The following is a 54,940-nucleotide window of genomic DNA, read 5'->3' on the forward strand; positions in this document are numbered from 1 at the left end:
GGGCGTTGCCGTTGGTACGTCAGGCGCCTGTCAGGCGTTGTTGAGCTTGTTGAGCCGCTCGCACGAGTCCAGGTACTCCTGGATCAGGCGCTGCACGACGTCGGTGGAACGCTCGATCTTGTTCATCTGGCCGACGACCTGGCCGACCGGGTTGAAGTTCACGTCCTTGGCGGCCTCGGGGTAGCGGTGACCGCGCTTGACGCCGTCGAGGGCGACCATCATCTGCAGCGGCATGCCGAGCGGGCTCGGGGTGTCGGCCTGGTCCCACGCCTCGGTCCAGTCGTTCTTGAGCATGCGGCACGGCTTGCCGGTCCAGGACCGCGAGCGCACGGTGTCCGAGCTGGTGGCGTCGATGTAGGTCTGCATCTGCGCGGGCGGCACGTTGGCCTCCTCGACGGTCAGCCACAGCGAGCCGGTCCACGCGCCCTGCGCGCCCATGGCCAGCGCGGCGGCGACCTGACGGCCGTTGCCGATGCCGCCGGCGGCCAGCGCGGGCATGTCGCCGATCGCGTCCACGACCTGCGGCCACAGCACCATCGAGGCGATCTCGCCGCAGTGCCCGCCGCCCTCGGTGCCCTGCATGACCACGAAGTCCAGGCCGGCGTTCTTGTGGTTGAGCGCGTGCTTGACCGAACCGCACAGCGCGCCGATCAGGCGGCCCGAATCCTGGATCTGCTTGATCACGTCGTCGGGCGGGGTGCCCAGCGCGTTGGCGACCAGCTTGGCCTTGGGGTGCTTGAGGATGACCTCGATCTGCGGGGCGACCGTGGTGGCGGTCCAGCCCAGCAGCTGGTTGTGGCGCTCGCCCTCGGGCAGATGCGGCACGCCGTGATCGTTGAGGATCTTCTCGGCGAAGTCGCGGTGGCCCTGCGGAACCAGCTTGGCCAGTTGGGCTTCGAGCTCCTCGGGGCTCATGCCCTCCACGCCCTTGCCCTCGTACTTCGAGGGGATGACCAGGTCGACGCCGTAGACGCCCTGCACATGCTCGTCGAGCCAGGCGAGTTCGACCTCGAGCTGCTCGGCGGTGAAGCCGACCGCTCCGAGCACGCCGAGTCCGCCGGCATTGCTGACCGCGGCGGCCACATCGCGGCAATGGGTGAACGCGAAAATGGGGACATCGATGCCCAGGCGATCACAGATCTCGGTACGCATGTGGTGGGGGCTCCTCTAACTTCCCGGCACTGGAATGTTCTGCCCATCACACTAGAACATGTTCTACATTCAGACCAGTCTTCCGATGATTACCTGTCGGTACAGGTAGGCAACATGTTCTAGTAACCCGGTTCTGTTTTCGCCGCTGCGCTCGGCTTTCACCGGTTCAGCAGGCCCGCGGCCACGAGGTCGTCGAACAGCAACTGGTCGACCGGAGGCACCCGAGGACGGTCGGAGTAGTCGAACCAGTCGATCTCCTCGATCTCGCTGCTGACCGCGATCGTGCCGGTGTAGTCCGCGGTGTAGCAGGCCATCCGGACCAGTGCGCCCGGGATCGGCGCCTCGTAGGTCCCTGCGTGCGCGACGGTCCCGGGCAGCAGGTCGACGGTCAGCTCCTCCCGTATCTCCCGGAGCAGGGTCTGCAGGTCCGTCTCGGCCCCTTCCCTTTTCCCGCCCGGGATGTAGAACTCGTCCTTCCCGGCGGGCCGCCCACACAGAATCCGCCCGTCCCGGATCAGCACCCACGCCACGGTGTCGATCAGCCGCTGCTCTCGTTCGGTCCGCATCCCCGCACCCTATCGGCGGTCGGGAGTGAGCGGCCGGGTACGGACCCGGGGAGGCCCGGCCGAGTTACGGTCTGGCGAAGGCGGGCGCACGCTCCGGGCGCAGTCCGATGCCGCCGATATAGGCCGAGATTCCGGCCAGCACCGGGAACCGGTCGATCACGCGCAGCGGCGCGGGCGCGCCGGTGAGGGTGCCGTCCAGGGCCGGCTCGAGCAGGATCTCGTGCTCGTTCAGCTGGGATTTCTGGGTCATCGCGGTCGGAAAGTGGCGGCGGCGTTGCACTTTCGCCAGGTCCGCCGAGGTGAGGCGGCCCGACCGCAGCGGTTCGGCCAGGATGCGGGCGGCGGCGACCGCGTCCTGGATGGCGAGATTCACCCCGACCCCGCCGACCGGCGACATCGTGTGCGCGGCGTCGCCCAGGCAGAGCAGGCCGGGAACATGCCAGGTCGGCAGTCGGCCCATGGTCACCTCGAGGAGTTTCACGTCGTCCCAGGAACGAATGGCGGCCAGGGTCCGCGGGGTCCAGTCGAACAGGTCGGCCAGCTCGTCGCGGAGCCATTGGATGTCGCGGGCGCGCAGGCGGGCGTCGGTGCCCTTGGGGATGAGGTAGGAGGTCTGGTAGTAGTCGCCGCGGTCGAGGGTCACCGCCGCGCGGCCGGCGTCGAAGCGCGCGAAAACCTGTGCCGCCCGGGTGGAGTCGGCGGCGGGCACGCGCAGCCACCAGACGTCCATGGCGACGTCGAACATGTCCTGCGCGAGCCCGGCGGCGTCCCGGGCGGCGGAATCGCGGCCGTCGCAGGCCAGTACCAGGGCCGTGTCGAGGGTTTCGGTGCTGCCGTCGGGGTTTCGCAGGTGCGCGCCGGTGACGCGGCCGGATTCGATGCGCAGGCCGGTGAATTCGGTGGCCATGCGCAGGGTGAAGGCGGGTTCGGCGGCGGCGGCCTCGGCGAGCAGGTCCAGGAAATCCCACTGCGGCACCATGGCGATGTAGCGGTGGCGGCCGGGCAGGCGGCGGAAATCCGCGACCACGAGGGTGTCGCCCGCGATGCGCATGCGCATCTGCTCGAGTTTGCGATGCGGGAGCCGGGCGAAGTGCTCCCCCAGCCCGAGCTCGTCCAGGAGTCGCAGCGTCGAAGGGTGCACGGTGTCGCCGCGGAAGTCGCGCAGGAAGTCCGCGTGCTTCTCCACGACGGTGACCCGCACCCCGGCCCGGGCGAGCAGCAGGCCCGCCATCATCCCCGCCGGACCGCCGCCGACCACGCAGACCTGTTCGTATGTCATTGCCCCGCCCCCTGTTTCGCGCAGTTGCCGAACTCGCGTTTCTACTACAACAAGTAGTACCTTACGGGCAGAGGGCGTGGCTGACCAGAGTCTTCACATCCGGTTCCCGCTCCGGGGATTCGGTCAGCGTGATGGTCACCGCCCGGCCGTCGCGGGAGGCGCCGGCGACGGTGACGTACCCGGCGATGCCGCCGGTGTGGCCGAAATACTGCGCGCCGCAGTCGAGTTCGGTGCCGCCGATGCCGAGGCCGTACCACGCCGAGCCGCCCGGTTCCTGGGGTTCGCCCGCGAGCATCTGCTCCAGCTGCGCGGGAGCCACCACCTTGCCCGCCAGCAGGTCGAGGTAGAAGCGATTGAGATCGGCCCCGGTCGAGACCAGTGCCCCGGCCGCCCACGGCACCGACGGCTCAGACCGGGTCACGTCGGTGCGTACCCCGTCGATGGTCGCGTAGCCGTGCGGGTGCGGACCGCGGATGTCCAGCTCGCCCGGGTTGGGCAGGTAGGTGCTCGTCAGCTGGTTCGGCACGGTGATGCGCCCGGTCAGCTCGTCGGTGTAGGCGCGGCCGGTGAGCTTCTCGATCAGCATGGCGGCGACCGTGTAATTGGTGTTCGTGTACTCGAACCGCGCGCCCGGGGCGAACCGCGCGGGATTGCGGAGTGCGATCCGGATCTCCTCCGCCGGGGTGAACACGCGCCCCTCGACACCGGCGCGGTATTCGTCGATCTCCGGCGCGTCCGCGAATTCCGGCAGGCCGCTGCGATGCTGGAGTATCTGCCGCACGGTGATGGCGCGCGCGTCGATGCCCTCGCCGGTCAGCAGTCCGGGCAGGTAGGTGTCGATCGGCTCGTCCAGCCGCACGCGGCCCTCGGTGACCAGCTGCAGGACGATCGCGGCCACGAAGGTTTTCGAGATGCTCCCGACCCGGACCTCCTGGTGCGGAGACAGCGGAATCGGCTCGCCGGTGGCGCGATCGGCGACCCCGGCGGTGAGGGTCAGCGTCTGACCGTTCTCGGTGAGGGTGGCGATGGCGCCGGCGAGCCCGGTGCGCACCAGGGCGTCGATGTCGGCGCGGATCTGCTCGACACGGCCCGCCGCGACCGCCGACGGGGTGGTGGTCAGGGCGGTGGGCGAACCGTCGGTGGCCACGGTCGAGCAGCCCGCCACCAATGCCAGTGCCGGTATCGCCCAGAGATATCGCATGCTTCGACGGTAGGAAACCGGGGGCCTCGGCGGAATCCGGACAACCCCTGATCCCTGCCCTGAGAGCGGCGGTGGATTTACCCCACCCCGGGCGGATGCGCGGGTGCGCCGCCACCCCCGCGGGGACGACGGCGCACCGCTGCTCGATGGTGCGCTAGCCCTGCGCGGCGACCGTCGGAACCGGTTGTGCGACAACGTCGGTGGGGCGCGGGAGCCGAGCCGCCAGGCCGATCAGCCCCGCCGCCACCGCCGCGCCCGCGACGACGTACCAGCCGCGCTGGAAGGCCTGCAGTGTCTCGTCCGCGCCGTCCGGCGCGCCCAGCACCGCGACGAAAACCGCGACGCCGATGGCCAATCCGATCTGGCGGGCCATGCTCAGGACGGCGGATCCGGTGGCGAAACGCTGCGGCGGGAGCCCGGCGGTGCCCGCCGCGAAGCTGGTCGGCAGCGTGAGGCCGACCCCGACACCGGTCAGCACCATGCCGCCGAGCAGGCCGCCCGCGAAGTTCGGCTCCAGCGTGACCGCCGCTGTCCACCACAGGATTCCGGCCGCGAACGTCACGCCGCCGGCGGCGATGACCGGGCCCGGACCCCAGCGTGCGATGAGCCGCCCGGCCAGTATCGCGACCGCCGGAACCGCCAGCGGGCCGGGCGCGATGGCGAGACCGGACTGCAGCGCCGACCAGCCCCACACGTTCTGGGCCCACAGCACCGCCGAGAGCAGCATGCCCGCGAAGGCGATGTTGAACAGTAGCGAATTGCCGATCATGAGACCGAAATTCGGCAGCCGCAGCAGCGCCGGATCGAGCACCGGGCTGTGATGCCGGCGTGAGGACACCGCGAAGGCGATGGCCAGTACCGCCGCGACCACGAACCCGCCGATCGCCGCCGCCGATGTCCAACCCCAGTCCTCGCCCTTGACCAGCGCGAGAATCAGCGTCGCCGTCGATCCGACCAGTGCCAGCGCGCCGAATCCGTCGGGCAGGCGGCCGCCGGTGCCGGCCGGATCAGGCAGCAGCCGCCATCCGATGACGAGTGCGGCGATGCCGATCGGCACGTTCACCAGGAACACCCAGCGCCACTGCACTTCGACGAGCAGTCCGCCCAATACCGGTCCGAGCGCGGCGCCCAGGCCGCCGAAGGCCACCCACAGCCGGACCGCGACGGCCCGGCGTTCCGGCGGCGTCGCGGCCAGCACGAGCCCGAGCGAGGTGGGCGTCAGCAGGGCGCCGCCCACCGCCTGGAGCACCCGGAAGCCCACCAGCGCACCGGTGTTCCAGGCCACCGCGCACAGCGCCGAGCCGAGGACGAAGATGCCGAGCCCGAGCAGGAAGACGTTCCTGTTCCCGTTCCGGTCCCCCAGCCTGCCCGCGGGAACCAGCAGCGCGGCGAAGACGATGGCGTAGGCGTTCAGCACCCAGGACAGCCCGGAGATCTCCGCCCCGGCGAAGTCCACCGCGATCTCCGGCAGCGCCACGTTGACGATGAACAGGTCCAGGCTCGACAGCAGCACGCCGATGGCCACGATGCCGAGCACGATCCGGCCCTGCTTCGCCTGATCCTGTTGTTCCACAGCGTTGTTCACGATCTCTCCCCATCGAGCCGACGGCCCGGCGGGCCAGTGAGTTGCATCATGCAACGAACCATAGGCGAGTGAGTTCTTTCAAGCAACCGACTATGCTGTGCCCATGCGCCGAACGAGCTTCGAGGACATGAACTGCTCCATCGCCCAGTGCCTGGAGGTCGTCGGCGACTGGTGGACCCTGCTCATAGTCCGAGACGCCCTGTTCGGCGTGACCCGGTTCGACGACTTCCGCTCCCGCCTGGGCATCGCCCGCAACGTCCTGACCCAGCGCCTGGAACACCTCGTGGACCAGGGCGTCCTGATGAAGGTCCCCTACCAGGAGAATCCGCCCCGCCACGACTACAAGCTCACCGAGAAGGGCCGCTCTCTCTGGACGGTCGTGAACGCGATGCGCCAGTGGGGCGACACCTGGTCCGCCCCCGACGGCCCCCCGATCGAGTCGGTCCACAAGACCTGCGGCCACACGATGACGGTCGAGCCGGTCTGCTCGGCCTGCTCGGCCCCCCTGTCCGCGTCCGACATCCGCCCGGTCCTCGGCCCCGGCGCCCACAACCCCGACCTCCTCCCGCCCGTAAGTCGCTAGGCCCCAAGGCAATCCGGCTCGCCGCGAACCACCACCCCCGGCCCGGCACGCGGGCCCGCTGCCACGCCGAGGAGACCACGGCCACGAAGTCCACCCGCCTCGAGTGCCCGCCGAGGTCGCCGACATCACCGGACAGCCCGCCTCCGCACACCCCTACCCGACGGTCCGCGTAGCGCATGCGGGCGGCCGTCCGCAGTCACGGCGTGGCCAGGTCAGTTGCCGGTCGGCGTCCGTAACACAAGCGGGCTCCGATCAACCCCGGTGCCCTCGCCGAAGCTCGTCACCTGCGCTCATCTCAGGCGACCGGATTCGCCCGCCGGCGATCAGAGATGGAACCCGAAACAGTTGCGCTGCGGCACAGGAAGGAACCCGGGCAGGTGCTGCCGGGTAATGGCCGCGACGTCGACGTGGTGCGGTTCCCATGTGGCCCATACGCTGTCGGCCCATTCGTAGAGTGCCTCGACGTGCCCTCGAAGCGAGTCGAGGAGCAGGCCGCGTTCTGCCACATCCGTGATAGCCATGTCGGCTCGTACCGAGGGCCGGACGAGCGGCGGTGCGAACGGACGGCCGAGTCTGTGTTGTGCGCCCTGGACTTCCGATGCCGTCCGGCCATGCTCGATCGCCAGGTAGAGGCCGACCAGGGCATGCAGGAGGCGAGGGCCGTCGCCGGTGGCGTGCTGAGCTGTGTAGGCGTCGATCGCCAGTTGATGGAAGCCGGCCAACGGTGGATGGGACAGCGCGAACTCGCCGACCTCGGCAAAAACCCGCGCGCACGCGGCCGATGCCCGGATGCCCCGGGGGATCTCGCCGTCCTCTTCCGGCAGCACCGAACCGCAACCGGGGCATGACTTCCCGCTGTCCACGTCGATATCACTACCCGGCAGGGAACGGGCGGTGCAAGGCGGTATCGGCGAGCCCGTCGCGTGGTGGCCGGTCGGCTGAGGGCGGGGCGAGGAGTTCTATCAGGGCGGTCACGCTGTCGGCAGCACGGCCTTCGGCCATCGCGCGGCGGAGGAGGGTGTGGACCGGGGCGTGGTGGGACGTGTCGAGGCCGGAGGCGCGGGCCAGTTGTTCGTCGTCGGGGATCGCGTCGTGGAACAGGGCTATCGACGAGCCCGGGCGGGTGTAGTCGCGGGTGTCGATCTCCTCGGCGAGGGTCGGGAGGAGGGAGGCGATCATCCGGAGCCAGGCGGTCGAGAAGGGGACGAGGGTGTGGGCGGGGAGGTCGTGGGCGCGCAGGATCGCGGCGCCTTCCAGGAAGCCGAGGAGGGTCGGGAGAAGGGTTGCGCCTACGGCGGATTCGTAGAGGGCGGCCAGGTCGGGGGTGGGGCCCAGGTGGACCAGGTCGCCGCCGAGTACGCGCAGGAGGTCGGTGTGGGTGTCGAACAGGGTGCGGTCGCCGCCGAAGCACAGGAGGGTGCCGGGGTGTCCGACGGCGGCGGGGACGTTCTTGATCGCGCCGGCCAGGACGTGTGCGCCGTGATCGGTGGCCCAGTCGGCGAACTCGGTTGCGGCGGCGGGGGTTCCGCTGTTGAGGGTGATCAGGGTCCGGCCGGGCAGCTCGGCCGCGGCGGGGGCGAGGCTGTCGCGGGTCGCCCGGAACGAGCTCAGGCAGGTGACGACCACGGGGCCGGAGGCGAGGGCGGCGCCGACCGACGCGTGCCGGGTGGCGCCGGCGGCGGCCAGCGCGTCCGCCCGTCCCGGCGTCCGGTTCCACACGGTGGTCGGGTGGCCCGCCGCCAGGAAGGCCCGGGCGATCGCACCGCCCATCGAACCCGTTCCGAGCACGGTCACCGGCATATCCGCACGATCGAGCATCACCACTCCAGTCTCGAAGCCACGCAACGCAGTTCGTTGCCGTGTACCTCGAACCACCCTCGGTCGAGTACGACCGAGCGACAAGTACGCACTATTCCGGGCGGTGGCGAACCTGCGGGTTAGTGACCAGGCCCGGGCCGTGGAGCGACGCCGTGAGTTCTTCCCACCGTGCGCGACTCGGCCCCTGCGCCGGCGGCACGAAATTCGGGTGATCATCAAGCCACACGGCGAGGCGGTAGGCGACGTCGAGGCTCGAGGTGAGTGCGTCGGGCGGATCGATCAGGTGACGCACCCGCAGCCGGGCGCGCATGACGTGCGGGTCGTCGACCGCGCACCAGGGCAGTGCGGCCAGGGGCGAGAATTCAGCGCCCGGGGGCGTGTCCGGCGCCAGCCTGTCTTCGGTGGCCCGGTCGCTGCGGACCTGGTGATCGAACCAGGGGCCGAGCTCGTCGGTGATCCACCGATAGTGTTCGCCGACGAGTTCGGCCGCGGCGGTACGGCCTACGTGGGCCGCCACCCAGGCCGCCGAGCGCAGGGCGAAGGGAATGCCGAGGCCCAGTGTGGGATTCGTGTGCAGGGCGCTGTCACCGACACCGAGCAGGCCGGCGACTACGGGCCCGTTCTCGTCGACGAGGGCGGTGCGGCTGTTGTCCAGGCCGGACATGGCCAGCACGGGGCTGATCGGATCGTGCGCCAGGGCGAGCCAGTCCGCGCTGCCGGGGAAGGTGCGGGTGACGGACTCGTAGACCGCCGGGGTCCGCAGGGCCGAGCGCGTCGGGTCGGCGGTGGAGACCACCAGGTGCGTCGCGAAGACCCCGTTGTCGCCAGGAAACACGCCGCCGAGGGCGAAGGGGGTCGCCCCGCCGCCGATCGTGGACGGCGGGCGGCGCGGTGCGCCGGGGCGCAGCCGGTACCAGCGGCAGAAGTAGGCGATGCGGGTGCGGTGCCGTTCGACGACCGCGGCCCGCGCGCCCGCGGCGACCAGCCAGGCGGGCACCGGCGACCGCCGACCGCCCGCGTCGATGACGAGATCGGCCGCGAGCACCCCGGACCCCCGGCGCACACCGGTGACACGCGGCACCGGCCCCGAGCCGTCGAGTGTGAGCCCGAGCGCCGGATCACCATGGGACACGGTGATTTCTGGCTGGTTCCGCACCGCGTGCATCAAAGCCTGCTCGACCACGATGCGCCGTGCGCGCACCGTCACCAGATCCGCGTCGCCCGGCTGCGGCGGCGATGGCGCGAGATGCTCGAAGTCGCGCCATTCCTCCGCACCCGACGCGAGCATGGCGGCGTAGACGTCGGGTGCTTCGGCCAGCAGCACCGCGCGCACGGGTGCGTGCAGGTTGTGCGGCTGGACCGCCTGCGGCACACCGGGCCGGTGCCACGCGAGGAAGTCCTCGTCCAGATCGTCGCCGGCGCCACGAGTTTCCTTCTCCAGCACCGTCACCGCGTACCCGCGCCGACCCAGGAACAGCGCGGTCGCCAATCCCGCGATCCCGCCCCCGATGACAACGATCCCACCCACGGTGTCCCCCTCCACTGCCCACCGGCTCCGACGCTACCCGAGCGCGGCAGGCGCACCCGGGTCAGCCGGCCCGCACCGTCAGCGCCGGGACACCCGTGGCACGCGCGACCCGCACCGCCTCGGACTTCAGCTCGCGCAGCGGCGGTTTCGCGTCGTCGAACATGGTCACGATCAGCTCGTCGTTCTCGGTGGCCCAGGTGCCGGTGATCCGGCCGTCGACGAGGACGAGCGGGGAAATCCATCCCGCCGCCCGGCTGACCTTCGCGCGGTGCGCGGCCTGCAGCAGCGCGGTGTCGTTGGTGCCCGGGCCCAGCACGTACTGGTCGAACGAGCCGAGCAGCCGTGCCGACGTCGCGGGCTCGATCGAGATCAACTCCTCGACGTGCTCGGTCCGCAGGTAGCCGCGGCGGCCTTCCACCTCCACCTCGGTGATGTCGTCGCCGAGATCGGCGAACCAGCGGCGCAGCACCGGTTTACGGATGCTGCCCCGGCTCAGCCAGGCGTCGAAGGTCTCGGGGGTGGCGGGTCCGTAGGCGCCCAGGTAGGCCCGAATCACCTCGGGTGCGGCCGCGTCGGCCTCGGGAATGCCCTTCCAGCCGGGAATCAGGTGGGCGGGATGGGTGAACGTGACGGTGGTCCCGTCGACGGGACCGTGGCACAGCGCGCCCTGCCAGGCGAGAGGTTTGAGCACCGCGCCCCAGCCCGAACGCAATTGGTCGGACAGGTGGTGGAACCGGCGTTCGGCGACGATGGCCGAGACCAGTTCCTCCCGGGTCAGGACCGCGCCGTCGAGGATCGCGCCGACCGCGTCCACCAGCGCCGCCATGTCGTCCGGCGTGGCGCCGAAGGTCTTGACCCAGGAACCCTTCTCCCAGGTCCGCGCGGATCCCATCAGCGACAGCGCACCGGCCGCGAATTCCGGTGTCAGCGCGTGCAGCGTTCCCCGCATGGCCCACGTCTTGACCAGCTCCCCCGATCGCAGGCTCGCGGCCACCGCGCCCGGCTGCCCGTCCCCGGAACGCAGCGCCACGGCCAGTTCCGCGGCCGACGCCACCTGCGCCTGCACCCCGCCGAGTCGTTCGGCCACCGCGACCGCACCGCTCGCCCCGGCCTCGCCGACGAACTGCCGCCGCATCCGCCACTCGAACACCTGATCCCAGGTCACCGCGACCACGACCGACCACCTTCCACCCGACTCACGACACGAACCACGCTACGACCAACCCCCGACGATTCGCCGAATTCCCGCGCCGCGTCCCGCATCGAAGCCCACCGAAACGCCGAAAAGGCCGGAACCCGCTGCGGTACAGCGACTTCCGGCCCGGATCACCGGCTGTCAGAGCCGTTCGATGATCGTGGCGTTCGCCAGCCCGCCCGCCTCGCACATGGTCATGAGCCCGTAGCGCCCACCGGTCTGCTCGAGATGGTTGAGCATGGTGGCCAGGATCCGGGTGCCCGAGGCGCCGAGGGGATGGCCCAGCGCGATCGCCCCGCCGCGCGGGTTCAGCTTGGCGAGGTCCGCGCCGAGCTCGTGCGCCCAGACCAGCGGCACCGGCGCGAACGCCTCGTTCACCTCGTACACATCGATGTCGTCGATCGTCAGACCCGCGCGGGCCAGCACCTTGCGGGTGGCGGGGATGACGGCGGTCAGCATGAGCAGCGGATCATCGCCCACCACGGAGAACGAGTGGAAGCGCGCTCGCGGGCGCAGGCCGAGGTCGGTTGCCTTCTGTTCGCTCATGATCAGCGCGGCGGAAGCGCCGTCGGAGAGCGGGGACGAGTTGCCCGGGGTGATGGACCATTCGATCTCGGGGAACCGGGCCTTGAACTCCGCGTCCGCGAACGCGGGCTTCAGTCCGGCCAGCCCCTCGGCGGAGGTGGTCGGGCGAATCGTCTCGTCGGCGGAAATGGTTCCGGCGGAGACGATCTCGTGGTCGAATCCGCCCGCGGCCGCGGTGCTCGCCGCGAGTTGGTGTGAGCGCGCGGCGAACTCGTCGAGGGCGGCCCGGTCGAACTTCCAGCGCGCGGCGATCACCTCGGCGGCGATGCCCTGCTGGATCAGCCCGTTCGGGAACCGATGCGCCAGCGGCCCGCGATTGGCGTCCGCCCCCTGGGCATTGGAGAACATGGGCACCCGGGACATCGATTCCACGCCGCAGGCCACGGCCACGTCGTACGCCCCGGCCAGCACGCCCTGCGCGGCGAAGTGCGCGGCCTGCTGGCTCGAGCCACACTGCCGGTCGACTGTGGTAGCCGGCACAGATTCCGGGAATCCGGCCGCCAGCGCCGCCGTCCGCGAAATATTGAACGCCTGCTCACCACTCTGGGTGACGCAACCGCCGATCACATCGTCGATGACCGCCGGATCGATCCCGGTGCGCGCGACCAGGGACTCCAGCACGCCGGAAAGCAGGGTCGCCGGGTGCACTTCCGATAGTCCACCACCGGCTTTCCCCTTTCCGGACGGGGTGCGGACCACGTCGACGATGACGGCGGAAGTCATGGCTACTCCTTGCGCTCTACTGCTCAACCAGATGTGAATGTTGGTTAACATAAGCACTGTACCCCACGGGCGGCGCGCGGTCAGCGGCCGTGTTTCGCACGCCGGAAGTTCTCAGGAAAAGGTTGCTAGCCTTTTGCCATGACTTCGAGCCGCGGCGAAGCTCTCGCACCGTTCTGGGACCTGGAGATGCGTTTGTCCGCCGTGCTGTCCGCGCTGGCGGGATTCATCGGCGCGGCCGCGTACATGCACTCGGCCGGCTACTTCGTCACGTTCATGACCGGCAACACCGAACGCGCCATCCTCGGCGCCTTCGCCGGTGACGCCACCCTGGCCGTCGGCGCCGCACTGCTCATCGCCTGCTTCGTCACCGGCGTCTTCGTGGCCTCGATGTTCCGTCGCTACGTCTGGGAGAACCATCCGCACGGCGCGACCGTGCTGGCGACCATCGCGCTGCTGGTGGCCGCTGTCAGCGAGCACTTCATCGGCGAGCGCAGCATCGGCCTGACCCCGATCCTGATCGTGGCCTTCGCGATGGGCGCGCTGAACACCTCGTTCGTGAAGAACGGCGAGGTCTCGATTCCGGTGAGCTACGTGACCGGCACGCTGGTCAAACTCGCCCAGGGCGTGGAACGACACCTGGCCGGAGACGGCGGCCCGCGCGAGTGGCTCGGCTACGCCCTGCAGTACGGCTCGTTCGCGCTCGGCGCGCTGATCGGCGGCCTGATCAGCGTCCCGGTGCAAGGTGAATACATGCTCGATACCGCCGTTATCGGTTCGGCATTGGTGGCCGCCTATACCTGGCGCGCCGATATTCGCTGGGTCAAGCGCGAACTCAAGCGGCACGCGGAAGTGGATTGAGCCGTATCACAACCCTGCACCACACCGCGCTAATTCACCGCAAACAGTACGAACTGGGCATATTGTCCCGATTATGACAACCAGCAAAGAGGAAGTTATTGAAGGGCCGGTCCACGCGCTGGCCCGGGGCGCCTGGCAGTCGATCCTGGTCACCGGCATCCTCTCGGTGGCGCTGGGAATCCTGATCCTTGCCTGGCCGGGCAAGACCCTGCTCATCGCGGGCGTCCTGTTCGGCATCTACCTGATCCTGTCCGGCGTCTTCCAGCTGATCGCGTCCTTCGGTCTGCACCTCAGCGCCGGCATGAGAATCCTGTCCTTCATCAGCGCGATCCTGTCGCTGATCCTGGGCTTCCTGTGCTTCCACGACTGGACCGAACGCGGCGAGGCCACCGCGGTTCTGCTGCTGGCCATCTGGATCGGCATCAGCTGGATCTTCCGCGGCGTCAGCTCGCTGATCACCGGCATCTCCGGTGACGGCATGCCGGGCCGCGGCTGGACGATCTTCTTCGGCATCGTGCTGGTCATCGGTGGCGGCTGGCTGATCGCGGCGCCGTTCACCTCCCTGCTCACCCTGACCCTGGTGGTGGGCTGGTGGCTGATCTTCATCGGCATCATGGAGATCATCAGCTCGTTCCAGGTCCGCAAGGCGGCCAAGGATGTTCCGGCCGCGGTCTGATCGCAACGCACCACGAATCCGGCGGCCGTCCCCACGGGGCGGCCGCCGGATTCGTCGTCAGCGCATTCGCTTGGGCCGCTTGTCCATCAGCCGCAGGATCAACGGCGTGAAGATCAACTGCATGGCCAGGTCCATCTTCCCGCCCGGCACCACGATGCTGTTGGGCCGGGACATGAACGAATCGTGCAGCATGGACAGCAGATACGGGAAGTCGATCACCTTCGGATCGGCGAACCGGATCACCACGAAGCTCTCGTCCGCGGTCGGAATCGTCCGCGCGGTGAAGGGATTCGAGGTGTCCACCGTCGGCACCCGCTGAAAGTTCACGTACGTCCGCGAGAACTGCGGGCAGATGTGCTTCACGTAATCGGGCATGCGCCGCAGAATCGTGTCGATGATGGCCTCGCTCGAGTACCCGCGTTCGTTCTTGTCGCGGTGCACCTTCTGGATCCACTCGAGATTCACGATGGGCACCACCCCGACCAGCAGGTCGGTGTAGTTCCCCACGTCGATGCCGTCGGTGACCGCCGCACCGTGCAAGCCCTCGTAGAACAGCAGGTCACTGCCCGGCGAGAGCTCCTCCCACGGGGTGAACGTGCCCGCGGGCTGCCCGAACGGCTTGGCCTCGCGGTCGTTGTGCAGATACCGCCGCACGTTCCCGACCCCGGTTTCCCCGTAATCGCGGAACAGCATCTCGAGCTCGCCCAGCAGATTCGCCTCCGGCCCGAAATGCGAGAACGTCGGATTGCGGCTGGCCTCGGCCTCGGCCATCGCCAGCTGCATCTCGTTGCGGTTGAAGCGGTGGAACGAATCTCCCTCCACGATGGCCGCGTTGATTCCCTCGCGCCGGAATATCTCCTGGAAGGTCCGCGTGACGCTGGTCGTTCCCGCACCGGACGACCCGGTGATCGCGACCACGGGATGTTTGACCGACATGGCACCTCCTCGATTGCCGGACAACTGATTTCGCGACGCCTCAGCGCCCGGCCGGGCGGAACAGCGACCGCGACCCGAACAGTGAGGCATCGAAACTCGGCCCCTCGTCGGGTTCGGCGTGGTACCGCACGATGCGCTCGACCTCGTTGCGCGAGCCGAAGATGAACGGCACCCGCTCGTGCAGTTCTCCCGGCTTCACATCGAGCACGCGCTCGTGCCCGGTGGTCGCGGCGCCGCCCGCCTGTTCGACGATGAACGCGATGGGATTGGCCCCGTACAACAGCGACACCCGCCCCGGGCGCTCCGGATGGCGGGTGTCACGCGGGTACAGATACATGCCCCCGCGGGTCAGGATGTGGAAGGTATCGGCGACCAGGGAGGCCACCCAGCGCATGTTGAAATCGCGTCCGCGCGGCCCGTCCTGCCCCTGTAGGCATTCGTGCACGTATCGCCGCACCGGCCGCTGCCAGAACCGCTCGTTGGCCGCGTTGATCGCGAAACCCGAAGTGTCCTCGGGTATTCGCATGCGCGGATGGGTGAGTACGAACGCCCCGACCTCCCGGTCGAGGGTGAACCCGTCCACCCCGCTCCCGGTGGTGAGCACAAGCATGGTGGCCGGCCCGTAGAGGGTGAATCCCGCGCAGACCTGCTGCACCCCCGGTTGCAGGAAGTCCTCCCCCGTGGCCGCCCGGCCGTCCTCCGGTGCGCGCAGCACGCTGAAAATCGTTCCGACGGGCAGGTTCACGTCGATGTTGCTCGACCCGTCCAGCGGGTCGAAGGCCAGCAGATACTTGCCCCGCCGATACTCGGTCGGTACCGCGTGGAACCCGCTCATCTGCTCCGAGACCAGCGCCGACAACGGCCCGGTCCACTGACTCTCGCCCACCATGATGTCGTGCGCGATCGCGTCCAGCTTGCGATGCACCGCCCCCGGCGGGTTGTCCCTGGCGCCCGCCGACCCCACGATGGCGCCCCGCGTCACCTGGTTGGCGATCATCTTGGTCGCGGTGGCCAGCACGTTCACCAGCGCCGAGAACTCCCCGGAGGATCCGGGATGGCGATGCTCGGACTCGATGGTGTACCGGGTGAGAGTCTTCAATCCTTCGGGCATACGCCTGCTCATTTCCTCACTGGGGGGCGCCCTCCGATACGGAGGTCTCGGTGAACACGCTGCTGCCGTAGACGTCGTTGTCGGTCAGCGTGATCAGATCAGTGCGGCTCAACGGCCGGTGCAGCTCCACCAGGCGTTTGGCCTGGCGCAGGCGGCAACGGTCGATCGCGTTGCGGACGCTGCGGGCGTTGGCGAAGCGAGGACGGGTCATGCGCAGTTCGAGATAGCGCGAGAACGCCTCCACCGCCGCGTCATCGAGGCTGAAGTTCTCCTGCGTCACCATGAGCTGGGCGATGCGCAGCAGTTCGTCGTGGGTGTAGTCGGGGAACTCGATGTGGTGGGCCACCCGCGAGGACAGGCCGGGATTGGCGGAGAAGAAGACCTCCATGCGATCCGGGTAGCCGGCGAAGATCACCACGAGGCTGGTGCGCTCGCTCTCCATCTCCTGCAACAGGATTTCGATGACCTCCTGCCCGTAATCGCGCTCGTTCTCCGGCCGGAACAGGTAGTACGCCTCGTCGATGAACAGCACGCCCCCGGCGGCCTTGGCGAGGGCCTCCTTGGTCTTGGGTGCGGTGTGCCCGATGAACTGGCCGACCAGGTCGTCCCGGGTCACGGTGTGCACCTTGGGTTTACGGATGTACCCCAGCGCGTGCAGCATCTGCGCCATGCGCAGCGCGACCGTGGTCTTGCCCGTGCCGGGACCGCCGGTGAAGCTCATGTGCATGGTCGGGCGGGTGGCCTGCAGGCCGAAGCGCTGGCGGGCGCGGTCGATCAGCAGCAGCGCCGCGATCTCCCGCACCCGGCGCTTGACGTTGGCCAGCCCGATCAGCTCGGCGTCCAGCCTGGTCAGGGTGTCCTCGACGTCCTTGCCCGCCATGTCTGCCGACAGGTCGAGCAGGGCGTCGTCGGCGAGAGGGTGGTCGGCCGCCGTGTCCTCGGGTCGGGGGCCATCGGCGGCCGCGCCGCGCACCGGCGCGGGGCTCGTGGCCCCGGGCCGATGCATCGCGAACCCGTTCGCCGAGGGTCCGGCCGCAGGTTGCCGGGCGCTCGGTGCCACGGGATACTCCTTGCTCACTGGATACCTCTCGCTCGGAAAACGGTTCAGCCGCTGTAGCGTTCGCCGGGCCGGTCGTCCAGCGCGTACGCGTGGAAGCCGTACCGCTGCCGGCGGTCGCTGGCGTCGGTGCGCTCCAGGCGGAAGCCGGGCTCGTGGGCCGGGCGCTGCACCAGGAAGCTCAGCGCGGTGGTCTGCCTGCCGTACGTGGCGTCATAGGCGGTGACGCGAATGTAGTGCCGCGGGAACGTGGCCCGGCAGGCGTTGATCTCGGCGAGTACGCCGTCGGGCTCGTCGAGATCGAACAGCGGCAGCCCCCACATCTCCCAGTACACATTGCGGGGGTGCGGATCGTCGGTGTATTCGATGGAGACCGGCCAATTGTTGAGCAGGGCGTAGCGCACCTGCGCGGCGATCTCGGTGTCGGTGAAGTCGGGCAGGTGTGAAAACGTGCCGTGACGCAGTTGCATTGCGGTTCCTCGTCTTTCGGCGTCAGCGTGAGCTGGTGGGGACGGCGTCGGGCGCGTCGGTGGAGGTGTACTCGAAGGTGACGTCACCCCAGACCTGCAGTGCGGCCTCCAGCGGCTTGCAGTTCTCGGCGGCCCGCCGCAGCGCGTCGGGGCCCTCCTTCAGCAGGTCGCGCCCTTCGTTGCGGAGCTTCACGACCGCTTCCAGCGCAACGCGATTGGCTTCGGCGCCCGCGGCGATGCCCATCGGGTGCCCGATGGTGCCGCCGCCGAACTGCAGCACGACGTCGTCGCCGAACAGGTCCAGCAGCTGGTGCATCTGCCCGGCGTGGATGCCGCCCGAGGCCACCGGCATGACGCCCGGCAGACTGGCCCAGTCCTGGTCGAAGAAGATGCCGTTGCGCGGGTTGGCGGGAACGTGGTTGTCGCGCAACGTGTCGTAGAAGCCCTTGACCGTGTACGGGTCGCCCTCGAGCTTGCCGATGACGGTGCCCGCGTGCACATGATCGACCCCGATGAGCCGGCACCACTTGGCCAGCACCCGGAAGCTCACCCCGTGCGTCTTCTGCCGGGTGAAGGTGGAGTGCCCGGCGCGGTGCAGATGCAGCAGCATCCCGTTGCGCCGCGCCCACTTGGACATGGACTGCATGGCGGTGTAGCCGACCGTCAGATCCATCATGATGATCATGCTGCCGATGGACTTGGCAAACTCCGCGCGTTCGTACATGTCTTCCATGTCGGCGGCGGTGACATTCATGTAATGGCCTTTGAGCTCGCCCGTTTCGGCGGTCGCGCGATTGACGCCCTCCATGGCGAACAGGAAGCGATCACGCCAGCGCATGAACGGCTGCGAGTTGATGTTCTCGTCGTCCTTGGTGAAATCGAGCCCGCCCTTACAGGCTTCGTATACCACGCGGCCGTAGTTGCGCGCGGAAAGACCCAATTTCGGTTTCACCGTCGCGCCGAGCAGCGGCCGGCCGTATTTGTTCAGATACTCGCGCTCCATAACGATTCCGTGCGGAGCGCCCTGAAAGGTCTTGACATACGCCACCGGAATACGCATATCTTCGAGCCGCAGGGCCTGCAGCGGTTTGAATCCGAAGACATTGCCGATCACCGACGAGGTGAGATTGGTGATCGACCCCTCTTCGAAGAGATCCAGATCGTAGGCGACGTAGCCGAAGTACTCCCCCGGCCGGCCCGGCACGTCCTCCACCCGGTAGCACTTGGCCTGGTAGCGGTCGTGCGCGGTGAGCCGGTCGGTCCACACCACGGTCCATGTGGCCGTGGAGGATTCGCCCGCGACGGCCGCGCACGCCTCGATCGGATCGACCCCGGGCTGCGGGGTGACCCGGAAGACCGCGAGGATGTCGGTATCCTTGGGCTGATAATCCGGTGCGTAATAACCCATGGACGCATAGGTGTTCACACCCGGATCCCAGCGGCCGCGCTCACCGTTCTGATCGTCAGTTCCGGCCATCGTTTCCTCCTGCGAACGGTGCTGGGACGCTTCCGTTTCCAAGGATGACGGCCGATTTCCGGACGGACAATGCGATTGTTCCTCGTCTCGCTCAACCATTTGGTGAAGTTTGCTACCGTCTGACGATGGGTACGGTGAGTGCGGTCCGCATGGAAACCTTTCTCGCCGTCGCCCGGCACAGCAGCATCCGGCGGGCCGCCGCGCAGCTGCACATCACCGAGGCGGCCGCCTCGGCGGCGGTGGCGCACATCGAGAAACAGCTCGACGCGAAACTGATCGCGAAATCGGGTCGCGGTATCGCGTTGACCGAGGCCGGGCGGGTGTACGCGGATTATTGCCGCAGCATTCTGGGTTTGATGAAGGAGGCGCACGCCGCGGTGCGCGAGGCCGAGACCGGCCGGCTCCGAATAGGGGTCGTCGCGACCGCCGGCGAGTACGTGCTGCTTCGTCTGCTGGCCTCGTTCCGGAATCGGTATCCCGATATCGAACTCGGCCTCTCGATCCAGCCGCGCGATGTATTGTTTCTCGAATTGAACCACCACGAAACCGATCTCGTGGTCGCCGGTCGCCCGCCGCGCGACGGCACCCTCGTCACCCGTGCCCGCCGCCCGTGTCAGCTGGTGGTGGTGGGCGCGCCCGGCCGCTGGCCCGATGTCACCGAGGCGACCTGGCTACTGCGCGGCGCCGGTTCCGGCACCCGCGACACCACCGTCGCGCTGTTCGACCGGCTGCAGATCCGACCGCCCACCCTCACCCTGGGAACCCATGGCGCCGCGCTCGCCGCCGCGCGGGAGGGCTTGGGTATCACGCTGATTCACACCGACGCCATCGAATCGGACCTGAGTGAGGGCCGTCTGGAAGTGCTCGACATCGAGGGCACGCCGCTGACCCGTCCCTGGCACGCGGTGACCACCCGGACCCCGACCCCCGCCGCGCGCCTTTTCCTGGCGCACATCACCGATCCCGATCGGGTCGGGGACAAGGCATTCCGTGGTGCGTGAACGGAGCCCGCACTTCCGGTATCGGCGAGCCCGATGTTCGGTGAATTGTGAAACATGCTCTAATGCAAGAGATCTTGATGGCGAGAAGGGTTCGGGACGCGGTGGTCGCATTTTTCACTCTGGTCGATGATCACTACGTGGCGACCGAGATGTCCGTCAGTCCGTGGTCGCCGAACCAGCTCGGCGGTACCGCGGTATGCGGACTGCTCGCTCGTGAACTCGAATGGCATTGTCCGGGCGATGATTTCATTCCCGCCCGCTTCACCGTCGATCTGTTCCGCCCGGTCCTGAACGAACCCATCCGCCTGTACAGCGAGGTGGTGCGCGACGGCCGCCGGGTGCGGGTCATCGACGCCGCGATCATCCAGCAGGATCAGGTCCGGGCCCGCGCCACGGTCATGTACGTGGCGGCGGGCGATCAGCCGCCCGGACAGGTGTGGCAGGCGACCCGTCACCTGCCCCAGCCGGACGAGCCGCTGACCGCCCCCGAAGGCTCCCCGCCGCTGTTCAAGTCCGGCGATCTGGCCTGGACCGGCGACTTCGCCTCCGGTCAGAACAGCGAGCGGAAGTCGGCCTGGCACAACCTGCCCGCCCTTGTCGAGGGCGAGCCCATCTCCCCGTTCCAGCGCGCCGCGTTCGTAGGCGACGCGACCAATCTGGTGTGCAACTGGGGCACCGAGGGCGTCGGCTACATCAACAGCGATCTGACCGTCACCCTCGCCCGCCTGCCCGAGGGCCCCGAACTCGGCATCCTCGCCCAGGATCAGGTGGCGGCCGACGGCATCGCGATCGCGACCGCCACCATCTACGACCGGACCGGCCCCCTGGGCACCTGCGTGGTGACCGGCATCTCCAATGCCCGCCGCCAGGTGGACCTGGCCGCTTTCGCCGAGGCCCAGGACTTCCCGAGCCCCAGCCTCCCCTGACCGCCGATCAACCCACCCCCGCGATGGCGTGGGTCACATAATTTGACTTCCATTCTCGGCGGCAATCAACCTTGGTTGCCAGAAGTTGCCTAGCGGAATGTCGGATCATGCGCCTGCCCTCTCTCCTGTTCCGAATCGGCGCCGTCTCGGCGATCTCGCTGGGTATCGCCACGGGCGGTGCCGGTGCCTCCCACGCCGAACCCTTGCCCGCGAATCCCACCTCGTTCCAACTCGGCCACGTCATCGGCGACAATCTGACCTGCCGCATTCACTATCGGCAGTGGGTCGAGACGATTCCGGACCGGCCCGGACAGCTGGTCGCCGTCGTGGAGCCAATCCGCAGCGAGCCTGCCTTCTTCGGTTCCTCGGAGGCTGAATCGTGCGGGCAATGGCTGGATGTGAACTGGAGCTCGAGCGTGCTCGACGGCGTGCAGTTCGAGCCGCGGTTCGGCCGGCAATTCGTCTACCTGCGCGCGGATCGAACCGGGGGTGCGCCGATCACCCTCGACATCGACGCCACGAACATCCCGGCGGGCCACAGCCCCTACATCACCGTCTCGACGACCGCGTGGCCGGTCTACGCTCTGCCGGCCTTCAACGGCCAGTACCCCACGATCGGGGTCTACAACGCCCCGGCGCGCTGACTCACGCGGCTATCCGTTGTACTCGACCGCCACGTCCAGCACCCAGGTGACGCCGAAGCGGTCGCGCAGCATCCCGTAGGCGGGGGCCCAGCCCGAGGGGGCCAGTTGGGCGAGGACGGTGGCGCGTTCGGACAGGCCCTTCCAGTACTCGGTGATCTCCTCGGCGGTCTCGCCTCGAACCGAGACGAACACCGGGTTCACGCCCGCGTCGTACGGGGTGCTCGCCGGGACGTCGTAGGCCATGACGTGGAAACCGTTGCCGGAGAGCACCTGTCCCCACATGATCTGGTCGGCCTCGGCTTCGGCCGTGACCGCGCCCGCGTCCCGGTAGGTGACGGCGGTGAGGTCGCCGCCGAACACCGAGCGATAGAACTCGAGGGCGGCCCGGGCGTCGCCGCGGAAGTTCAGGTGCGTGGTGGTCTTGATGGTCATGGTCGACTCCTCGGTCTCGTAGCGGTTGGTTCTCGACCACTCTCGCGGGAGTAGAGGCCAGGATGTGTCCGCTACTCGAGGCAGTATGAGAAACATGCCGAAGACTTCCGGACGCCTGCTGGCCCTGCTGTCGCTGTTGCAGGCCCGGCGCGACTGGCCGGGCGCGCTGCTGGCCGAGCGGCTCGAGATCAGTCCGCGCACCGTGCGCCGCGACATCGACCGGCTGCGCGAACTCGGCTATCCCATCGCGACGGCGAAGGGGCCCGACGGCGGCTATCGCTTGGAGGCGGGTGCGGAGCTGCCGCCGCTGCTGTTCGACGACGAGCAGGCGGTCGCGGTGGCCGTGGCGCTGCGGACAGCGACCCTGGGCGGCGCGGACATCTCCGAAGCCGCCCTGCGCGCGCTGCAGACCGTCCGGCAGGTGATGCCCGCCCGTCTGCGCGCCCGCGTGGACGCCCTGAGCTTCGTGACCGTCGAACGCCCGGGCGCCGACCCGGCCGCCCAGGTCGGTGCCGACGTCCTGCTCGCCCTCAGCGCGGCCGTGCGCGCCACCGAGGTGCTGCGTTTCGACTACGCATCCGAATCGGCTGCGGCACAACCGGGTACCCCGCCCCGCCGCGTGGAACCCCACCACCTCCTGGTCCGCGGCGGCCGCTGGTACCTGCTGGCCTGGGACCTGGACCGCGCCGACTGGCGCACCTTCCGAGCCGACCGCATAACCCCGCGCGTCCCCACCGGTCCCCGCTTCACCCCACGCGATCTCCCCGGCGCAGACCCGGCCGCCTTCGTGAACGCGAGGTTCCGCGGCTCCCCCGACCCGCTCCCCACCTGGCCCTGCACCGGCGAGGCGATCCTCGACCTCCCCCTGTCCGCCATCACCCCGTTCCTCCACGACGGCACCGCCGAGCCCGTGACCCCCACCCGTACCCGCGTGACCCTGGGCTCCTGGTCCTGGCCCGCCCTGGCCGCGTCCCTCGGCAGGTTCGACACAGCCATCGAGGTCGTCGGCCCACCGCCCCTGCGCGCCGCCTTCGCCACCCTCGCCCACCGCTATGCCGAAGCAGCACAGAAGGATTCGCGCACCCACTGACAATCCGCGATCCTGCGACCGGGGAGCTGACCGGTCCGCGTATGAGCTTCGAGTTCTACTCCGGCTATCTGTGAAGGTGTTCATGACCCGGCGACCGCGACCCGGAATCAGGGCGACTTCGGCTACCGCACGGTCGGGTGCGCTGGCGGCGGATCGGTCGTGACGAACCGCATCGGGCCGTGTCCCCGTGCCTCGAGGTGTTCTGGATCATCGGGCGAGGGATCGGGCGCTGCCTGTTCCGCCTGCACTTCGGTCCGCACCTGAGCCCGCAACGCCCCCGGATCCCACATCTCCTGCAATGGCCCGACCATCCCGCCCCCGAGGCCGCGTCGGCGCGCCCGCGTCACCAGCAGCGCGAACGTTCCGGCGACGACCACGATCGGCGATATCGCCAGCCCGAACGCCACGACGCTGTCCATTCCCCGAATGCTACTGACGGGCGCTCGGTTCCACACGCGGGAAAACCGGTTGTAGGGCGGGCGACCGCGCGGTACGGTCCCTCGCATGCAGCGCGTACTCGTCACCACGACGCCGGAGAACTTCCCGGCGCGCTGATGCATCTCTGATCGAGCCCCGGGCGGATGCCCGGGGCTTTCTCGTGTGGTCGTCCGCCCGCCAACGGAAGGACGACCTTCGTGCACGACCATCGGAAGCTGGGCCGGGAGCTCGGGCTGTTCGACACGGACCCGCTCATCGGGGCGGGACTGCCGTACTGGCTGCCGGACGGCGCGATCGTGCGGCAGAGCCTCGAGGACTACATCCGGGTCGTCGAACGGCGAGCCGGATACCAGCACGTGTACTCACCCGTGCTGGGCAAGCGCGAGCTGTACGAGATATCCGGGCACCTCGAGCACTACGCCGACGACATGTACCCGCCGATGGCGGTCGGCGGCGAGCAGGTGGTGCTGCGCCCGAGCCTGTGCCCGCATCACGCGCTGATGTACCGCTCCCGGTCGCACAGCTATCGCGAATTGCCTTTGCGGATGGCCGAACTCGGCGCGATGTACCGCTCGGAACTGTCGGGCGTGCTCGGCGGGCTGACCCGGGTGCGCTGCATCCATCTCAATGACGCGCACATCTTCTGCACCCTCGACCAGGTCGCCGACGAGGCGACCGCCGCACTGGAGTTGATCGCCGCCGCCTACCGCGACATGGGTATCGTCGACGCGCGCTACCGCCTCTCCCTGCCGGGCCCGGGCGGAAAATACGTTGCGGCGCAGCAGATGTGGCGGCGTGCGAGCGAGATCCTGCGACAGGTGCTCGACCGGGCCGGGGCGCCCTACGACGCGGTCGAGGGCGAGGCCGCGTTCTACGGCCCGAAGATCGACATACAGGTCACCGATCACGCCGGGCGGGAATCGACCCTGTCCACCGTGCAGGTCGACTTCCATCAGCCCGAGCAATTCGACCTGCACTACATCGGCGCGGACGGCGACCGCCACCGGCCGGTCATGGTGCACCGCAGCATCATCGGCAGTGTGGAGCGCGCGGTGGCGCACCTTATCGAGCACCACGGCGGCGCCTTCCCCGCGTGGCTCGCCCCGGTTCAGGTCGCGGTGCTGCCGGTGTCCGCGGCCCAGGAGCCCGCCGCCGCGGCGCTCGGCGACGACTGCCTGCACGCCGACCTGCGGGTGCGGGTGGTGAGCGACGGCAGCCTGGCGGCCCGAGTACGCGAAACCCGGCTCGCGCCCTATCAATTCATCCTCGGTGCGCAGGAGGCCGCCGCCGGCGAGGTGTCGATCCGGCTGCGGGACGGTCGGCGCCTGCCCGCACTGAGTGCCGATGACGCTATCGCCCGTGTCGCCGCGCAGGTCCGGGCACGCGACACTCGCCTGTGGTCCGACTGACACCACACCGGTCACGGTCGTTCCACTCGCGCAGGCCCGGCACACACCAGGTCGCCGAGGCTCGAACCTCCCGTCACCGGGCGGTTCGAGCCGTAATCTGCGGATCGCCTCTGCCTCATAGAGTCGGTGCAACCTCTCGCGCCGGACCGTCAACCGAAGAAGATCAGGACGTTGTTCGCGACCGAGACCCGCGCGCTTTCGAAAAGCGTGAGCCACACCTCGTGCTCGCCGGCGCAAGGATCGTCGTCCGGGCAACCGGCACTTGATCTTCGGGCCCGGCGTCTCAGCCGAAGGTGATCAGGGTGTTGTTCGCGACCGAGACCCGTGCGCTCTCGAACAGCGTGAGCCACACCTCGCGCTCGCGCGCGAAAGGGTCGTCCTCCCCGGTCCGAGCCACGCGATCGGCCACGTCGTCGGTGAGCACGCTGTCCCGGAGCTCGATGCCGAGATATGGCGCGAGGAAAGTCAGCTCGCGCAGCAGCGCCACCGACGAGCCGAGGATGCCGCCGGGCAGCTTGATGTCGGCGGCGTCCGGGGCCAGCACATGGTCGAAATCGATGGGCACGTAGCAGCCCTCGGCATCGGAATGGCAGATCAGATGGCAGTCGAACATGTACAGCAGGTCTTCGACGAGTTCGTCCCGGGCGGGATCGTCACCGTCCGCGACGGGGGTGAGCGGCTCGCCGGGATTGCTGTGCGCGTGCGCGTAGGCCCGGCGCAGGTAGTGCAGGAAGCTGTACGGGAAGCTGTTCATGTGCGAACGCCGGACCGCCGGACCTTCGGTGCCGGGCTCCTCGTGCGCGGCCAGGCCGTTCTCGGCCAGCACCCGGTTGATCGCGACGAGGTCCTCCCGCAGGTCGTCGGCGTACTCGGGATCCGACGTCAGCGTGTACGCGTAGGAATGAACTGAGATAGCTAGGCCCATGGGGCGAGAGCGTACGGCGGCCCGGTGACAGTCGCACCCATGACGTTTCGCCGACCCCGCGCCGGACGCCGGCGGAACCCGCCGTCACCGTCGCGGGTGGCCCGCCGCTACTGCGGGAAATAGCTCGGATCCGCCGCACAGGAGATGTCCTCGGCGGGCAGGGTCCCCTCGGCCAAATAGGTATTGACCGCGTCGGTGACGCACGGGCTCAAGCCCACCCGGAACGCGCCGTGAATCCTGGTATCCGCCAGCGTCACCAGCCGCGAGCCGGTCAAACGACGGTGCAGCGCAACGCCTTCCTCGTACACGGTGCGGGTGTCGTGGGTGGAGGCCAGGATCAGCGCGGGGTGCGCGTTGCCGATTTCGGTGGGCGGCTCGACCGGATCCGGCCAGTACGCGCACGCGGTGATGTTGTTCGCGAACGCCCCGAAGATCGGCTGCGTGGCGCGGGTGCGCTCGATGTTGGCCAGGTACCAGGCGGGATCGCGCGGCGCGGCGCGGTCGCCGCACAGCACCGCGGCCAGGCTCGCGGCCTCGAGCGGCACGGCGGCGGTGACCTTCGCCTTGAGATCGTCGAGATCGATGGGCAGCCCGTTCGCGCCGTCGGAGATCATGCGAACCACCGTGGCCAGCCGCGCGTTCCACTGCGGGTTGGCCAGCAGCGCGAACACCATGAGCGGAACCGTGTGCTCGTCCACCAGGAAGCTGGTGTTGAACACCGGATGCGCCCCGGCACGGCGAATCGTGTCCGCGACGAAGGCCCGCACCTCGGGGGCGGTCGCGCCGAAACGGTATTCGTCGTTGTGCTTGGCGGCCCACGCCGCCCAGTCGTCGAGCGCGTACTCGTTGGCCGGTCCCATGTGCTGGTAGTGCCCGGTCCAGATCATGTCCGGGTCGACGGCGCTGTCCAGGACGACCCGGTCCACCCGGTCCGGGAACATCTGCGTGAACACCGATCCGAGGTAGGTGCCGTAGGACGCGCCGAAGTAGCTGAACTTCTGCTCGCCGAAGGCGCTGCGCACGATGTCCATGTCGCGAGCGGTGTTGCGGGTGGTGATGTTCCGGATCTTGTCCGGATCCGGGGTGACGCACGCGGTGGCCAGGGCGCCGGCCAGCGCGGTGTCACGCGCGTACCCGAACAGGTCGTAGCCCGCGGAGAACAGGATGCTCGGCACCGGCAACGCACAGGAGACCTTGTCCGAGCGCCCGATCCCGCGCGGATCCATCCCGATCAGGTCGTACCGCGCCCGCACCTGCTCCGAGAAGTTCTGCTGGGTGCTCACCATGTACCGCAGGCCCGCCCCGCCCGGGCCACCCGGATTGGACATCAGGATCCCGCGCCGCTGCGCGGGATCGGTCGCGGCGATCCGCGAGACGGCCAGCGTCAGCGTGCGCCCGTCCGGTTCGGTGTAGTCCAGCGGCACAACCACATTCGCGCACTGCGCCCCGGCCGCGTCGAGTTGCGCGTCCTCGCACCCCCGCCAGCGCAGTTCCTGGCCGTAGTACCGTTCCAGCCCCGGTGCATCCTCGGGCCCCGTCGCCCCCGCGGCCGGCGCCGCCACGACCGCTCCCGCGGCCATCAGCGACACACTCAGCACGACTCGAATCCACCCGGCGGGCATCTGTTTCTCCTCACGGTCCTGTTCCGAGTGCGAACCCTACTGTGACCGAGCCCGCCGGACGCCCTGATCTGCCACGAAGCGCCGGGCGACACCCGTCCCGGCTGCGGATTCGTCCACGACTGCCCCGATAAGTCGGGGCAGTGGGGGCCCGCGCGGATGCGGATCGCGAGCAGCGTTGCCGAGGTCGAAGCCCGGTGCGCGGGCGGGCTCTAGCGCGTCGCCGGCGCGGTCGTCGGCGGGTCGCTCGGATCCGACGTGGGACGCGCCGGATCGTGACCGCCGACCGCGTCCGCGCCGTAGAACGTCGGCAGCATGCCCTTGACCAGAACCAGCGCCGCCCCTTCCCCGGCGGGGACCGCGGCCAGATTCGTGGCGACCACGATGGTGCGATCGGCCTTCGGGTCATGGCCCATGAAGGTCATGTATCCCGGAATCTGCCCGTCGTGGCCGAGGAGATGTTCGCCGAAGCGCACGATGCCCAGGCCGTAGCCCGCGACCGCCGGGTTGGCGGGATCCAGCGGTTCGATGCTGTCGATCCGGGTCTGCTGCATGCGCGCGTCGAGCAGATCGCCGTCGGCGAGCGCTTTCACGTACGTGGCCATGTCGCCCACGGTGGCGATGGCCGCGCCCGCGGTCCACGCCCACGACGGGCTCGCGACGGTTTGGTTCGACGGCAGCAGCGTGCCCGCGACGGCGGCGGCCTGCTGGTCCGGCGGCAGCGCGTAGGTGTCGATGGTGGAGACGTTGGTGCCGAAGGCGTACCCCTGCGGATGCGGATCCGGGATAGTGACGTCGTCCGCGGCGGGAAAACTGGTGTGCCGCAGATCGAGTGGTTCGTAGATGCGGGTGCGGAAGGACTCCGCGATGGGCTGCTTCGTCACCTGTTCGATGACCAGCCCGAGCAGGATGGTGTTGGTGTTCGAGTATTCGAAGCGCGCGCCCGGTTCGAAGTTCACCGGGTGCGAGAAGGCGATGTCGAGGAGTTCCTGCGGTGTCCAGACCCGGCGCGGATCGTTGTCCAGCGCGGCGTTGAACGCGGGGTCGAAGGTGTAGCTGTACAGGCCGCTGCGCATGTCGGCCAGCTGCGCGAGGGTGATCCGGTCGCCTCCGGGCACGTCGGGCCGGTACTTCGCGATGGGATCGGTGAGTGCGAGCTTGCCCTCCTGCGCGAGTTGCAGCAGGACGGTGACGGTCATGGTCTTGGTGTTGCTGCCGATTCGGAAGTAGTCGTCGGCGGTGATCGGGTCGTCCGCGCCGATGGTTCCCGTGCCGAAGGTGGCCGCCCAGTCCCCGTCCAACGCCGATCTGATCAGCACCGATGCCCCGGGAATCGCGTTGTCCCGCATCAGTTTCTCGATGATCGGCCGCAGGGTGTCCGCGTAGGCGGGTTCCCCGCCCGAGTCGTCCCCCGTCCCGCACCCCGCCGCGAGCACCAGCCCCGCGGCCAGCAGCAATGCCTCGAAACTCCGCCGGTATCCCATAACGCTCCGTCCGGGTCCGCTGGATACGTGTTGCGTAGCGTCCGCCCAGCCTAACTCCGAACCGACCGGTCTCGACGGTGTTTGACCGGACTTCGGGCCGAGATCGGGCAATCGGCGCCGGGATTCGCGCCCGCTGTTCTAAAGTTCTTTTATAGAAGCTCTTTGATAGGACGGTGGTTCGTTCGTGCACCTTCGAGGCGACTCGGTGGCCGCACACGGCACAAGCACCAAATACCCAGTACGACAAGGACGTTCCCCTCATCATGCGAAAGCTCGCACTGTGCGCGCTGCTGGCCGCGGCATCCCTGACGGGCTCGGTCGCCGTGGTCGCGGCCCAGCCGGTCATCACCGTCCAGCCCCCGCCGCCGGCCGACGACCCGTTCTATCGGTACGACGGCCCGGTCGCGGACATCGCGCCCGGAACCGTGCTGCGCACCCGGCAGGTGACCGCCACCGCCCTGCCCGGCACGGCGACCCAGGTGCTCTACCGCACCACCGACCAACTGCGGCGGCCGTCGGTCACCGCCGCGCTGGTCGTACGCCCGCCCGGCGCCGCCGGCCCGCCCCGGCTGGTCTCGTATCAAGCGGCCTACGACGCGCTCAGCTCGCGATGCAATCCCTCGTACACCACCGCGTTCGGGACGCCCGGCCTCGATCACGCGGTCGTCGCGGCGGCGCTGGCCGCCGGATACACCGTGGTGACGGCGGATTACGAAGGGCCGGGGCTGCACTACGGCGCCGGGCACGAGTCCGGCTACGGCACGCTCGACGGCATCCGGGCGGCCGAGCGGGTCCTGGACGCCGAGCCCGGCGCCGTACCGGTGGCGCTGCTCGGCTTCTCCGGCGGCGGGATAGCCACCCAGTTCGCGGCCGAGCTGGCCGCTCGGTACGCCCCCGAGCTCCGCATCGTCGGCGCGGTGGAGGGCGGGTTACCGGTGAACCTGCTGCGCACCATCGACTACATCGACGGCTCCCCGGTGTGGTCCAAGGTCCTGCCGCTGGTGCTGACCGGCATCAGCCGCGGCTTCGAGGTGGACCTCACGCCCTACCTGTCCCCCGAAGGGATCCGGATCATGGACCGCGCGAGCGAGCTGTGCGCCCTCGAGGCCCAGGATCTGCCGGTCATCGAGATGCGGGCGCTGTTCGCACCCGAATACGCCGACTACCACCGCTTTTCGGCGCTGACCGCGATGACCGGCGCCCTCGTCATGGGAACCACCGGCACGCCACGCTTCCCGATGGCGATCGCCTTCGGCGACAGCGACGGCACGGGCGACGGCGTCGCCATCGCCGAGGATCAGCGCGCCCTGGCCCGGTCCCTGTGCGCGGCCGGGGTCCCGGTGGACCTGCGCGAGTACGCGGGTCTCGATCACGTGGCCGCCGGTCTGGCCGCGCTGGCGGCCGGAATGCCTTACATCGCAAACCGATTCGCGGGCCTACCGCCGGCGAACAACTGCACCGCGTCATGAGTACGGCGGGTTCGTGTGTTCATCGGATCGCCCGCGGTGCCACGACCCGAAGGAACGGCACCGCGATAGCAAGCGCGACGGCGACCAGCACGCCGCTCACCCAGACCGGCCCGAGGACTCCGGCCCCGGTGCCGAGGGTCGCCGCTGCGACGGCGGGCCCGGCCGCGGCGCCGATGTTGAGCGCGGCCGTCGCGTACGACCCGCCCATCGTGGGCGCGCCCTCCGCCGCGTAGAGCACCCGGGCGATCAGGGTGCTGCCCACCGCGAACGACAGCGCGCCCTGCGTGAACACCAGGGTCAGCAGGGCCGCCGGGTGCGCGGCCAGGACCCCCAGCGCGATCCAGCCGAGCAGCAGCAGCGGCCCGCCGACCACGATGGCGAGACCGGGCCGCCGGTCCGAGATCCGTCCCGCGCCGACGACGCCGACGAAGGAGCCGAGACCGAACAGCGTGAGCGCCACGGGAATCCAGAACTCCGGCAATCCGGCCCGGTCCGTCACGATCGGCGCGAGGAAGGTGAACGTGGCGAAGGTCGCGGCGTTGATCAGTGCGCCCAGCAGCATGACAGGCAGCAGACCGGGTCGCTTCAGCTCACCGATCTCTTCCCGGAGTGAAGGGGCGGGTGTGGCACCCGGAACGCCGGTTCCGGCGCGGGCCGGGATACCCCGGGCGATCCCGGCGGCGGCGGGCAGGCAGAGCAGGGCGATCGCCCAGAAGGTCGCCCGATAGCCGAGTACCGCGCCGAGCAGCGCGCCGCCCGGCGCACCCGCGACGGTAGCGATCGTCGTGCCGGAGAGCAGGACCGCCAGCGCACGCCCCTTGCGATCGGCCGCCACGAGCGCCGCCGCGGTACTCAGCGCGACGGCGAGGAACCCGGCATTGGCCAGCGCGGCGATCACTCGGGTCGCCAGCAGCACCGAGAAACTCACGGTGAGCGCACCGATCACGTGTGCGGCCGCGAACAACGACACGAAGGACAACAGGGCCGTGCGCGGGTCGTACCGGCGTGCCAGGGCCGCGGTGAGCGGCGCGCCGACAACCATGCCGATCGCGAAGGCCGAGGTGAGCAGGCCGGCCGAACCGATCGATACGCCGAGGGTCGCCGCGATATCGGGCACCAGGCCCGAGCATGAATTCGGAAGTGCCCATGGCGAATACCGCCACGGCAAGGGTGTAGAGGGACAGGGGCATGAGGGACTCCGAAGTGAGAGAACGACAGGAAGACGTCTCGTCACAGCGGTCAGCGCCCGGGAATGCGAACGATCGCGCTCATGGCAGGGTGCCGGGAGCGCGCGACGGGTGCTCAGTCGCGGAGGGGGCTGACGGCGTGACCGCGAGCCCCCATCTCATTCGCCTCGGGTGTCACCATGGCCCCCCACCCTAACTCGCCGTCTCGGCGTAGGGCGTACCGGTCGTGCTCGACCGACATCGGCGCGGCCACCGGCGGGCGACGCGTGTTTCCCGACCGCGAATTGGTTAGTTAGCAACTAACAACTATATTGGACGAGTTGCTTGTTCTGCTATCTCTTCGGGAGGCGTTGTGGCCGCCACCACCACCGAGCTCGACACCGGTGACGTACGGACGATCCGCCGCCGGCGGCGGATGGACCATGACCATCCGCGATACAAGTGGGTGGCGCTGGCCAACACCACGCTGGGCATGTTGATGGTCACCATCAACTCCTCGATCGTCATCATCTCGCTGCCCGCGATCTTCCGCGGGGTGGACCTGAACCCGCTCTCGCCGGGGAACGTGGGCTACCTGCTCTGGCTGCTCATGGGATTCCTGCTCGTGTCGGCGGTGCTCGTGGTGCTGTTCGGGCGGCTCGGGGACATGTACGGGCGGGTGCGGATCTACAACCTCGGGTTCGTCGTCTTCGCGGTGTCGGCGGTGGCGCTCTCGCTGGTGCCGTTCACCCACGACGCCGGCGCGCTGTGGCTGATCGGCTGGCGCGTGGTGCAGGGCGTCGGCGGGGCCATGCTGATGGCCAACTCCGCGGCGATCCTCACCGACGCGTTCCCGGTGGAGCGCCGGGGATTCGCGCTCGGCATCAATCAGGTTGCGGCGGTGGCCGGTTCGTTCCTCGGACTGGTGATCGGCGGCCTGCTGTCGGAATGGCACTGGAAGGCCGTGTTCTGGGTCAGTGTGCCGTTCGCCATCGTCGGCGCGGTGTGGTCGTACCGCGCGCTGCACGACGTGGGTCAGCGCACGCCCGGAAAACTGGATCTGCCCGGCACCCTCACCTTCGCACTCGGCCTGACCGCGCTGCTGACCGGCATCACCTACGGCATTCAGCCCTACGGGGATTCGAACACCGGCTGGGGCAACCCGTGGGTGATCGGGTCGGTGCTCGGCGGCTTCGCGCTGCTCGCGCTGTTCTGCGTGATCGAGAGCCGCGTCGCCGCGCCCATGTTCCAGCTCTCGCTGTTCCGTTCGCGCGCTTTCGGATTGGGCAACGTGGCCGGTCTGATGGCCTCCATCGGCCGCGGCGGCCTGCAGTTCATGCTCATCATGTGGCTGCAGGGCATCTGGCTGCCGCTGCACGGATTCGACTACGAGGTCACCCCGCTGTGGGCGGGCATCTATATGCTCCCGCTGACCCTGGGATTCCTTGCCGCGGGCCCGGTTTCGGGCTGGCTGTCGGACCGGTACGGCGCGCGCTCGTTCGCCACGCTGGGCATGTCGGTGATGGCGCTGACCTTCGTGCTGCTGGTGGTGATCCCGGTCGACTTCAACTACTGGGTATTCGCGGGCATCATCCTGCTCAACGGCCTGGGTTCGGGCCTGTTCACCTCGCCGAACACCGCGGCGGTCATGAACTCTGTTCCCGCCGACCAGCGCGGTGTCGCCTCGGGTATCCGCGCGACCCTGCTCAACGGCGGTATGGCGCTGTCGATGGGAATCTTCTTCTCCCTCATGGTCGTCGGCCTGTCCTCGCCGCTGCCCGGCGCGCTCGATTCGGGCCTGCAGGCCCAGGGCGTCTCGCCGGAGGTCGCCGCCGAAGCGGCCGGACTGCCCCCGGTCGGCAGCCTGTTCGCGGCCTTCCTCGGGTACAACCCGATCGAGGAGTTGCTCGGCCCGAGCGGCACCCTCGAACATCCCGGCGTCCAGACCGAAGTCCTGACGGGCCAGGAGTTCTTCCCCAACCTGATCTCCGGCCCGTTCCACTCCGGACTGGTGGTCGTGTTCCTCGGCGCGGCACTTATGATGCTGATCGGCGCGGTGGCATCGTGGTTCGCCGGCAACGGGAACGCCCCCGCGGAAGCCGACGAACTCCGCGCGGCCGACCGCGCGGGAATCTGACCACACGATCGAGGAGGCCACGCTGCCCGCGCATCCCGGTATCGCCGACACCGAACTCAGTGCCGCCGACACCGAACAACTCTCCGAGGCCGCCGATCTCTATCACACGATCGGACGACTGCTGCGGCTGCTGCGGCATTCGGGGGATCTGGGTGCGCTCAGTCCCGGCGCGGCGTCGGCGCTGGCCTCCCTCGCCCGGTCCGGGCCCATGCGGCTGAGCGATCTGGCCTCGATCGAACGGGTCAGCGCGCCGACCATGTCGCGGGTGGTGACCAGCCTGGAGAAGTCCGGCTACCTCACCCGCGACGCCGACCCGGAAGACGGTCGCGCGCAACTGCTCTCGGCGACCCCGGCGGCCCACGACCTGGTGACGGGGCTGACCTCGGCGCGCATCCAGCGCTTCGCGGCGGCGATGGATCGCCTCGCGCCCGAGCAGCGGCGGACATTGCTGTCGTCGCTGGGCACGCTCATCGAGGCTTTGGACGAAGACTCCCCCGCCTGATCGCGATGCCGGGTCGCGGACGGTTCCGGCCTCGAATTCCGTTCACGGACGGCGGAAAGCGCCCCACGGACTGCGAAAAGCTCGCGGGAAAACCACGGCGCCGCCGATTCAGAACAGTGTTTCGCCTGAATCCGCAGGCAACGCGGGCAGCCGCTCCGCCATGTGCTCCAGAACATCCGCGTCCAGAATCGCGCCGATCTCGCCCTCCAAAATCTCGGCGCGCGCCTGCAATTCGATGACATCGGGCTGGGTAATGGTCTCGGCCTCGAGTTTCACGTACACGCACGAGAGCGCGGATCGCAGATCTTCGAGTTCACCGGGGCCCACGCGTTCACTCTAGAGCGCCCGCCCGCGACATTCGCCGGCGACACCGGCTCCGGCGGTCCGGTGCGGGCGATGAGCCCGCACCGATCACGTCCGGTCCCGGTCAGGCGTTGTCGTACGCGTCCTGCAGCGTTTTGATATCGAGCTTCGACATGGTTCGCATCGTCGTGTTGACCGCCATGGCACGGGCCGGTTCACCCGACATCAGGGTGAACAGGGCGGTCGGAACCACCTGCCAGCTCAGGCCGTACTTGTCGGTGAGCCAGCCGCAGGGCCCGGGCTCGCCGCCGCCGGAGGTCAGCACGTCCCACAGCCGATCGACCTCCTCCTGGGTCTCCACGATGACCTGGACGGACGCCGAATCGTTCAGCGGGTGACCGGGTCCGCCGTTGAGCAGCGTGATCGAATGCCCGGCCAGCTCCAGGGTCACCACGAACGGGGTCCCGTCCGGTCCGGGGGCGGACGAGGTGATCGCCGAATCCGGGATGGCCGAGACGTAGAAGTCCGCGGCCTCGCCGACGTTGGCGTCGAACCAGAAGAAGGTGTTGACGGTGGTGCTCATGATGGGCTCCTGACGGTGGGTGCGGCCCGGGGTGGGGCCGCTGTCACCTATCGGTCGGAGCCGGATTCACGCTTTCGACCCATCTCGGAAACTTTTCTCGAAATCTTTTTCCGGCACTGTCACCGGGACCCCATAGGGTGGGAGTCGGCCGTGCAGGGAGCGGCCGGCGAAGGTGGGTACTGAAATGTCTTATGACGCCGGGGATCTGTGGGCGATCATTCGCGAGGCGGAGCTGGTCCGGGATTCGCACGAGGCGTATCGACTACGCCTGCGATTCGCCGACGAGCTGCGCAAATTGTGGGCCAACGATTTTTCCGGCAGTGCGGGCCGCGAACTGATGGACGTGCTGGAACAGGCGCTGCGCGCGGTGAACGCGGCCAGTCACCGCACCGGGCCGCCGCCGTTTCGAGGCGTGGCGCGGGGGGCGGACGATCCCACCGCCGACCCGGGACTGCGTGTGCTGCAGTTGAACTCGGCGTCGGGCCGGACCGTGGAGCCCGAACGCGTCTACGGCGCCTGGCGGCTGCGCCGCCGGGAGCGGGTCCGCGAACGCGGGCTCGGGCGCGAGCGGTGAGGGCGCGCGCGTTCGGCCCGTTTCACTGCCGGTAGGTCGCCAGGAAGCGCCCGATGCGTTCGATGAACGCCTCGAGGTCGTCCGCGTGCGGCAGGGTGACGATCCGGAAGTGGTCGGGCTCGGGCCAGTTGAAGCCGGTGCCCTGCACGATGTGGATCTTCTCCTGCAGCAGCAGGTCCAGGACGAACCGCTCGTCGTCGTGAATCGGGTACATCGAGCGGTCGATGCGCGGGAACGCGTACAGCGCGCCCTTGGGCTTGACGCACGAGACGCCGGGAATCGCGTTGAGCGCCTCCCACGCGCGGTCGCGCTGTTCGTGCAGCCGGCCGCCGGGCAGGGTGAGATCGTAGATGCTCTGGTGTCCACCGAGCGCGGCCTGAATCGCTTGCTGGGCAGGGACATTCGCGCACAGGCGCAGGCCCGCGAGCATGGTCAGGCCCTCGAGGTAGTTCTGGGCGTGCTCGGTGGGTCCGGAAACCACCAGCCAGCCCGAGCGGAACCCGGCGGCGCGGTAGGACTTGGACAGGCCCGAGAAGGTGAGCACCAGCAGGTCGGGGGCCAGGGTCGCGGTGCAGGTGTGCTGCAGGCCGTCGTACAGGATCTTGTCGTAGATCTCGTCGGAGAACACCACGAGGTTGTGGCGGCGGGCCACCTCGAGGATCTCGCGCACGACCTCGGGCGAGTACACCGCGCCGGTCGGGTTGTTCGGGTTGATCAGGACCAGGGCGCGGGTGCGGTCGGTGATCTTGGATTCGATGTCGGCCACGTCCGGGTACCAGTCCGAGGACTCGTCGCAGATGTAGTGCACGGCCCGGCCGCCGTTGAGCGCGGTGGCCGCGGTCCAGAGCGGGAAATCCGGTGCGGGAACGAGGACTTCGTCGCCGTTCTCCAGCAGCGCCGTCATGGCCATCATGATCAGTTCGGAGACGCCGTTGCCCAGGTACACGTCCTCGACGTCCACCCCCTCCAGCCCGAGGGTCTGGTAGTACTGCACCACCGCGCGGCGCGCGGACAGCAGGCCCTTGGAGGTGGAGTAGCCGCTGGACACCGGCAGGTTGCGGACCATGTCCTGCAGCAGGTCCGCGGGCGCTTCGAAGCCGAAGGGCAGCGGGTTGCCGGTGTTGAGCTTCACCACGTGATGACCCTCGGCCTCGAGCCGTGCGGCGTGCTCCGCGACCGGTCCACGGATCTCGTATGACACACCCGCGAGCTTGCTCGACTGCTTGACCTGCATGGACGTCCCTTCTCGATGCGCTTGCCACACACCTTACTTGGATTTTCCAAGTTTGCACTTGGAATTTCCAAGCGAGTGGTTACAGTGGAAGCGTGCCACGTCGAAGCTACGACCACTACTGCGCGGTCAGCCGTGCCCTCGAACTCGTGGGCGACCGCTGGAGTCTGCTGGTGGTTCGCGAACTGTGTTCGGGCCCGCGCAGATACAGCGATCTTTTCGCGGATCTGCCGGGAATCAGCACCGATATGCTCGCGGCCCGGCTCAAGGAATTGGAGCGGGATGAGATTCTGGTGCGCCGGCGCGTCGGACCCCGCGCGGGAACCGCGCTGTACGAGCTGACCGAATCGGGGGCGGCATTGCGGCCGGCGCTCGACGCGCTGTCACAGTGGGGTGCGCCGCTACTGGGCGAGCGCCGATCCACCGATGCCGTGCGGGCGCACTGGTTCGCGCTGCCGCTGGGACGGGCCGTGGCCGAACAGGTTCCGCGCGGCAGCGTCACGGTGCACATCGGGGAGACGACGCTGCACTACGTCATCACCGGCACGGGCATCACACATTACGACGGACCGGCCGAGTCGGCCGATCTGGAACTGCGGCTGGATTTCGCGGCCGCTGCCGATGTCGCGACCGGGGCCCGCACGCTCGCCGAGGCGGCGCACGGGCTGCCCTGATTCACCCGTGCAGGTAGCGCACCAGGTGTTCGCGCTCGTTCTCCAGCTCCGATATCTGGTTCTTGACCACGTCGCCGATGCTGACGACCCCGACCATCCGGTCGTCGGCCACGACCGGCAGGTGCCGGATCCGGTGTTCGGTCATGATCGCGTTGAGGGTCTCCACCCGATCATCGGGGGAACAGGTGCGCACGACCGCGGTCATGATCGCCGACACCGGCCGGTCGAGCAGCTCCGCGCCGTCGCGGTGTAGTCGCCGCACGACATCGCGCTCGGACGCGATGCCGGACAGTGCCACGCCGTCCGCGGATACCACCACCGCGCCGACGTTGTGTGTCGCCAGGACCCGGAGCAGTTCGCGCACGGTCGCATCGGGTGCGATCGTGATGACGCCGGGGCCTTTTCGACGCAATATCTCCGAGATTCGCATTATGTCCACCGCCAGTTTCCTCGGACCATCGATGCCTTCTCAGGATCCCGGTTTTACCAGCGCTTGAACATCAACGATTACGAATCGATGCCTAACTCGTCGGGAGTGCATCGAGTGCGGCTTCGATGGCGCGGTGGAATGTCGGATATGCGTAAATCATGGAGCGCAGGGTGGCGGTCGGCACCTCGGCGTGCACGGCGAGGGTGAGTGCCCCGAGCACTTCGCCGCCGGTGGGGCCCATGGAGGTCGCGCCGACGAGGACGCCGCGATCGGCGTCCTCCACGAGTTTGATGAAACCCTCGTTGCCCACCTTGTGAATCCAGCCGCGGGTGCTCGCGGGTATGTCGTATTTCCCGACGCGGACGGTCAACCCCGCCGCTCGCGCCTGTTCTTCGGTCATGCCGACCGATCCCACCTCCGGGTCGGTGAACGTCACCCGGGGCACGGCTCGATATTGCGCGGTTTCGCCGGATTCGCCCAGGATGTCGGCGGCCGCGATCCGCGCCTGGTACATCGACATATGTGTAAAGGCCCCATGCCCGGCGACGTCGCCGATAACCCAGAGTCCGTCGGCCGCCCGCATCCGCTCGTCGACCTCGATCGATTTGGCGTGCTCGTCCAACCCGAGCACGCCGATTCCCAGCGCCCCGAAGTCGGTTCGCCGGCCGGTCGCCACCAGCAGTCGTTCGCCCCGCACCGGTTCGCCCTCGCTCATCTCGACGGTGAACTCGCGCCCGTCGTACGCGACCGCCGCGGCGTGCGCACCGCTGCGCACGGTGATGCCTTCGGCCGCGAAGACCTCGGCCAGCAGGTCGCCGGCCTCCGGTTCGTCCTGCGGCACAAGTCGTTTGGGCACGACGATGGTCACCCGGACCCCGAACCGAGCGAACAGCTGCGCGAATTCGGCGCCGACCGGACCGCCACCCAGCACGATCAGCGACGTCGGAAGTTCGGTGACCCGCACCGCCTCGCGATTGGTCCAGTACGGGGTCTCCGCCAGACCCGGCAGCGGCGGCACCGCGGGCGCGGTGCCCGGGTTCAACACGATCGCACGGGCCCGGAACACCCTGTCCCCCTGCTCGGTATCGACGGTCACCTCACCCGGCGCGGAGATACGCCCCCACCCCCGCACGAACGTCCCACCAGCCTTCTCGAACCGCTCCACCGCCGCCGAGTCGTCCCAGTCGTCGGTAGCCTCGTCCCGGATCCGTGCCGCCACCGGCCCCCAGTCCGCCGTGACCACCGCTCGCCCCGCCAGCCGGTTGACCCGCTCGGCCTCGGCCAGCGCGTCCGCCGCCCGCACCATGATCTTCGTCGGCACACAGGCGAAATACGGACACTCCCCACCCACAAGCCGCCCCTCGACCCCCACGACGTTCAACCCGCCCCGGGCCAGCCGCGCGGCGACGTCCTCCCCACCCGGCCCCATCCCCACGACCACCGCGTCCACAAGCTCCGCCGCCATCCCGCCACTCCCTCTCCACAATCCGTTTCGGTCCCCCACCAGCATCACCCCCTCGCCCTCCCCGCGCACCGATCGCCCCCGGCACGCCGCCCCACCGATCTCGCCCCGCACACCCCGCCACGTCGCATCCTGTGCCTGAGGCTGGTCCGCTCGACCCTCGGCCTCGGCAGCTCAACCACAGGTGAGCAGTGTTTCCATAGCTTGCAGCAGTTCCGATGGGCCGAAGATCCGAAGGCCGCCGGAGGAGAAGTCGTCGCGGGGATGCAGTACGTAATGCTCGGCCCGAGAGACGAACCCGCCCCATGGCTCTGGCGTGTGTACTCGCTCGAGCACGCTGTCGCACCGCAGGCATTCGAGCCAGGGCACGACGACCTTGTCGCTGAGACCCGGGTCGGAGATGCCGGCTTCGGTGACGGTGATGGGCTCGGCCCACGCATCGGCCACCGTGCGCACCGACGGCAGGGGCCCGGCATCGGGAATGAGGGCCGCTATGTCGTCGTGCCGAGCGTGTCGTTCACCCCAGTACTCGGCCAGCACCTCGATCTCGACGCGAGCGCGGTCACCAACCGGAACCCGTTGTTCCAGCAGCCGCCGCGTGAGCATCCACAGCCCCGCCTCCTGCTCCCCGATAACACGACACTCGAGGAAGTCCGCGGCGTCGCCGGGCGAGGGCAGCAGCGCCGCCAAGCGTTCCCAGAGCGCGTCTTCGTATCGGTCGTATCGGTCGTCCCCCGCCATGCGCGGGACGCTACCGGACGAACTGTGGCGTCCGCGCGGGCCGCGTTGACGGTGGGTGGCGGCGGGAATTAGGTTCGGCTGGTGCCGGTCGACGAGGACAGTTGCGGATTCCGCTGGAGTGATGCGCCCGCCGCGCAGTTGCGGTCCGAGGTGGGTGCGGTGCTGGGGGCGTTTCCGCGACGGGCGATCGAGGCGGACGGTCGGCGGCCCGCGGCGGTGCTGATCGCGATCGTGGAGAACGATGGGGAGCAGGGCATTTGGCTGACCGAGCGGTCGCCCGGGCTGCGCGCCCACGCCGGGCAGTTCGCCCTGCCCGGCGGCAAGCTGGATCCCGGTGAAGACGCGGTGGCCGCGGCCCTGCGCGAACTCCACGAGGAGCTCGGCGTCGAGCTCCCCCGCACGGCGGTCCTGGGCCTCCTCGACGACTACCCGACCCGCTCCGGCTACATCATGACCCCCGTCGTGGCCTGGGCCGAGAACTCCCCCGCCCCGGTCCCCAACCCGTCCGAAGTGGCTGTCCTGCACTGGATTCCGATGTCCGCCCTCGACGTGGACCCGGTCCTGACCCCGGTCCCCGGCTCCGACCACCCCGCCCTGAAACTCCCCCTCCTGGGCGGTCACCTCCATTCCCCCACCGCCGCGATCCTCTACCAGTTCCGCGAGGTCGTCCTGCGCCACCGCCACACCCGCGTGGCTCACTTCGACCAGCCCCGCTTCGCCTGGGAGTGAGCCGCCCGCGTGCCACCCCGCTGCGGCTCGAAGTTCTGCCCAGCTAGCGAACGACCGGGATCTTGCCCGAGCGCCAATCGTCGAGTCGTTTCCTGATGCTCGCAACCATCGGCAGCCCGTCGATCTCATCCACTCGAAACCAGTCGACCTCGGTCGATTCGTCGGAACTGCGCGCCGTCCCACCGACCGGCTTCCCCAGCAGGCAGATGGAGAACTCCTGCCGCACCTCCCCGTCGTCGTACGCGAAGACGTGCCTCGGATCGGTGTAGGTGCCGACAATGCCGATGATCTCGACGTCGATCCCGGTCTCCTCCCGGGTCTCCCGAATCCCGCACTCCGCCAACGATTCGCCGAGCTCCATCTTTCCGCCCGGCAGCGCCCACTTCCCGTTGTCGACCCGCCGTTGCAGCAGCACCTGACCGGCGTCGTTCACGACAACGACGGACGCGGCCGGCACCAGGGCGTTGGCCGCGGGAGCGTTCGGATCATTCTCGTAGTCAATCCGTCCCATAACTCGCGTCCTCCCGAACATCGCGCCCCCTGGACCACAGCTCCTCGACATGATCCTGATCCACGCCGATCGAACATGCCGTCCTCCTGCTCGCGCCGATTAGAGCTTCGGCGAGTTGTGCCCGACCCCATTGTCACCGCGACGCGCGTCGTCAGCGTCAACGGAACGACCTCTTCGCGCGCCCGAGTGAAAGGGCGCCTGGCTCTCCGCGCAGAAACCGGATGCCGCATCCTCCGGCAGCCTCCCGGCGGAGCAGATCACCGAAGTTCGCGTGATCCAGCCACAGGCAATAGTTGGTGTACGACGCGAAGTCCCAAGTGTGATCCTGGAGCCGCGCCGCGCTGCTGACCGCAACCACGAACCGAAGGTATCCGAGTTGCTCAACAGGCCAATGGTATTGGGCAATCTTCGGATCGCTATGTCCAGCGTCAGGCAAGTCTGGGGCGCGTGTGGGGGTGCGGGAATCCCTGGTGTCGCGGGTCGACGTGATCACCGTGTGCCCGGAAGCAACCTACAGCCGCCCGGCGGTTGCGGCAGGCGCGAATTCCAGGCGGTTGTGGCAGGGACGGGTCCGCGTCAGAGTGATCGAGAACGACGCTCGTTCAGACCGTCGCCTTCTCGTCCTCGAGCATCCCACGGACCTGTTCGCGGAGCTCGGGGGTGTCTTCGTGTTGGTGGACCGACACCGCGTGGGCGGTCGCGGCGGTCAGGACCTCTTCCTCCTCGCCGGAGATGGTGAGGGTGCAATTCGAATCGCTGGGGAAGCGGCGGCAGTCGGCTACTTTTCTGGGCATGGGACCCACCTCCTGAGAGAGATCAACTGCTGATTTCACGGTAGACCTGTTGGCGCTTCGCGGGAAGAAGTTCGCAGGTAACGGGGGTTACCGACGGAGAGGACGAGTTGGCTCGGCCGTGGCTGCGTGACCATCAGACGGATCGATACTCGGCCGGCGCGGCTGGGTTCAGGGCTTATCTTCAACGGCCGCGCGCAGGGTGTCGCGGAGCCAGCGTTGGGCCGGATCGGCGTCCAGGCGGGCGTGCCAGGCGAGGTGGATGTCTATGTCGGGGAGCGGGGTGGGGATCGGGAACCAGCGCAGGGCGAGGGGCTGCTCGTACTGTTCGGCCAGGCGGCGTGGCACCATCCCGACATAGGGGGTCGACGAAACCAGCAGGGCCGCAAGGGCGGAGGTGGGTACCACCGCGGCGACGCGGCGTTGCAGGCCGGCCGCGGCGAGGGCGGTGTCGAGGGGGCCGTGGGCGCGGCCGCGGCGCGAGGCCGAGACGTGTGGATGCGCGCAGATCTGGGCGAGGGTGGGGCGGCGGTGGCGGCCGAGGGCGTGGTCGACGCGGACTATGCCGACCAGGTGCTCGCGGTACAGCACGGTGGTGTGGATGTCAGGGGCGGCGGGAGTGCCCGCGCCGATATCGAGGTCCACCGAGCCGTCGCGCAGGGCCTCCATGCTCTCGTCGCCTTCGGGCAGGAAGCGCAGGACGACGCCGGGCGCGCCCTCGGCGATCGCCGCGACGGCCGCGGTCGCGAGCGTCGCGGCCACACCGTCGTTGATGCGAATGGCGAAGGTGCGCTGCAGCGTCGAGAAGTCGATCTCGCGATCGGCACTGATCAGGGCCGAGGCTTGTTCGAGCAGCGAGCGCACGCTGGGCGCGGTGCGCAGTGCGAACGGTGTCGGTGCCATGGCGCGACCGGCGCGCACCAGAATCGGGTCACCCATGGCCCGCCGGAGGCGCCCGAGCGCGCGGCTGGTCGCCGGGATCGACAGGTTCAGCTGCTCGGCCGCGCCGGTGACACTGCCCGCCTGCAGCAGGGCGTCGAACACGCGTAGAAGGTTCAGGTCCAGCTGCTGCGGCATAGTTGCATCGTACACAATTCATGATTACCAAAGTTGCGTCGCGCGGACACTACGCACGTCAATAGCGTGACCGTCATGCACATGAATCTCCTGAACCGCGACACCGCGACCGCCCAGCGGCCGGTCGGGCGTCGCGGCCTGCTCACGGTGATGTGCGCCTGCGTGGTGCTCGTCGTCGGGATGGTCGCCGCTATCAACCTGGCGGTGCCGATGCTCGCCGCGAGCGCGCTGCGCCCGTCGGCCTCGGCGCTGGTGTGGATCGTGGACACCTACGTGATCGTCTTCGCCTGCTTGGTGATTCCGGGCGGGGCGGCGGGCGATCGATTCGGCCGCAAGGGCGTACTGCTCGCCGGACTGGGGTTGTTCGCGGCCGGCGCGCTGCTGTCGGCGGCCGCGCCGAACGTCGCCGTCCTGCTGGCGGGCCGGGCCGTCACGGGCGCGGGCGCCGCCGCGGTGCTGCCCAACACCCTGGCGGTGCTGCTGCACGCGGTGCCCGCGGAACGCAAGAACGTGACCATCGCGACCTGGGCGTCCATGACCGGAATCGGCGGGGTGCTCGGCAATGTCGGCGGCGGCGCGGTGCTCACCGGCGGTTCGTGGCGCTGGCTCTTCGTCGCCGTTGTTCCGATCGCGCTGCTGCTGGCCGCGCTGGTCGGCCGGCTCGCGCCGGTGTCGGCCCGGCACGATCGCCGCCTCGACCCGATCGGCACGGTGCTGCTGGTCGCGGCGTCGGTGGCGCTGCTGGTGGGGATCGTCGAGGGCCCCGTCGAAGGCTGGGGCAGCCTCCTGGTCATCGCCGGATTCGTCTGCTCCGCCGTGCTTTTCGCGCTGTGGACGATCGTCGAGCTGAAGGTCGAGCATCCGCTCCTGGATCCCCGGCTGTTCCGCGTGCCCGCGCTGCGCAGCGCCTGCCTGGGTATGACCGCGGTCTTCTTCGGCATGTTCGCGCTGTTCTATGTGAACGCGTCATTTCTGCAGTACGCCAAGGGTTTCGGGGTGCTGCGCACCGGTCTCGGCATCATTCCGCTGACCGTCCCGGTCATTCTCGGTTCCCGGCACGTCGGCAAGCTCACCGCCCGCATCGGGGTCGACGCGACCGTCGCCCTGGCCTTCGCCTTCGTGGGCGGCGGCCTGCTCGGACTCTCGACAGCCGGCACCGCGACACCCTATCTCGCCTACGCCGCGTGGCTGCTGGTCACCGGAGTCGGTGTGACACTGGCACTTCCGACCCTGTCCGCCGCGATCTCCGGCGCGCTGCCGCAGGCCCTGGCCGGGGTCGGTGCGGGCTTGCAGGCCACCACCCGCGAGTTCGGCAGCGCCCTCGGCGTCGCGGTCATCGGCACCGTGCTGACCGCCCGCTTCGTGAGCGCGCTGCCCGCCGATGTCCCCGGCGATCCGCACACCGTCGCCCAGGCCCTGGCCGCCGCGCCGGACCGCACGGATGAGGTTGTCGCGGCGTTCGTTTCGGGCGCCGATGCCGGCCTGCGGGTGATCGGGGTCGCTGTACTGCTGCTCGGCGGCCTTGTCGTGGCGCAGTCGCTGATCTCTCGTCGCGCCTCCGACAGGTGAGCGACCCCGCGCACTCTCCCGGCGACGTCGAGAACCGGTCGTCGGCGCTTCCATCACAACCGAAGGACTGCATCATGCACGTATTCGTCACCGGAGCCACGGGCTGGATCGGCACCGCCGTGGTCGAAGAACTTCTCACCGCAGGCCACGTGGTCACCGGCCTGGCTCGCTCCGCCGCCGCGGCCGACACTCTTCGCCGCCGCGGCGCGCAGGCCCGTCTCGGCGATCTCGATGACCTCCCCGGCCTGCGCGCCGCCGCCGAAACCGCCGAAGCGGTTGTGCACCTGGGCAACAAGCACGACTGGTCCGACCCGGCCGAGACGATCCGCTCCGAGCGCGCCGCGGTCGAAGCCATAGCGGAGACCCTGACGGGCACCGATCGCCCGTTCCTGCTGGCCTCGGTGCTGTCCGGCCTGGTCCGGAATCGGCCCGCCACCGAGGACGATCCCTCCCCCGCCGTCGGCCCGGCCTCCTCCCGAGGCGGATCCGAGAATCTCGCGCTCGCCTACGCGGAGCAGGGCGTCCGCGTCGTCGCCGCCCGCTTCGCCCCCTCGGTCCACGGCGCGGGCGACACCGGCTTCGTCGCGAATCTCGTTGCGGCGGCGCGCCGGCACGGGGTCTCCGCCTATCTCGGCGACGGCGCCGCGTCCTGGGCGGCTATCCATCGCACCGACGCGGCCCGGGTCGTACGGCTCGGCCTCGAGAGCGCACCGGCCGGTTCGATCCTGCACGTCGTGGCCGAACAGGCCGTCACCACCCGCGACATCGCCGAGGCCATCGGCTCCCGCCTCGGCGTCCCCGTGTCCTCGATCGCCCCGGACCGGGCCGCCGAGCACTTCGGATTCGTCGGCCGCTTCTTCGGGTCGGACATGTCGGCCTCGAACACCCGGACCCGTGACCTGCTGTCCTGGAGCCCGGACGGACCGACGCTGTTGCAGGACATCCGATCCGGTGCCTACGACCACGCCTGAGCCGGGTGAAGCGGAATACCCGCCCCGGTGACGGCATCGGGCGCGCGGTTCGACAGAGCACGCGCCGGGTCCGCTCCACGGCCGACAAGACCCGGGACGCGAACTGCGCGGTGCGGCAAGGACATTCGGGTCAGGGCAGCCGATATTCCAGGGTGTAGGTCGCGGACGACCCGCCGGACTCGTAGCCGCCGGTGCCGGTGATCCCGGTCAAGCCCTCGGTGCCCGACCCGGGCAGGACCCGCCACTCGGCGCGGGACTCGCCGGTCGCGGCGAACGTGCCCGTCAACTCGAGGATGAAACTGCCGGTGTGGCCGGCCAGTGTCCCTCGGGTCCGTTGCAAACTGTGGAAGGTGCCCGAGCCGTCGGGGGCGGCGAACATCAGGCCCTGCCAGTCGGCGTCGCCGTCGATGTCGCCGCGATAGAGGTCGTAGCCCTTCGCGGTGGCCAGGGCGGGAGCGCCGGGAACGGGCGCGTACTCGGTCTGTTCCCAGGACTTGGATTCGATGGTGCCGGTGGCGATGGTCGTTTCACTCATGTGTTCGACGGTAGGGCGGGGCGCGAAGGTGGTCTTGAACAAACGCGAACGCGCGACAATGGGCGTTATGGATCCGACCACGGACACGCCACCGCGCGGGTTGCTCGATCCCCGGGCCGGGGCCGGGGTGTATCGCGAGGGGCTGATCGCGCCCGCGGCCGACCTCGCCGACGTGGTCGAGCACCACTGGGCGGTGCGCTGGGATCTGCGGGGTGGCACGCCCCACGAGGTGGAGACGCTGCCCAGTCCGGCGGTCGTGCTGGTGGTGGAGAATGGGCGCTGCCGCGTGCACGGGGTGCTGCGCGGGCGGTTCACCCACACCCTGGCCGGGGCCGGGGACATCGCCGGAACCACGTTCCGCCCGGCCGGATTCCGCGCACTGTTCGGCAGGCCGGTGTCGGCGCTGACCGATCGCGTCGTACCGGGCTCGGATGTGTTCGGCGCTGCCGCAATCGAATTCGCCGCCCGGATCACCAATGCCGCGGACACCGCCGAACGGAATCTGATCGCCGAGGACTTCGTGCGCGACCGTGTAGCACACCGCTCCCCGGCCCTCGCCCTGGTGAACGAGATGGTCGACGAGATCATGAACGACCGTGAGTGCCTGCGCGTGGATGATCTGGTACTCCGCTTCGGCGTGGGAAAACGAGTGCTGCAGAAGCTGTTTCGCGAACACGTCGGCGTCGGACCGAAGTGGGTGATCCAGCGGTATCGCCTGCACGAGGCGGCCCAGCGCCTGGACGGTGAGGACATCGAACTCGCCGCGCTCGCCGCCGAACTCGGGTACGCCGACCAGGCGCATTTCACCCGTGACTTCAAGGCCGCGGTCGGGCGCTCCCCCACCGCCTACGGCGGTCGCTGACTCCGCATCGCCCCGACTCGATGATCACCCGCCGCTCGTTCCAGTAGGTTCGTGATCATGACCATGGAATCCGCGACCCCGGTGACGGGCCTGGCCGAGGTCCTGGCGCGACGACAGCTCACCACGGACGCCGCGCGGCCCGACGCCGTCGAGCGCCGGCACGCCGCGGGCCGGCGCACCGCGCGCGAGAACGTCCACGACCTGGTCGACAAGGGTACCTTCGTCGAGTACGGCCGCTTCGCGACCGCCGCGCAGGAACGCGGCCGCGACCTGGCGGACCTGGTCCTGCAGACGCCCGCGGACGGATTGATCGGCGGGACCGCGACCATCGACGGCCGCGCGTGCGCGGTGCTGTCCTACGACTACATGGTGATGGCCGGGACCCAGGGCATGCGCGGACACCACAAGTCCGACCGGCTGATCGAGGTGGCCCAGCGCATGTCGCTGCCCGCGGTCTTCTTCACCGAGGGCGGCGGCGGCCGGCCCAACGACACCGACTACCCGGTGGTCTCCGCGCTGGACGTCGCGTCGTTCGCGCTGTGGGGCGCGCTGGAGACCCCGCGCCTGGCCGTGGTCTCCGGTCGCTGCTTCGCCGGGAACGCGGTGCTGGCGGGCTGCGCGGATCTGCGGGTCGCGACCCCCGACGCGAACCTGGGCATGGCGGGACCGGCGATGATTTCCGGTGGCGGACTGGGCGATTACGCACCGGAGGAGATCGGGCCCGTGTCCGACCAGTTCGCCAACGGCGTCCTGGACATCGTGGTCGCCGACGAGCCCGAAGCCGTCGAGACGGTGCGACGGCTGCTGAGCTACCTCGACAAGCCCCGTACCGCGGGGCAATCCGCGCAGGACCCAGCCGTGTTGCGCGACGCGCTCCCCGAGAACGATCGCGCCGCTTTCGATGTGCGGCCACTGGTGGAGGCGCTCGCCGACGCGGACAGCGTCACCTGGTTGCGCGCGGGCTGGGCGGGCGAGCTGGTCACCGCCCTCGCACGCATCGACGGCATATCCGTCGGCGTCATCGCCAATCAGTCCATGGTGCACGCCGGCGCGCTCACCGCCGACGCCTCGGTCAAGGCCGCCGACTTCCTCGAGTTGTGCGAGCGCTGGCGGCTGCCGGTCGTATCCCTGGTCGACACACCGGGTTTCATGGTCGGCCCCGATGCCGAGCGCACCGGCCTGGTCCGCCACGCCTCCCGCCTGGTCACCGCCGGCGCGCGCCTCACGGTCCCCCTGGTCGGTGTCGTCCTGCGGCGGGGCTACGGTCTCGGCGCGCAGGCGATGCTCGGCGGCAGCACCCACCGGCCCCTGCTGACCGTGGCCTGGCCGACGGCCCACCTCGCCCCGATGGGCATCGAAGGCGCGGTTCGCCTGGCCCTGGCCAAACAGCTCGCCCAGCTCCCCGAGCCCGACCGCGAACCGGTCGTCGCCCAGGCGACCGCCGCCTACCGCGATAATGTCAAAGCACTCAACGCGGCAAGGGTTTTCGAGATCGACGACGTGATAGACCCGGCCGAGACCCGGCAGATCGTCGCCGCGACCCTCGCCGCGGCCGCGGCGGCCGGTCCGTAGTCCCGCGGCTGTAGCCTGCCGACTCTGACCGGGCCGGGCAGTGCGCGCCGCCCTTATCACCGCATCTCGCCCGCCTCGGGTCTACCGCTGCCTGCGCTGCGAGTCGTAGGTGAAGACCCGCCCGCCCAGCGTCACCCGCGCCCCGTGCTGGATCGGGGTCGGGTGCCCCGGCACCGCCCGGAACCAGTCCTGACGGCCGGGCTGCTGGATGTGGGTCCCGTTCGCGGAGCCGCGGTCGATGACGACCACATCCCAGTCGACCAGGCGGATCTCGGCGTGGACGCGGGACATGCCCGTCGACGCGTCCGGGATGCGGACGGGCTGCGCGCCGCGGCGGACCTGGTCCGAGCGTTCGGGCTCACGGCCGATCACCAGATCGGAGTCCAGGATGTAAAACGTGCCGTTGTCCAGCAGGAGCAGGCCGAGCGGCGGCCGGATGCCCTCGCCCAGGGTGCGGGGCGGCTGGTCGAGGCGGGCCCCGCACTGCGAACACAGGTGTGCCCGTGGGTCGTTGAGGTGCCGGCGGGCGCACAGGTAGCCGCGCACGACCGGCTGATTCCGCCGCGGGAGGACAGCCGAGGTGCTCGGGTCGGCGGGGTCATCCCCGTGCTCGGCCTGCCCCGTGATCCCGAGCTCGCTGGGATCCGCGATTCCGTTTCGCTGCCCGTCCTGCGCCTCGCCGCCGAGCTCGGCCGAACGCGCCGCCGGCCCGCCCTCCGCGGCCGCGTCCCCGCTCGCGACGGCCGCGGGCTGCGTGCGAACGCGCGCTCCCGCTGTCTCCGGAGCCCGGCCGACCGGAACCTGCGCGCGCTCACCGAGCCACAGCAGCGCGCCGTCACCCGGCATGAGACCCGAGGACAGCGACCAGATCCCGGGCTCGGGCAGTTCTGTGCGCGGCGCGTCACCGTCCACGAACAACGCCGCGGCGTGCGCGGGTGCGGGCGTCACGACGCGGTCGATGGTGAACCCCGCGTCCCGCCCGTGCAGCACCTCGAGGTGATCGGCGTCCTCGAGAATCGCGGTCACCCCGCCGTGCAGGAACACCGACAGCCCCCGCGAACCCGGTGTCAGCACCCCGAACTCGACCTGTTCCTCATCCGCGCGCCCCATCAGCCACTTCGAGACCAGGCGCGCGAAAGTCCTTCCGGTACGGCGGGTTTCCCGGGACGCGGCCTCCTGGACGAACTCGGCCAGGGTGTCGAGCACGCTCACCGCCTCGGCGGCGGCGGTCACGGGTTCGCCCGTGCGGTGCGCGACCACGATGATCACCCCGTCGACGCACGCCACCAGGTGCCCGCCGGGCACCACCTCCACCCGCCCCTTCATAGGATTCGGCCTCCGTGAAATCGCTGACGCGGCAGCACAACTCGCAGCGGCCCCTGCACGACGAGCCAGCAGGCCACCCAGGTGAGCGTGAAATGGATGAGAAAGACGTGCGGTTCCGGCCGCAGTCGCGCCGCGAGCACCAGCGTCGAACCGTCCACCAGCAGCCACATGAGCAGACCCTCGTTCACGATGGTCACCAGCCCGAACAGGGTGGGCCAGTCCTTCTCCCATCGGAATTGCTGAAGCAGGTGATACAGCGCTTCCCACAGTACGCCGACGCCGATCATCGCCGCCAGCAGCGTGAGCGTCATCCGATACGACTGTGGCAGAGGCGATCCGGTGGGCAGCAGCGGTGTCAGCGCGACGGCGACGATCAGTCCGGTGATCCCGAAGACCAGCACCCGGGTCTGGACGCGCCCGTACAAGGTCGGGGTCATGGGCTCACGCGGCGATCTTGCGATCGGTGACCCACAGCCACCACTGCCGGAGCGAGCGCAGTGGCCCGAGCCGGCGGCAGAAGCCCTGCGCCGCCAGGTCGTCCGCGATCTGCAGGGCCGCGTACTGCAGGCCGAGGAAGGAATTGACCGGCGCGTAGTACCCGCCGAACGCGGCGCTGCCCGAGACGTACAGGCGCCCCGGCGCGCTGCGCGTCCCGTGGACCTCGAAGGTGCGGTCGACCTCGAGCCGACCGAGCGGATTGCGCAGCGCCCCACCGTGATCGAGCAGATCGGCCAGCAGCCGGTGCTCCCGAATGTCGGCTTCGGCGCCGGTGCAATCGATGATGTAGTCCGCGTGCGCGTCGTAGGGCCGGTCCGGCTGCGGAAACGGCAGGGCCGCGTGCGGGTCCGGATCGACGGTGACCAGCAGCCCGGGCCGGGTGCGCGCCGGGCGCGGATCGCGGGCGATGCCGACGATGACCTGGTACCAGCCCTGCGTCCGGCCGCGGCGCACTTGCTCGCGGCGTTCGCGCCGGGCGGGCGCGGTGGTCCCGCCCATGGCGTTCAGCAGTTCGACCCGTTCGCGCCCGTCCAGTCCGCGCATGCGCTGGGCGAGCTGTCCGCCCCAGGCCGCCTTGGGCCAGTCGAAGCCCTGATACGCCCAGCCGTCCCCGCCCGGACGGCGCATGAGCGCGCCGCGTCCCGTCGGCCCCGTGACGTAGTCGCCGAACAGATGCAGGATCTGCGTGCTGAGCCGCAGCCGGTCCCGGTCGTCGACGAGCCGCTGCAGCACCCGTCCGGCAACCGCGCCGCTGCCGCGCACCATGACCGTGCCCGGCCGGTGCCGCAGCGCCTCGTACACGTGCTCGTGCGGTTCGTACGCGCTGACCGCCCGCGTCGAATCGCGATACCGCTCCCGGTAGCCCTGCAGGTCGGGTAGCAGTCGCAGACCGGGAAAGCCCACGGCCAGATGTGCGTGGGTGCTGCGAAAAGCTATGCGCCGGCTCGGCCCCGCGCCGTTCGACGGCGTGAGCATCGTGAAGTAGCCGCCCCCGGTGCGCTTGCGCACCATGCGCACCCGGCCCCGATGAACCGAGCGCCCGAAGTCGACGCGCCGGCATTCGCGTTCGAGTCCCGCGATCACCCGCCCGGAGCGCGGTGCGTAGAAGTCGGCGAACACCGGCTCCGCCAACACCTTCCAGAGCGGTTCGAGCGACTTGTCCGCAATCGCCTCGCGCAGTGCGTAGGACGGGAAGCCCCACAGGTTGTCCAGTGTCCCGCCGGCGTCGCCGCGCAGTCGATCGCGATCCGAAATCTGCGATACCCCAGCCAGATACCGATACGACTCCCACGGCGACTCCTGCGGAGCGAGCACGGCGATCGAGTTGCCCGGCACACCGAAGATGCGCAGCGTATCGAACAGCGCGAACGATCCGAGTCCGCCACCCACGGTCACCAGCGGAACATCGATGACCGGAATCCCGGCTCGCGCCACCAACTCATCGGTCCACACGTCGGTTTCGATCAACCTGTCGGTGACATCTCCCCGCATTCGGCGGATGCTACCGGTCGAGCCTCGTGCATCGCCCGCCATCAACGTATTGCGCGACAGGCGATCCGGCGACGCGCACACGCGTTCCCGCGAAGCTGCCACGGGAGCACCGGTCCGGCACGTACCATCCGGTGCGTGGCTGATGCGAAACGCCCCGCCGTACTGCGGGTTCTCGTCTACAGCAGTGATGCCGACACCAGGAGCCAGGTCATGCTGGCCCTGGGTAGAAGGCCGCATCCAGACCTGCCGCCGCTCGAGTACCTCGAGGTGGCCACGGGTCCGATCGTGATCGAGCGCCTGGATGCGCACTCGCATGATCTGCTCATCCTCGACGGCGAAGCGGCCCCGACCGGTGGTCTCGGCCTCGCCAAACAACTCAAGGACGAAATCGCGGATTGCCCGCCGATTCTCGTGCTGACCGGGCGTCCCGATGATGCCTGGCTTGCCAATTGGTCGCGTGCGGACGCCGCGGTCTCACACCCCATCGACCCCATCCGTCTCACCGACGCGGTGCTCGGAGTGATCCGCAGCCGTTCTGCGGCTTAGTCTCCCATCTCCCCGCCACCAGGGGATATCTCTGTCACGTGACGGCCGCGATTCCGTCGAATCGGTCATGAAAGACCGTTCCGAATGCGATCAAAAGCGGTCGCGAAACGTCATGTATGTTCTCGTGTGAGTTGTAGGCTGTGCCGTAGCTCACATGAGCGCGGGCGTCGGTATCAAAGCAGCCGCGTCAGTCCCCGAAGTCCGTGCTGTCGACGAGCGGCGCCCCGGTGCGACTGGCACGGCCGACGATGCTGTCAGCCCGCCTCGGCAGCTGCCGTCCACACGCGTCCAGTCCGCAGGAGGGGTAGTTCTGTTGTGAATATCGAAGTGCCGACGCTCGTGCTCGGCGCGGTTGCCGCCGCGTTCGCAGTGTTCTCCGTTCTCCTGGCCTCGCTGGTCGGACCCAAGCGTTACAACCGCGCCAAGCTCGAACCGTACGAATGCGGTATCGAAGCGACCCCGCACGCCATCGGTGGCGGACCGGGAAACGCAGGGGGGCAACGCTTCCCGGTGAAGTACTACCTCACCGCGATGCTGTTCATCATCTTCGACATCGAAATCGTGTTCCTCTACCCGTGGGCGGTCCACTTCGACTCGCTCGGTCTGTTCGGGCTGGCCGCGATGGCGCTGTTCATCTTCAACGTCTCGGTGGCGTACGCCTACGAGTGGAGGCGAGGCGGGCTCAGCTGGGATTGAGCGGCGTCAGGGGGATTCCAACTACACCCCGCGCACGCGGGGTGATTCCGATCCAGGAGATGTAGTCCGACATGGGTCTCGAGGAAAAACTGCCCAGCGGTTTTCTGCTGAGCACGGTGGAAGATATGGCCGGCTATCTGCGCAAGAGTTCGCTCTGGCCGGCGACGTTCGGCCTGGCATGCTGCGCGATCGAGATGATGGCCACCGGCGGCGGGCGATTCGATATCGCCCGCTTCGGCATGGAGGCGTTCCGCGCGTCCCCGCGCCAGGCCGATCTCATGATCGTCGCGGGCCGGGTGAGCCAGAAGATGGCACCGGTCCTGCGTCAGGTCTACGACCAGATGACCGAACCGAAATGGGTGCTGGCCATGGGTGTCTGCGCATCCTCGGGCGGCATGTTCAACAACTATGCCGTCGTGCAGGGCGTGGACCACGTCGTGCCGGTGGACATCTACCTGCCCGGCTGCCCGCCGCGCCCGGAGATGCTGTTGAACGCGATCCTGAAGCTGCACGAGAAGATTCAGGAATCCCCGCTCGGCGTCAATCGCGAGGAAGCGATCCGCGCCGCGGAAGCCGCCGCCCTCGGCAGCCCCACCACCATTCAGATGAAGGGGCTGCTGCGATGACCTTCGATTCGACGTCGAATACCGAAAGCCCTCCGGAGGAAAGCACCGTGAAGGCACAGGGTGAAGGCGAATCCGATTCCCCCGCAACCGAACCCGCGCAGGCCCCGGCCGACGAGGTGATCGGCGTCCGGCAGGGCATGTTCGGCGTCTCGGGCACCGGCGACACCTCCGGATACGGCCGGCTGGTGCGCACGGTCGCGCTGCCCGGCGGCAGCGCGCCGCCGTACGGCGGCTACTTCGACGACCTGGTCGCCGCGCTGCGCCGCGCGCTCGAGGGCACCTCGGCGCGCTTCGAGGACGCCATCGAGAAGATCGTGGTCTTCCGGGACGAGCTGACCCTGCACGTGCGGCGCGAACATCTGCCGGTGGTCGCCCTGACCCTGCGCAACGACGCGGCACTGCGGTTCGAACTGTGCCTGGGCGTGAACGGCGCGCACTTCCCGGAGGAGACCGGCCGCGAGCTGCACGCGGTCTACCACCTCAACTCGATCACCCACAATCGCCGGGTGCGCCTCGAGATCTCGATTCCGGACGCCGACCCGCACCTGCCCTCGCTGTACTCGGTGTACCCCACCACGGATTGGCACGAGCGCGAAACCTATGACTTCTTCGGCATCCTCTTCGACGGTCACCCCTCGCTGACCCGGATCTCGATGCCCGACGACTGGCGCGGACACCCCCAGCGCAAGGACTACCCGCTCGGCGGGATCCCGGTCGAGTACAAGGGTGCGCGCATCCCGCCGCCCGACGAGCGGAGGACGTACTCCTAATGAACGACACCGACATTCAGTCCCGCCCGGACACCGCGGATCGGCCCGAACGCTCGATCACGGTGGTGGGCAACGACTGGGACGAGATTCGCCGGACCCTGGACGGAGCGGCTGAAGAACGCATCGTCGTGAACATGGGACCGCAGCACCCCTCCACCCACGGGGTGCTTCGGCTCATTCTGGAGATCGAGGGCGAGACCGTCACCGAGGCCCGGTGTGGAATCGGCTACCTGCACACCGGAATCGAGAAGAATCTCGAGTACCGCAGCTGGGTCCAGGGCGTCACCTTCGTGACCCGCATGGACTACCTGTCGCCGTTCTTCAACGAGA

The 54,940-nt window shown here is 69.2% G+C and carries 56 protein-coding genes and 1 pseudogene (1 of these 57 cut by a window edge); 23 read left to right on the forward strand and 34 right to left on the reverse strand.

All coding sequences use genetic code 11. The features are described from left to right. Window positions 1-30: 30 nt before the first annotated feature. The 5 genes from ACWIGI_RS36810 to ACWIGI_RS36830 form a co-directional block, all read right to left on the reverse strand. Window positions 31-1,152, reverse strand: a complete 1,122-nt coding sequence (locus tag ACWIGI_RS36810) for an NAD(P)H-dependent flavin oxidoreductase (RefSeq protein ID WP_454208197.1) — start codon at window positions 1,150-1,152, stop codon at window positions 31-33. 158 nt (window positions 1,153-1,310) lie between these two features. Further along, a complete protein-coding gene (locus ACWIGI_RS36815; protein WP_454208198.1) occupies window positions 1,311-1,718 on the reverse strand; it encodes an NUDIX hydrolase in 408 nt (135 codons plus the stop codon). 64 nt (window positions 1,719-1,782) lie between these two features. Then, on the reverse strand, window positions 1,783-2,997 hold the full coding sequence (locus tag ACWIGI_RS36820) for an FAD-dependent oxidoreductase (protein WP_454208199.1): 1,215 nt from the start codon (window positions 2,995-2,997) through the stop codon (window positions 1,783-1,785). Window positions 2,998-3,058: 61 nt separating this feature from the next. Next, window positions 3,059-4,198 (reverse strand): serine hydrolase domain-containing protein, encoded by a 1,140-nt coding sequence (locus ACWIGI_RS36825; RefSeq protein WP_454208200.1) that lies wholly within the window; start codon window positions 4,196-4,198, stop codon window positions 3,059-3,061. Window positions 4,199-4,352: 154 nt separating this feature from the next. Next, window positions 4,353-5,783: an MFS transporter gene (locus tag ACWIGI_RS36830; RefSeq protein WP_454208201.1), complete on the reverse strand. Its 1,431-nt coding sequence runs from the start codon at window positions 5,781-5,783 to the stop codon at window positions 4,353-4,355. 103 nt (window positions 5,784-5,886) lie between these two features. Here ACWIGI_RS36830 and ACWIGI_RS36835 point away from each other — a divergent pair, with 103 nt between their 5' ends. After that, entirely contained in the window at window positions 5,887-6,366 is a 480-nt protein-coding gene (locus ACWIGI_RS36835) for a winged helix-turn-helix transcriptional regulator (RefSeq protein ID WP_454208202.1), read from the forward strand. Between the two features lie 323 nt (window positions 6,367-6,689). Here the strand turns inward: ACWIGI_RS36835 and ACWIGI_RS36840 are convergent, their stop codons facing one another. The 5 genes from ACWIGI_RS36840 to ACWIGI_RS36860 all read right to left on the reverse strand — a co-directional run bounded on the left by ACWIGI_RS36840 (window position 6,690) and on the right by ACWIGI_RS36860 (window position 12,215). Continuing rightward, window positions 6,690-7,229 (reverse strand): DUF5946 family protein, encoded by a 540-nt coding sequence (locus ACWIGI_RS36840; protein WP_454208203.1) that lies wholly within the window; start codon window positions 7,227-7,229, stop codon window positions 6,690-6,692. 10 nt (window positions 7,230-7,239) lie between these two features. Continuing rightward, complete coding sequence (locus ACWIGI_RS36845) at window positions 7,240-8,184, reverse strand: NAD(P)-dependent oxidoreductase (protein WP_454208260.1); 945 nt, start codon at window positions 8,182-8,184, stop codon at window positions 7,240-7,242. 91 nt (window positions 8,185-8,275) lie between these two features. Further along, window positions 8,276-9,712: an FAD-dependent oxidoreductase gene (locus tag ACWIGI_RS36850; protein ID WP_454208204.1), complete on the reverse strand. Its 1,437-nt coding sequence runs from the start codon at window positions 9,710-9,712 to the stop codon at window positions 8,276-8,278. Window positions 9,713-9,773: 61 nt separating this feature from the next. Beyond that, window positions 9,774-10,886, reverse strand: coding sequence for a winged helix DNA-binding domain-containing protein (locus ACWIGI_RS36855; RefSeq protein ID WP_454208205.1), 1,113 nt, complete (start codon window positions 10,884-10,886; stop codon window positions 9,774-9,776). Window positions 10,887-11,048: 162 nt separating this feature from the next. After that, complete coding sequence (locus ACWIGI_RS36860) at window positions 11,049-12,215, reverse strand: thiolase family protein (RefSeq protein ID WP_454208206.1); 1,167 nt, start codon at window positions 12,213-12,215, stop codon at window positions 11,049-11,051. A gap of 138 nt (window positions 12,216-12,353) precedes the next feature. Between ACWIGI_RS36860 and ACWIGI_RS36865 the strand changes: the two genes are divergently transcribed. Next, window positions 12,354-13,073, forward strand: a complete 720-nt coding sequence (locus tag ACWIGI_RS36865) for a YoaK family protein (RefSeq protein WP_454208207.1) — start codon at window positions 12,354-12,356, stop codon at window positions 13,071-13,073. 73 nt (window positions 13,074-13,146) lie between these two features. Next, the gene (locus ACWIGI_RS36870) at window positions 13,147-13,749 is read left to right on the forward strand and encodes an HdeD family acid-resistance protein (RefSeq protein ID WP_454208208.1); all 603 of its coding nucleotides are present in this window, start codon (window positions 13,147-13,149) and stop codon (window positions 13,747-13,749) included. 57 nt (window positions 13,750-13,806) lie between these two features. Here the strand turns inward: ACWIGI_RS36870 and ACWIGI_RS36875 are convergent, their stop codons facing one another. Genes ACWIGI_RS36875 through ACWIGI_RS36895 form a run of 5 tightly spaced genes read right to left on the reverse strand, consistent with a single transcriptional unit; the run spans window position 13,807 to window position 18,800 of the window. Beyond that, entirely contained in the window at window positions 13,807-14,685 is an 879-nt protein-coding gene (locus ACWIGI_RS36875; RefSeq protein WP_454208209.1) for a phosphoribulokinase, read from the reverse strand. A 40-nt stretch (window positions 14,686-14,725) separates the two neighbouring features. After that, the gene (locus ACWIGI_RS36880) at window positions 14,726-15,796 is read right to left on the reverse strand and encodes a class 1 fructose-bisphosphatase (protein ID WP_454208210.1); all 1,071 of its coding nucleotides are present in this window, start codon (window positions 15,794-15,796) and stop codon (window positions 14,726-14,728) included. Between the two features lie 16 nt (window positions 15,797-15,812). Further along, the gene (locus ACWIGI_RS36885; RefSeq protein WP_454208211.1) at window positions 15,813-16,856 is read right to left on the reverse strand and encodes an AAA family ATPase; all 1,044 of its coding nucleotides are present in this window, start codon (window positions 16,854-16,856) and stop codon (window positions 15,813-15,815) included. A gap of 44 nt (window positions 16,857-16,900) precedes the next feature. Next, window positions 16,901-17,323: a ribulose bisphosphate carboxylase small subunit gene (locus ACWIGI_RS36890; protein WP_454208212.1), complete on the reverse strand. Its 423-nt coding sequence runs from the start codon at window positions 17,321-17,323 to the stop codon at window positions 16,901-16,903. 22 nt (window positions 17,324-17,345) lie between these two features. Continuing rightward, the gene (locus tag ACWIGI_RS36895) at window positions 17,346-18,800 is read right to left on the reverse strand and encodes a form I ribulose bisphosphate carboxylase large subunit (protein WP_454208213.1); all 1,455 of its coding nucleotides are present in this window, start codon (window positions 18,798-18,800) and stop codon (window positions 17,346-17,348) included. 125 nt (window positions 18,801-18,925) lie between these two features. Here ACWIGI_RS36895 and ACWIGI_RS36900 point away from each other — a divergent pair, with 125 nt between their 5' ends. From ACWIGI_RS36900 to ACWIGI_RS36910, 3 genes are all read left to right on the forward strand, one after another. Beyond that, window positions 18,926-19,801 carry a LysR family transcriptional regulator gene (locus tag ACWIGI_RS36900; RefSeq protein WP_454208214.1) on the forward strand — a complete coding sequence of 292 codons (876 nt, stop codon included), beginning with the start codon at window positions 18,926-18,928 and terminating at the stop codon, window positions 19,799-19,801. Between the two features lie 77 nt (window positions 19,802-19,878). Next, window positions 19,879-20,727 carry an acyl-CoA thioesterase domain-containing protein gene (locus ACWIGI_RS36905; RefSeq protein WP_454208215.1) on the forward strand — a complete coding sequence of 283 codons (849 nt, stop codon included), beginning with the start codon at window positions 19,879-19,881 and terminating at the stop codon, window positions 20,725-20,727. Between the two features lie 107 nt (window positions 20,728-20,834). Next, window positions 20,835-21,371, forward strand: a complete 537-nt coding sequence (locus ACWIGI_RS36910) for a hypothetical protein (RefSeq protein ID WP_454208216.1) — start codon at window positions 20,835-20,837, stop codon at window positions 21,369-21,371. 9 nt (window positions 21,372-21,380) lie between these two features. Here the strand turns inward: ACWIGI_RS36910 and ACWIGI_RS36915 are convergent, their stop codons facing one another. Then, the gene (locus ACWIGI_RS36915; protein WP_454208217.1) at window positions 21,381-21,803 is read right to left on the reverse strand and encodes a VOC family protein; all 423 of its coding nucleotides are present in this window, start codon (window positions 21,801-21,803) and stop codon (window positions 21,381-21,383) included. A 94-nt stretch (window positions 21,804-21,897) separates the two neighbouring features. Between ACWIGI_RS36915 and ACWIGI_RS36920 the strand changes: the two genes are divergently transcribed. Further along, entirely contained in the window at window positions 21,898-22,893 is a 996-nt protein-coding gene (locus ACWIGI_RS36920) for a helix-turn-helix transcriptional regulator (RefSeq protein WP_454208218.1), read from the forward strand. Between the two features lie 122 nt (window positions 22,894-23,015). On the opposite strand, the gene ACWIGI_RS36925 is transcribed toward ACWIGI_RS36920, so the two are convergent. After that, window positions 23,016-23,312 (reverse strand): hypothetical protein, encoded by a 297-nt coding sequence (locus tag ACWIGI_RS36925; RefSeq protein ID WP_454208219.1) that lies wholly within the window; start codon window positions 23,310-23,312, stop codon window positions 23,016-23,018. 216 nt (window positions 23,313-23,528) lie between these two features. On the opposite strand from ACWIGI_RS36925, the gene thrS reads away from it, so the two are divergent. After that, window positions 23,529-24,740 (forward strand): threonine--tRNA ligase, encoded by a 1,212-nt coding sequence (gene thrS, locus ACWIGI_RS36930; protein ID WP_454208220.1) that lies wholly within the window; start codon window positions 23,529-23,531, stop codon window positions 24,738-24,740. Between the two features lie 283 nt (window positions 24,741-25,023). On the opposite strand, the gene ACWIGI_RS36935 is transcribed toward thrS, so the two are convergent. From ACWIGI_RS36935 to ACWIGI_RS36945, 3 genes are all read right to left on the reverse strand, one after another. Beyond that, window positions 25,024-25,665, reverse strand: coding sequence for a hypothetical protein (locus ACWIGI_RS36935; RefSeq protein ID WP_454208221.1), 642 nt, complete (start codon window positions 25,663-25,665; stop codon window positions 25,024-25,026). Window positions 25,666-25,772: 107 nt separating this feature from the next. Further along, a complete protein-coding gene (locus ACWIGI_RS36940) occupies window positions 25,773-27,287 on the reverse strand; it encodes an alpha/beta hydrolase (protein WP_454208222.1) in 1,515 nt (504 codons plus the stop codon). 209 nt (window positions 27,288-27,496) lie between these two features. Further along, window positions 27,497-28,768 (reverse strand): serine hydrolase domain-containing protein, encoded by a 1,272-nt coding sequence (locus ACWIGI_RS36945; RefSeq protein WP_454208223.1) that lies wholly within the window; start codon window positions 28,766-28,768, stop codon window positions 27,497-27,499. 263 nt (window positions 28,769-29,031) lie between these two features. Here ACWIGI_RS36945 and ACWIGI_RS36950 point away from each other — a divergent pair, with 263 nt between their 5' ends. Then, window positions 29,032-30,237 carry a lipase family protein gene (locus ACWIGI_RS36950; RefSeq protein ID WP_454208224.1) on the forward strand — a complete coding sequence of 402 codons (1,206 nt, stop codon included), beginning with the start codon at window positions 29,032-29,034 and terminating at the stop codon, window positions 30,235-30,237. 19 nt (window positions 30,238-30,256) lie between these two features. Here the strand turns inward: ACWIGI_RS36950 and ACWIGI_RS36955 are convergent. Continuing rightward, window positions 30,257-31,427: pseudogene (locus ACWIGI_RS36955) on the reverse strand (Cmx/CmrA family chloramphenicol efflux MFS transporter). A 412-nt stretch (window positions 31,428-31,839) separates the two neighbouring features. Between ACWIGI_RS36955 and ACWIGI_RS36960 the strand changes: the two are divergent. Next, the gene (locus tag ACWIGI_RS36960) at window positions 31,840-33,540 is read left to right on the forward strand and encodes an MFS transporter (RefSeq protein WP_454208261.1); all 1,701 of its coding nucleotides are present in this window, start codon (window positions 31,840-31,842) and stop codon (window positions 33,538-33,540) included. Window positions 33,541-33,688: 148 nt separating this feature from the next. After that, a complete protein-coding gene (locus ACWIGI_RS36965) occupies window positions 33,689-34,042 on the forward strand; it encodes a MarR family winged helix-turn-helix transcriptional regulator (protein WP_454208262.1) in 354 nt (117 codons plus the stop codon). 108 nt (window positions 34,043-34,150) lie between these two features. On the opposite strand, the gene ACWIGI_RS36970 is transcribed toward ACWIGI_RS36965, so the two are convergent. Both ACWIGI_RS36970 and ACWIGI_RS36975 read right to left on the reverse strand, forming a co-directional pair. After that, complete coding sequence (locus tag ACWIGI_RS36970) at window positions 34,151-34,369, reverse strand: hypothetical protein (protein WP_454208225.1); 219 nt, start codon at window positions 34,367-34,369, stop codon at window positions 34,151-34,153. Window positions 34,370-34,469: 100 nt separating this feature from the next. Continuing rightward, a complete protein-coding gene (locus ACWIGI_RS36975; protein WP_454208226.1) occupies window positions 34,470-34,928 on the reverse strand; it encodes a VOC family protein in 459 nt (152 codons plus the stop codon). A gap of 184 nt (window positions 34,929-35,112) precedes the next feature. Here ACWIGI_RS36975 and ACWIGI_RS36980 point away from each other — a divergent pair, with 184 nt between their 5' ends. Further along, a complete protein-coding gene (locus ACWIGI_RS36980; RefSeq protein WP_454208227.1) occupies window positions 35,113-35,502 on the forward strand; it encodes a hypothetical protein in 390 nt (129 codons plus the stop codon). A gap of 22 nt (window positions 35,503-35,524) precedes the next feature. On the opposite strand, the gene ACWIGI_RS36985 is transcribed toward ACWIGI_RS36980, so the two are convergent. Further along, window positions 35,525-36,736, reverse strand: coding sequence for a pyridoxal phosphate-dependent aminotransferase (locus ACWIGI_RS36985; protein WP_454208228.1), 1,212 nt, complete (start codon window positions 36,734-36,736; stop codon window positions 35,525-35,527). A 92-nt stretch (window positions 36,737-36,828) separates the two neighbouring features. On the opposite strand from ACWIGI_RS36985, the gene ACWIGI_RS36990 reads away from it, so the two are divergent. Then, window positions 36,829-37,407, forward strand: a complete 579-nt coding sequence (locus ACWIGI_RS36990; RefSeq protein ID WP_454208229.1) for a winged helix-turn-helix transcriptional regulator — start codon at window positions 36,829-36,831, stop codon at window positions 37,405-37,407. Between the two features lies 1 nt (window position 37,408). Here the strand turns inward: ACWIGI_RS36990 and ACWIGI_RS36995 are convergent, their stop codons facing one another. The 3 genes from ACWIGI_RS36995 to ACWIGI_RS37005 all read right to left on the reverse strand — a co-directional run bounded on the left by ACWIGI_RS36995 (window position 37,409) and on the right by ACWIGI_RS37005 (window position 40,040). Next, window positions 37,409-37,837, reverse strand: coding sequence for a CBS domain-containing protein (locus ACWIGI_RS36995; RefSeq protein WP_454208263.1), 429 nt, complete (start codon window positions 37,835-37,837; stop codon window positions 37,409-37,411). A gap of 91 nt (window positions 37,838-37,928) precedes the next feature. After that, the gene (locus tag ACWIGI_RS37000) at window positions 37,929-39,302 is read right to left on the reverse strand and encodes a dihydrolipoyl dehydrogenase family protein (RefSeq protein WP_454208230.1); all 1,374 of its coding nucleotides are present in this window, start codon (window positions 39,300-39,302) and stop codon (window positions 37,929-37,931) included. Between the two features lie 171 nt (window positions 39,303-39,473). Next, window positions 39,474-40,040 carry a hypothetical protein gene (locus ACWIGI_RS37005; RefSeq protein ID WP_454208231.1) on the reverse strand — a complete coding sequence of 189 codons (567 nt, stop codon included), beginning with the start codon at window positions 40,038-40,040 and terminating at the stop codon, window positions 39,474-39,476. Window positions 40,041-40,178: 138 nt separating this feature from the next. On the opposite strand from ACWIGI_RS37005, the gene ACWIGI_RS37010 reads away from it, so the two are divergent. Beyond that, entirely contained in the window at window positions 40,179-40,769 is a 591-nt protein-coding gene (locus ACWIGI_RS37010) for an NUDIX hydrolase (RefSeq protein ID WP_454208264.1), read from the forward strand. 43 nt (window positions 40,770-40,812) lie between these two features. On the opposite strand, the gene ACWIGI_RS37015 is transcribed toward ACWIGI_RS37010, so the two are convergent. The 3 genes from ACWIGI_RS37015 to ACWIGI_RS37025 all read right to left on the reverse strand — a co-directional run bounded on the left by ACWIGI_RS37015 (window position 40,813) and on the right by ACWIGI_RS37025 (window position 43,148). Then, window positions 40,813-41,280, reverse strand: a complete 468-nt coding sequence (locus tag ACWIGI_RS37015; RefSeq protein WP_454208232.1) for an NUDIX hydrolase — start codon at window positions 41,278-41,280, stop codon at window positions 40,813-40,815. 602 nt (window positions 41,281-41,882) lie between these two features. Next, window positions 41,883-42,074 carry a DUF1059 domain-containing protein gene (locus ACWIGI_RS37020; RefSeq protein WP_454208233.1) on the reverse strand — a complete coding sequence of 64 codons (192 nt, stop codon included), beginning with the start codon at window positions 42,072-42,074 and terminating at the stop codon, window positions 41,883-41,885. Between the two features lie 168 nt (window positions 42,075-42,242). After that, complete coding sequence (locus tag ACWIGI_RS37025; protein WP_454208234.1) at window positions 42,243-43,148, reverse strand: LysR family transcriptional regulator; 906 nt, start codon at window positions 43,146-43,148, stop codon at window positions 42,243-42,245. Between the two features lie 75 nt (window positions 43,149-43,223). Between ACWIGI_RS37025 and ACWIGI_RS37030 the strand changes: the two genes are divergently transcribed. Continuing rightward, window positions 43,224-44,717, forward strand: a complete 1,494-nt coding sequence (locus tag ACWIGI_RS37030; RefSeq protein WP_454208235.1) for an MFS transporter — start codon at window positions 43,224-43,226, stop codon at window positions 44,715-44,717. Window positions 44,718-44,791: 74 nt separating this feature from the next. Continuing rightward, complete coding sequence (locus ACWIGI_RS37035; protein WP_454208236.1) at window positions 44,792-45,688, forward strand: SDR family oxidoreductase; 897 nt, start codon at window positions 44,792-44,794, stop codon at window positions 45,686-45,688. Between the two features lie 130 nt (window positions 45,689-45,818). Here the strand turns inward: ACWIGI_RS37035 and ACWIGI_RS37040 are convergent, their stop codons facing one another. Further along, window positions 45,819-46,223 (reverse strand): DUF3224 domain-containing protein, encoded by a 405-nt coding sequence (locus ACWIGI_RS37040; RefSeq protein ID WP_454208237.1) that lies wholly within the window; start codon window positions 46,221-46,223, stop codon window positions 45,819-45,821. A 67-nt stretch (window positions 46,224-46,290) separates the two neighbouring features. Here ACWIGI_RS37040 and ACWIGI_RS37045 point away from each other — a divergent pair, with 67 nt between their 5' ends. Together ACWIGI_RS37045 and ACWIGI_RS37050 are read left to right on the forward strand one after the other, a co-directional pair. Continuing rightward, a complete protein-coding gene (locus ACWIGI_RS37045) occupies window positions 46,291-47,085 on the forward strand; it encodes a DUF6597 domain-containing transcriptional factor (protein ID WP_454208238.1) in 795 nt (264 codons plus the stop codon). 63 nt (window positions 47,086-47,148) lie between these two features. Further along, a complete protein-coding gene (locus tag ACWIGI_RS37050) occupies window positions 47,149-48,657 on the forward strand; it encodes an acyl-CoA carboxylase subunit beta (protein ID WP_454208265.1) in 1,509 nt (502 codons plus the stop codon). A gap of 81 nt (window positions 48,658-48,738) precedes the next feature. Here the strand turns inward: ACWIGI_RS37050 and ACWIGI_RS37055 are convergent, their stop codons facing one another. The 3 genes from ACWIGI_RS37055 to ACWIGI_RS37065 are packed head-to-tail and all read right to left on the reverse strand — an operon-like array spanning window position 48,739 to window position 51,972. Beyond that, window positions 48,739-49,983: an FHA domain-containing protein gene (locus tag ACWIGI_RS37055; protein ID WP_454208239.1), complete on the reverse strand. Its 1,245-nt coding sequence runs from the start codon at window positions 49,981-49,983 to the stop codon at window positions 48,739-48,741. Continuing rightward, window positions 49,980-50,420, reverse strand: a complete 441-nt coding sequence (locus tag ACWIGI_RS37060; protein ID WP_454208240.1) for a hypothetical protein — start codon at window positions 50,418-50,420, stop codon at window positions 49,980-49,982. Before ACWIGI_RS37060 ends, ACWIGI_RS37055 begins: the two co-directional genes overlap by 4 nt. Before the next feature lie 4 nt (window positions 50,421-50,424). Continuing rightward, window positions 50,425-51,972, reverse strand: coding sequence for a hypothetical protein (locus tag ACWIGI_RS37065; RefSeq protein WP_454208241.1), 1,548 nt, complete (start codon window positions 51,970-51,972; stop codon window positions 50,425-50,427). Window positions 51,973-52,107: 135 nt separating this feature from the next. On the opposite strand from ACWIGI_RS37065, the gene ACWIGI_RS37070 reads away from it, so the two are divergent. The 5 genes from ACWIGI_RS37070 to nuoD all read left to right on the forward strand — a co-directional run. Then, window positions 52,108-52,518 carry an Rv3143 family two-component system response regulator gene (locus tag ACWIGI_RS37070; protein ID WP_454208242.1) on the forward strand — a complete coding sequence of 137 codons (411 nt, stop codon included), beginning with the start codon at window positions 52,108-52,110 and terminating at the stop codon, window positions 52,516-52,518. Between the two features lie 315 nt (window positions 52,519-52,833). Next, on the forward strand, window positions 52,834-53,214 hold the full coding sequence (locus tag ACWIGI_RS37075) for an NADH-quinone oxidoreductase subunit A (RefSeq protein WP_454208243.1): 381 nt from the start codon (window positions 52,834-52,836) through the stop codon (window positions 53,212-53,214). 71 nt (window positions 53,215-53,285) lie between these two features. Continuing rightward, window positions 53,286-53,840, forward strand: coding sequence for a NuoB/complex I 20 kDa subunit family protein (locus ACWIGI_RS37080; protein WP_354986747.1), 555 nt, complete (start codon window positions 53,286-53,288; stop codon window positions 53,838-53,840). Next, window positions 53,837-54,610 carry an NADH-quinone oxidoreductase subunit C gene (locus ACWIGI_RS37085; protein WP_454208244.1) on the forward strand — a complete coding sequence of 258 codons (774 nt, stop codon included), beginning with the start codon at window positions 53,837-53,839 and terminating at the stop codon, window positions 54,608-54,610. Before ACWIGI_RS37080 ends, ACWIGI_RS37085 begins: the two co-directional genes overlap by 4 nt. Next, window positions 54,610-54,940: the 5' portion of an NADH dehydrogenase (quinone) subunit D gene (gene nuoD / locus ACWIGI_RS37090; protein WP_454208245.1), read on the forward strand. Its footprint extends 1,001 nt past the window's final position; the window shows 331 of its 1,332 coding nt (coding positions 1-331); it begins with the start codon at window positions 54,610-54,612; its stop codon lies off the right edge, out of view. The genes ACWIGI_RS37085 and nuoD overlap by 1 nt, the downstream gene beginning before the upstream one ends.

This window comes from Nocardia sp. NPDC055321 (genome assembly GCF_053645575.1).

What these genes read in the sequence shown, in the direction of transcription:
- ACWIGI_RS36810 (WP_454208197.1), bottom strand. Translation starts at nt 1,152, where the DNA reads ATGCGTACCGAGATCTGTGATCGCCTGGGCATCGATGTCCCCATTTTC.
- ACWIGI_RS36815 (WP_454208198.1), bottom strand. Translation starts at nt 1,718, where the DNA reads ATGCGGACCGAACGAGAGCAGCGGCTGATCGACACCGTGGCGTGGGTG.
- ACWIGI_RS36820 (WP_454208199.1), bottom strand. Translation starts at nt 2,997, where the DNA reads ATGACATACGAACAGGTCTGCGTGGTCGGCGGCGGTCCGGCGGGGATG.
- ACWIGI_RS36825 (WP_454208200.1), bottom strand. Translation starts at nt 4,198, where the DNA reads ATGCGATATCTCTGGGCGATACCGGCACTGGCATTGGTGGCGGGCTGC.
- ACWIGI_RS36835 (WP_454208202.1), top strand. Translation starts at nt 5,887, where the DNA reads ATGCGCCGAACGAGCTTCGAGGACATGAACTGCTCCATCGCCCAGTGC.
- ACWIGI_RS36845 (WP_454208260.1), bottom strand. Translation starts at nt 8,184, where the DNA reads ATGCTCGATCGTGCGGATATGCCGGTGACCGTGCTCGGAACGGGTTCG.
- ACWIGI_RS36860 (WP_454208206.1), bottom strand. Translation starts at nt 12,215, where the DNA reads ATGACTTCCGCCGTCATCGTCGACGTGGTCCGCACCCCGTCCGGAAAG.
- ACWIGI_RS36865 (WP_454208207.1), top strand. Translation starts at nt 12,354, where the DNA reads ATGACTTCGAGCCGCGGCGAAGCTCTCGCACCGTTCTGGGACCTGGAG.
- ACWIGI_RS36870 (WP_454208208.1), top strand. Translation starts at nt 13,147, where the DNA reads ATGACAACCAGCAAAGAGGAAGTTATTGAAGGGCCGGTCCACGCGCTG.
- ACWIGI_RS36875 (WP_454208209.1), bottom strand. Translation starts at nt 14,685, where the DNA reads ATGTCGGTCAAACATCCCGTGGTCGCGATCACCGGGTCGTCCGGTGCG.
- ACWIGI_RS36880 (WP_454208210.1), bottom strand. Translation starts at nt 15,796, where the DNA reads ATGCCCGAAGGATTGAAGACTCTCACCCGGTACACCATCGAGTCCGAG.
- ACWIGI_RS36890 (WP_454208212.1), bottom strand. Translation starts at nt 17,323, where the DNA reads ATGCAACTGCGTCACGGCACGTTTTCACACCTGCCCGACTTCACCGAC.
- ACWIGI_RS36895 (WP_454208213.1), bottom strand. Translation starts at nt 18,800, where the DNA reads ATGGCCGGAACTGACGATCAGAACGGTGAGCGCGGCCGCTGGGATCCG.
- ACWIGI_RS36900 (WP_454208214.1), top strand. Translation starts at nt 18,926, where the DNA reads ATGGGTACGGTGAGTGCGGTCCGCATGGAAACCTTTCTCGCCGTCGCC.
- ACWIGI_RS36905 (WP_454208215.1), top strand. Translation starts at nt 19,879, where the DNA reads ATGGCGAGAAGGGTTCGGGACGCGGTGGTCGCATTTTTCACTCTGGTC.
- ACWIGI_RS36910 (WP_454208216.1), top strand. Translation starts at nt 20,835, where the DNA reads ATGCGCCTGCCCTCTCTCCTGTTCCGAATCGGCGCCGTCTCGGCGATC.
- ACWIGI_RS36915 (WP_454208217.1), bottom strand. Translation starts at nt 21,803, where the DNA reads ATGACCATCAAGACCACCACGCACCTGAACTTCCGCGGCGACGCCCGG.
- ACWIGI_RS36920 (WP_454208218.1), top strand. Translation starts at nt 21,898, where the DNA reads ATGCCGAAGACTTCCGGACGCCTGCTGGCCCTGCTGTCGCTGTTGCAG.
- ACWIGI_RS36925 (WP_454208219.1), bottom strand. Translation starts at nt 23,312, where the DNA reads ATGGACAGCGTCGTGGCGTTCGGGCTGGCGATATCGCCGATCGTGGTC.
- ACWIGI_RS36935 (WP_454208221.1), bottom strand. Translation starts at nt 25,665, where the DNA reads ATGGGCCTAGCTATCTCAGTTCATTCCTACGCGTACACGCTGACGTCG.
- ACWIGI_RS36940 (WP_454208222.1), bottom strand. Translation starts at nt 27,287, where the DNA reads ATGCCCGCCGGGTGGATTCGAGTCGTGCTGAGTGTGTCGCTGATGGCC.
- ACWIGI_RS36945 (WP_454208223.1), bottom strand. Translation starts at nt 28,768, where the DNA reads ATGGGATACCGGCGGAGTTTCGAGGCATTGCTGCTGGCCGCGGGGCTG.
- ACWIGI_RS36950 (WP_454208224.1), top strand. Translation starts at nt 29,032, where the DNA reads ATGCGAAAGCTCGCACTGTGCGCGCTGCTGGCCGCGGCATCCCTGACG.
- ACWIGI_RS36960 (WP_454208261.1), top strand. Translation starts at nt 31,840, where the DNA reads ATGGACCATGACCATCCGCGATACAAGTGGGTGGCGCTGGCCAACACC.
- ACWIGI_RS36975 (WP_454208226.1), bottom strand. Translation starts at nt 34,928, where the DNA reads ATGAGCACCACCGTCAACACCTTCTTCTGGTTCGACGCCAACGTCGGC.
- ACWIGI_RS36980 (WP_454208227.1), top strand. Translation starts at nt 35,113, where the DNA reads ATGTCTTATGACGCCGGGGATCTGTGGGCGATCATTCGCGAGGCGGAG.
- ACWIGI_RS36985 (WP_454208228.1), bottom strand. Translation starts at nt 36,736, where the DNA reads ATGCAGGTCAAGCAGTCGAGCAAGCTCGCGGGTGTGTCATACGAGATC.
- ACWIGI_RS36995 (WP_454208263.1), bottom strand. Translation starts at nt 37,837, where the DNA reads ATGCGAATCTCGGAGATATTGCGTCGAAAAGGCCCCGGCGTCATCACG.
- ACWIGI_RS37000 (WP_454208230.1), bottom strand. Translation starts at nt 39,302, where the DNA reads ATGGCGGCGGAGCTTGTGGACGCGGTGGTCGTGGGGATGGGGCCGGGT.
- ACWIGI_RS37005 (WP_454208231.1), bottom strand. Translation starts at nt 40,040, where the DNA reads ATGGCGGGGGACGACCGATACGACCGATACGAAGACGCGCTCTGGGAA.
- ACWIGI_RS37015 (WP_454208232.1), bottom strand. Translation starts at nt 41,280, where the DNA reads ATGGGACGGATTGACTACGAGAATGATCCGAACGCTCCCGCGGCCAAC.
- ACWIGI_RS37020 (WP_454208233.1), bottom strand. Translation starts at nt 42,074, where the DNA reads ATGCCCAGAAAAGTAGCCGACTGCCGCCGCTTCCCCAGCGATTCGAAT.
- ACWIGI_RS37025 (WP_454208234.1), bottom strand. Translation starts at nt 43,148, where the DNA reads ATGCCGCAGCAGCTGGACCTGAACCTTCTACGCGTGTTCGACGCCCTG.
- ACWIGI_RS37030 (WP_454208235.1), top strand. Translation starts at nt 43,224, where the DNA reads ATGCACATGAATCTCCTGAACCGCGACACCGCGACCGCCCAGCGGCCG.
- ACWIGI_RS37035 (WP_454208236.1), top strand. Translation starts at nt 44,792, where the DNA reads ATGCACGTATTCGTCACCGGAGCCACGGGCTGGATCGGCACCGCCGTG.
- ACWIGI_RS37040 (WP_454208237.1), bottom strand. Translation starts at nt 46,223, where the DNA reads ATGAGTGAAACGACCATCGCCACCGGCACCATCGAATCCAAGTCCTGG.
- ACWIGI_RS37045 (WP_454208238.1), top strand. Translation starts at nt 46,291, where the DNA reads ATGGATCCGACCACGGACACGCCACCGCGCGGGTTGCTCGATCCCCGG.
- ACWIGI_RS37050 (WP_454208265.1), top strand. Translation starts at nt 47,149, where the DNA reads ATGGAATCCGCGACCCCGGTGACGGGCCTGGCCGAGGTCCTGGCGCGA.
- ACWIGI_RS37055 (WP_454208239.1), bottom strand. Translation starts at nt 49,983, where the DNA reads ATGAAGGGGCGGGTGGAGGTGGTGCCCGGCGGGCACCTGGTGGCGTGC.
- ACWIGI_RS37060 (WP_454208240.1), bottom strand. Translation starts at nt 50,420, where the DNA reads ATGACCCCGACCTTGTACGGGCGCGTCCAGACCCGGGTGCTGGTCTTC.
- ACWIGI_RS37065 (WP_454208241.1), bottom strand. Translation starts at nt 51,972, where the DNA reads ATGCGGGGAGATGTCACCGACAGGTTGATCGAAACCGACGTGTGGACC.
- ACWIGI_RS37080 (WP_354986747.1), top strand. Translation starts at nt 53,286, where the DNA reads ATGGGTCTCGAGGAAAAACTGCCCAGCGGTTTTCTGCTGAGCACGGTG.
- ACWIGI_RS37085 (WP_454208244.1), top strand. Translation starts at nt 53,837, where the DNA reads ATGACCTTCGATTCGACGTCGAATACCGAAAGCCCTCCGGAGGAAAGC.